Source organism: Acetobacterium sp., from assembly GCF_041752335.1.
Taxonomy (GTDB): Bacteria; Bacillota; Clostridia; order Eubacteriales; family Eubacteriaceae; genus Acetobacterium.
In genome coordinates this window covers 1-57,671 of record NZ_JBGSHG010000048.1, presented here as the reverse complement: position 1 = coordinate 57,671, position 57,671 = coordinate 1, and the positions used below count along the sequence as shown (strand labels likewise).

The 57,671-nt window shown below is 47.0% G+C and carries 52 protein-coding genes, 1 pseudogene and 1 riboswitch (1 of these 54 running past the window's edge); of the genes and pseudogenes, 17 read left to right on the top strand and 36 right to left on the bottom strand.

The features are described from left to right. Nucleotides 1–392, bottom strand: the 5' portion of a protein-coding gene (locus ACEW8F_RS06495) for an NUDIX hydrolase (protein WP_373482658.1). It extends 103 nt beyond the left edge of the window; only the first 392 of its 495 coding nucleotides appear in the window; it begins with the start codon at nt 390–392; its stop codon lies beyond the left edge, outside the window. Between the two features lie 214 nt (nt 393–606). Here ACEW8F_RS06495 and ACEW8F_RS06490 point away from each other — a divergent pair, with 214 nt between their 5' ends. The 3 genes from ACEW8F_RS06490 to ACEW8F_RS06480 all read left to right on the top strand — a co-directional run bounded on the left by ACEW8F_RS06490 (nt 607) and on the right by ACEW8F_RS06480 (nt 2,554). After that, nucleotides 607–1,500, top strand: a complete 894-nt coding sequence (locus ACEW8F_RS06490; RefSeq protein ID WP_373482714.1) for a PLP-dependent cysteine synthase family protein — start codon at nt 607–609, stop codon at nt 1,498–1,500. Nucleotides 1,501–1,691: 191 nt separating this feature from the next. After that, nucleotides 1,692–2,138, top strand: a complete 447-nt coding sequence (locus ACEW8F_RS06485; protein ID WP_373482657.1) for a LytTR family DNA-binding domain-containing protein — start codon at nt 1,692–1,694, stop codon at nt 2,136–2,138. Next, on the top strand, nt 2,135–2,554 hold the full coding sequence (locus tag ACEW8F_RS06480; protein WP_373482656.1) for a hypothetical protein: 420 nt from the start codon (nt 2,135–2,137) through the stop codon (nt 2,552–2,554). The genes ACEW8F_RS06485 and ACEW8F_RS06480 overlap by 4 nt, the downstream gene beginning before the upstream one ends. A 143-nt stretch (nt 2,555–2,697) precedes the next feature. Here the strand turns inward: ACEW8F_RS06480 and ACEW8F_RS06475 are convergent, their stop codons facing one another. The 4 genes from ACEW8F_RS06475 to ACEW8F_RS06460 form a co-directional block, all read right to left on the bottom strand. Then, on the bottom strand, nt 2,698–4,713 hold the full coding sequence (locus ACEW8F_RS06475) for a M13-type metalloendopeptidase (RefSeq protein WP_373482655.1): 2,016 nt from the start codon (nt 4,711–4,713) through the stop codon (nt 2,698–2,700). An 84-nt stretch (nt 4,714–4,797) separates the two neighbouring features. Then, complete coding sequence (locus ACEW8F_RS06470; protein WP_373482654.1) at nt 4,798–5,190, bottom strand: hypothetical protein; 393 nt, start codon at nt 5,188–5,190, stop codon at nt 4,798–4,800. Nucleotides 5,191–5,249: 59 nt separating this feature from the next. Further along, nucleotides 5,250–6,929, bottom strand: a complete 1,680-nt coding sequence (locus ACEW8F_RS06465; protein ID WP_373482653.1) for a S8 family serine peptidase — start codon at nt 6,927–6,929, stop codon at nt 5,250–5,252. A 79-nt stretch (nt 6,930–7,008) separates the two neighbouring features. Next, entirely contained in the window at nt 7,009–7,911 is a 903-nt protein-coding gene (locus tag ACEW8F_RS06460; protein ID WP_373482652.1) for a PHP domain-containing protein, read from the bottom strand. Between the two features lie 399 nt (nt 7,912–8,310). Here ACEW8F_RS06460 and ACEW8F_RS06455 point away from each other — a divergent pair, with 399 nt between their 5' ends. After that, nucleotides 8,311–10,071 (top strand): carbon starvation protein A, encoded by a 1,761-nt coding sequence (locus tag ACEW8F_RS06455; RefSeq protein WP_373482651.1) that lies wholly within the window; start codon nt 8,311–8,313, stop codon nt 10,069–10,071. Nucleotides 10,072–10,179: 108 nt separating this feature from the next. Here the strand turns inward: ACEW8F_RS06455 and ACEW8F_RS06450 are convergent, their stop codons facing one another. From ACEW8F_RS06450 to ACEW8F_RS06430, 5 genes are all read right to left on the bottom strand, one after another. Further along, entirely contained in the window at nt 10,180–12,243 is a 2,064-nt protein-coding gene (locus ACEW8F_RS06450; RefSeq protein WP_373482650.1) for an HD domain-containing phosphohydrolase, read from the bottom strand. Nucleotides 12,244–12,596: 353 nt separating this feature from the next. Beyond that, the gene (locus ACEW8F_RS06445) at nt 12,597–13,196 is read right to left on the bottom strand and encodes a transglutaminase domain-containing protein (RefSeq protein WP_373482649.1); all 600 of its coding nucleotides are present in this window, start codon (nt 13,194–13,196) and stop codon (nt 12,597–12,599) included. Nucleotides 13,197–13,261: 65 nt separating this feature from the next. Next, nucleotides 13,262–13,561: a hypothetical protein gene (locus tag ACEW8F_RS06440; RefSeq protein WP_373482648.1), complete on the bottom strand. Its 300-nt coding sequence runs from the start codon at nt 13,559–13,561 to the stop codon at nt 13,262–13,264. Nucleotides 13,562–13,903: 342 nt separating this feature from the next. Further along, complete coding sequence (locus ACEW8F_RS06435) at nt 13,904–14,053, bottom strand: hypothetical protein (protein ID WP_373482647.1); 150 nt, start codon at nt 14,051–14,053, stop codon at nt 13,904–13,906. 192 nt (nt 14,054–14,245) lie between these two features. After that, nucleotides 14,246–14,731: a flavodoxin family protein gene (locus ACEW8F_RS06430; protein ID WP_373482646.1), complete on the bottom strand. Its 486-nt coding sequence runs from the start codon at nt 14,729–14,731 to the stop codon at nt 14,246–14,248. A gap of 335 nt (nt 14,732–15,066) precedes the next feature. Between ACEW8F_RS06430 and ACEW8F_RS06425 the strand changes: the two genes are divergently transcribed. The 7 genes from ACEW8F_RS06425 to ACEW8F_RS06395 all read left to right on the top strand — a co-directional run bounded on the left by ACEW8F_RS06425 (nt 15,067) and on the right by ACEW8F_RS06395 (nt 22,444). Then, nucleotides 15,067–15,645, top strand: a complete 579-nt coding sequence (locus tag ACEW8F_RS06425) for a TetR/AcrR family transcriptional regulator (protein ID WP_373482645.1) — start codon at nt 15,067–15,069, stop codon at nt 15,643–15,645. Further along, nucleotides 15,642–16,394, top strand: coding sequence for a lysostaphin resistance A-like protein (locus tag ACEW8F_RS06420; RefSeq protein ID WP_373482644.1), 753 nt, complete (start codon nt 15,642–15,644; stop codon nt 16,392–16,394). Before ACEW8F_RS06425 ends, ACEW8F_RS06420 begins: the two co-directional genes overlap by 4 nt. A 106-nt stretch (nt 16,395–16,500) precedes the next feature. Further along, the gene (locus ACEW8F_RS06415) at nt 16,501–17,397 is read left to right on the top strand and encodes a helix-turn-helix domain-containing protein (protein ID WP_373482643.1); all 897 of its coding nucleotides are present in this window, start codon (nt 16,501–16,503) and stop codon (nt 17,395–17,397) included. A 107-nt stretch (nt 17,398–17,504) separates the two neighbouring features. Next, nucleotides 17,505–17,939, top strand: a complete 435-nt coding sequence (locus ACEW8F_RS06410; RefSeq protein WP_373482642.1) for a pyridoxamine 5'-phosphate oxidase family protein — start codon at nt 17,505–17,507, stop codon at nt 17,937–17,939. Between the two features lie 269 nt (nt 17,940–18,208). Beyond that, nucleotides 18,209–19,267 carry a DUF3089 domain-containing protein gene (locus ACEW8F_RS06405; RefSeq protein ID WP_373482641.1) on the top strand — a complete coding sequence of 353 codons (1,059 nt, stop codon included), beginning with the start codon at nt 18,209–18,211 and terminating at the stop codon, nt 19,265–19,267. Nucleotides 19,268–19,446: 179 nt separating this feature from the next. After that, entirely contained in the window at nt 19,447–20,136 is a 690-nt protein-coding gene (locus ACEW8F_RS06400) for a PolC-type DNA polymerase III (RefSeq protein WP_373482640.1), read from the top strand. Between the two features lie 274 nt (nt 20,137–20,410). Further along, entirely contained in the window at nt 20,411–22,444 is a 2,034-nt protein-coding gene (locus ACEW8F_RS06395; protein ID WP_373482639.1) for a diguanylate cyclase, read from the top strand. A gap of 155 nt (nt 22,445–22,599) precedes the next feature. Here ACEW8F_RS06395 and ACEW8F_RS06390 read toward each other — a convergent pair whose 3' ends face one another. Beyond that, complete coding sequence (locus tag ACEW8F_RS06390; protein WP_373482638.1) at nt 22,600–23,106, bottom strand: hypothetical protein; 507 nt, start codon at nt 23,104–23,106, stop codon at nt 22,600–22,602. A 284-nt stretch (nt 23,107–23,390) separates the two neighbouring features. Further along, nucleotides 23,391–23,474: riboswitch (cyclic di-GMP riboswitch) on the top strand. Between the two features lie 78 nt (nt 23,475–23,552). Here ACEW8F_RS06390 and ACEW8F_RS06385 point away from each other — a divergent pair. Further along, complete coding sequence (locus ACEW8F_RS06385; RefSeq protein ID WP_373482637.1) at nt 23,553–24,590, top strand: stalk domain-containing protein; 1,038 nt, start codon at nt 23,553–23,555, stop codon at nt 24,588–24,590. A 292-nt stretch (nt 24,591–24,882) separates the two neighbouring features. Beyond that, a complete protein-coding gene (locus ACEW8F_RS06380; protein WP_373482636.1) occupies nt 24,883–25,251 on the top strand; it encodes a hypothetical protein in 369 nt (122 codons plus the stop codon). A gap of 169 nt (nt 25,252–25,420) precedes the next feature. On the opposite strand, the gene ACEW8F_RS06375 is transcribed toward ACEW8F_RS06380, so the two are convergent. From ACEW8F_RS06375 to ACEW8F_RS06320, 12 genes are all read right to left on the bottom strand, one after another. Further along, entirely contained in the window at nt 25,421–26,281 is an 861-nt protein-coding gene (locus tag ACEW8F_RS06375; RefSeq protein WP_373482635.1) for a ketose-bisphosphate aldolase, read from the bottom strand. Further along, nucleotides 26,271–26,687, bottom strand: a complete 417-nt coding sequence (locus ACEW8F_RS06370; protein WP_373482634.1) for a DUF1667 domain-containing protein — start codon at nt 26,685–26,687, stop codon at nt 26,271–26,273. Before ACEW8F_RS06370 ends, ACEW8F_RS06375 begins: the two co-directional genes overlap by 11 nt. After that, a complete protein-coding gene (locus tag ACEW8F_RS06365) occupies nt 26,684–28,009 on the bottom strand; it encodes an NAD(P)/FAD-dependent oxidoreductase (RefSeq protein WP_373482633.1) in 1,326 nt (441 codons plus the stop codon). Before ACEW8F_RS06365 ends, ACEW8F_RS06370 begins: the two co-directional genes overlap by 4 nt. Next, entirely contained in the window at nt 28,006–29,463 is a 1,458-nt protein-coding gene (locus tag ACEW8F_RS06360; protein ID WP_373482632.1) for an NAD(P)/FAD-dependent oxidoreductase, read from the bottom strand. Before ACEW8F_RS06360 ends, ACEW8F_RS06365 begins: the two co-directional genes overlap by 4 nt. A gap of 94 nt (nt 29,464–29,557) precedes the next feature. Beyond that, entirely contained in the window at nt 29,558–30,316 is a 759-nt protein-coding gene (locus tag ACEW8F_RS06355; protein ID WP_373482631.1) for an SDR family NAD(P)-dependent oxidoreductase, read from the bottom strand. Nucleotides 30,317–30,475: 159 nt separating this feature from the next. Continuing rightward, on the bottom strand, nt 30,476–31,975 hold the full coding sequence (locus tag ACEW8F_RS06350) for an FGGY-family carbohydrate kinase (RefSeq protein WP_373482630.1): 1,500 nt from the start codon (nt 31,973–31,975) through the stop codon (nt 30,476–30,478). 289 nt (nt 31,976–32,264) lie between these two features. Beyond that, entirely contained in the window at nt 32,265–32,819 is a 555-nt protein-coding gene (locus ACEW8F_RS06345; RefSeq protein WP_373482629.1) for a glycerol-3-phosphate responsive antiterminator, read from the bottom strand. A 101-nt stretch (nt 32,820–32,920) separates the two neighbouring features. Further along, complete coding sequence (locus ACEW8F_RS06340; protein WP_373482628.1) at nt 32,921–33,196, bottom strand: hypothetical protein; 276 nt, start codon at nt 33,194–33,196, stop codon at nt 32,921–32,923. A 7-nt stretch (nt 33,197–33,203) separates the two neighbouring features. Further along, nucleotides 33,204–33,770, bottom strand: a complete 567-nt coding sequence (locus ACEW8F_RS06335; RefSeq protein ID WP_373482627.1) for an alpha/beta fold hydrolase — start codon at nt 33,768–33,770, stop codon at nt 33,204–33,206. Nucleotides 33,771–33,904: 134 nt separating this feature from the next. Continuing rightward, nucleotides 33,905–34,375, bottom strand: coding sequence for an HAD family hydrolase (locus ACEW8F_RS06330; RefSeq protein WP_373482626.1), 471 nt, complete (start codon nt 34,373–34,375; stop codon nt 33,905–33,907). 63 nt (nt 34,376–34,438) lie between these two features. Then, nucleotides 34,439–35,035 (bottom strand): Yip1 family protein, encoded by a 597-nt coding sequence (locus ACEW8F_RS06325; RefSeq protein WP_373482625.1) that lies wholly within the window; start codon nt 35,033–35,035, stop codon nt 34,439–34,441. Nucleotides 35,036–35,074: 39 nt separating this feature from the next. Next, nucleotides 35,075–37,060, bottom strand: coding sequence for a GAF domain-containing protein (locus tag ACEW8F_RS06320; protein ID WP_373482624.1), 1,986 nt, complete (start codon nt 37,058–37,060; stop codon nt 35,075–35,077). A gap of 404 nt (nt 37,061–37,464) precedes the next feature. On the opposite strand from ACEW8F_RS06320, the gene hcp reads away from it, so the two are divergent. The 4 genes from hcp (at nt 37,465) to asrC (ending at nt 41,954) form a co-directional block, all read left to right on the top strand. Continuing rightward, nucleotides 37,465–39,027 (top strand): hydroxylamine reductase, encoded by a 1,563-nt coding sequence (gene hcp, locus ACEW8F_RS06315; protein WP_373482623.1) that lies wholly within the window; start codon nt 37,465–37,467, stop codon nt 39,025–39,027. A gap of 121 nt (nt 39,028–39,148) precedes the next feature. After that, nucleotides 39,149–40,162, top strand: coding sequence for an anaerobic sulfite reductase subunit AsrA (asrA, locus tag ACEW8F_RS06310; RefSeq protein ID WP_373482622.1), 1,014 nt, complete (start codon nt 39,149–39,151; stop codon nt 40,160–40,162). After that, complete coding sequence (gene asrB, locus ACEW8F_RS06305) at nt 40,163–40,975, top strand: anaerobic sulfite reductase subunit AsrB (protein WP_373482621.1); 813 nt, start codon at nt 40,163–40,165, stop codon at nt 40,973–40,975. 10 nt (nt 40,976–40,985) lie between these two features. Beyond that, nucleotides 40,986–41,954 (top strand): sulfite reductase subunit C, encoded by a 969-nt coding sequence (gene asrC, locus ACEW8F_RS06300; RefSeq protein ID WP_373482620.1) that lies wholly within the window; start codon nt 40,986–40,988, stop codon nt 41,952–41,954. 71 nt (nt 41,955–42,025) lie between these two features. Here asrC and ACEW8F_RS06295 read toward each other — a convergent pair whose 3' ends face one another. The 13 genes and pseudogenes from ACEW8F_RS06295 to ACEW8F_RS06235 form a co-directional block, all read right to left on the bottom strand. Beyond that, the gene (locus ACEW8F_RS06295) at nt 42,026–43,213 is read right to left on the bottom strand and encodes an anaerobic nitric oxide reductase flavorubredoxin (protein WP_373482713.1); all 1,188 of its coding nucleotides are present in this window, start codon (nt 43,211–43,213) and stop codon (nt 42,026–42,028) included. Between the two features lie 102 nt (nt 43,214–43,315). After that, the gene (locus tag ACEW8F_RS06290) at nt 43,316–44,848 is read right to left on the bottom strand and encodes an ABC-F family ATP-binding cassette domain-containing protein (protein ID WP_373482619.1); all 1,533 of its coding nucleotides are present in this window, start codon (nt 44,846–44,848) and stop codon (nt 43,316–43,318) included. Nucleotides 44,849–45,221: 373 nt separating this feature from the next. Continuing rightward, nucleotides 45,222–47,117, bottom strand: coding sequence for a molecular chaperone HtpG (gene htpG, locus ACEW8F_RS06285; RefSeq protein WP_373482618.1), 1,896 nt, complete (start codon nt 47,115–47,117; stop codon nt 45,222–45,224). A 220-nt stretch (nt 47,118–47,337) separates the two neighbouring features. Beyond that, a complete protein-coding gene (locus ACEW8F_RS06280; protein ID WP_373482617.1) occupies nt 47,338–48,573 on the bottom strand; it encodes an LL-diaminopimelate aminotransferase in 1,236 nt (411 codons plus the stop codon). 195 nt (nt 48,574–48,768) lie between these two features. Continuing rightward, entirely contained in the window at nt 48,769–50,022 is a 1,254-nt protein-coding gene (locus ACEW8F_RS06275) for a diaminopimelate decarboxylase (RefSeq protein WP_373482616.1), read from the bottom strand. Then, nucleotides 50,019–50,720, bottom strand: a complete 702-nt coding sequence (locus ACEW8F_RS06270; RefSeq protein ID WP_373482615.1) for a TrmB family transcriptional regulator — start codon at nt 50,718–50,720, stop codon at nt 50,019–50,021. The genes ACEW8F_RS06275 and ACEW8F_RS06270 overlap by 4 nt, the downstream gene beginning before the upstream one ends. 207 nt (nt 50,721–50,927) lie before the next feature. Further along, on the bottom strand, nt 50,928–51,347 hold the full coding sequence (locus tag ACEW8F_RS06265; RefSeq protein WP_373482614.1) for an MORN repeat-containing protein: 420 nt from the start codon (nt 51,345–51,347) through the stop codon (nt 50,928–50,930). 160 nt (nt 51,348–51,507) lie between these two features. Next, entirely contained in the window at nt 51,508–51,852 is a 345-nt protein-coding gene (locus ACEW8F_RS06260; protein WP_373482613.1) for a branched-chain amino acid transporter permease, read from the bottom strand. Next, nucleotides 51,842–52,591 carry an AzlC family ABC transporter permease gene (locus tag ACEW8F_RS06255; RefSeq protein WP_373482612.1) on the bottom strand — a complete coding sequence of 250 codons (750 nt, stop codon included), beginning with the start codon at nt 52,589–52,591 and terminating at the stop codon, nt 51,842–51,844. Before ACEW8F_RS06255 ends, ACEW8F_RS06260 begins: the two co-directional genes overlap by 11 nt. 104 nt (nt 52,592–52,695) lie before the next feature. After that, nucleotides 52,696–54,081 carry a PLP-dependent aminotransferase family protein gene (locus ACEW8F_RS06250; RefSeq protein WP_373482611.1) on the bottom strand — a complete coding sequence of 462 codons (1,386 nt, stop codon included), beginning with the start codon at nt 54,079–54,081 and terminating at the stop codon, nt 52,696–52,698. A gap of 101 nt (nt 54,082–54,182) precedes the next feature. Continuing rightward, nucleotides 54,183–55,820, bottom strand: coding sequence for an MBL fold metallo-hydrolase RNA specificity domain-containing protein (locus tag ACEW8F_RS06245; protein ID WP_373482610.1), 1,638 nt, complete (start codon nt 55,818–55,820; stop codon nt 54,183–54,185). A gap of 242 nt (nt 55,821–56,062) precedes the next feature. Then, nucleotides 56,063–57,382, bottom strand: a complete 1,320-nt coding sequence (locus tag ACEW8F_RS06240; RefSeq protein WP_373482609.1) for an ATP-binding protein — start codon at nt 57,380–57,382, stop codon at nt 56,063–56,065. A gap of 72 nt (nt 57,383–57,454) precedes the next feature. Continuing rightward, nucleotides 57,455–57,671 (bottom strand): annotated as a pseudogene (locus ACEW8F_RS06235) (methyl-accepting chemotaxis protein); the annotation flags it as partial.

The following is a 57,671-nucleotide window of genomic DNA, read 5'->3' as shown; positions in this document are numbered from 1 at the left end:
AAGGGAATCCAGCAAAAATCCAGCTCAATTTGCTGATTTTCCAGTTCATCGATCACCTTAAACACACCGTTTAACGGAATTTGCGTCGCATCCCGTAAGGAAATCTGATAATACAGACTGATTTGCTGGCAGGGCAGCTGGCCCCAGGGAAAAAAGTTCTCGCCCACAAAAAGCAATTTTTCGACGTTGATATCGGCATTGATTTCTTCCTTAAATTCCCGCATCAAGGCCTCCTGGGAAGTCTCACCGCTGCGCACATGGCCACCGGGAAGCGAGTAAATATCATAATTGGCTGGTTTTTGCAGGAGTATTTTCTGATCCCGCACCAGCACCCCGGCGATGCGATAGGAAAAAATAAATTTCTCACTACGATACAAAATATCACGATCCATTGTTTACCTCTTCTCTTTTATTGTTTAATAAAACGCCTCATGTAACGGCGTGCTGCGGTCGCCGCTAATTCTGATGGCCCCATCTGGTCTGCTGATTGGATGCGTGCTGGCTTCACCATTTTTTATAAATGGTTGTTTTTCTTCTTATTTTTATACTATAATAAAGCGATGCACTGATACTATCACAGAAAGGACAACGCAATTGCAGAAACTTATTTATAATAATATTTTAGAAACCATCGGCCAAACGCCGATGGTTCGGATTAATCATTTAAATCCCAACCCCAATGTGGAAATCCTGGCCAAGTTTGAAGGGTTTAACCCCACCGGCAGTATTAAAGACCGGATTGCCCTGAAAATGATCGAACAGGCCGAGGCTGAAGGTGTTTTAACGAAAGACAAGATCATTATCGAACCAACCAGCGGCAATACCGGGATTGGGCTGGCGATGATCGCCGCCGTCAAGGGCTATCAGCTGGAAATCGTCATGAGCGAAGCCGTCTCGATCGAACGCCGGAAGATGATTCAGGCCTTTGGTGCCACCGTTACCCTGACCTCCCCCACCGAAGGCACCGATGGGGCCATTCGCAAGGTCCGGCAACTGATTTCCGAATATCCGGAGCGTTATTTTAATCCCGATCAATTCAGCAATCACTATAATAAGCTGGCCCACTATGCCACCACCGCCGAGGAAATCTGGGCCCAAACCCAGGGCCAGGTGACCCACTTTGTTTCCTCTTTGGGAACCTCCGGCACCATTATGGGGGTGGGCATGGGCCTCCGGGATCATAATCCCGAGGTTAAAATCGTCGAAGCCCAGCCGGTCCTCGGTCATTACATCCAGGGCCTCAAAAACATGGAGGAAGCCATTGTGCCGGCCCTCTACCAACCCGATGCCATTGATTTACATATCATGGTGGAATCAGAGATCGCCTTTGATTTTGCCCGTCAAATTGTCAAGCAGGAAGGAATTTTTGTTGGCATGAGTAGTGGCGCGGCGATGTATGCCGCCACCGAGGTGGCTAAACAAATTGATACCGGGGTGATTGTGGTAATCTTCCCCGACCGGGGCGAGAAATATCTCAGTACCGATTTATTCAAGCTGTAAGTTTTTAAATGACAGGTGATATGGGGCGTTTCTCATATCACCTGTCATTTTTTGCCAGGCCCCTTGGCTCCGCAAAATACCGCCAAGACCCGGCGTTTTTGCAAGAAACTGTCGCAATTTTGCATCACAACGAAAAAAACTGGTTATTAATAAAAAATTGCTTTAGTATAGAACCAGAAGGAGGGAAACGCATGAAACTGATTTTTAAAACCGATCCCAAAATCGCTGCTGAAACGGCGCTGATTTTTACCCATCCCCAGGAGCAGGGGCTAAAACAACAGCTTGAGACGGCCATGGCCCTGCAGCAAAAAAGCATCACCGCCATTAATTCCATCAATAACCGTAATGTCCAGGTGCCGCTTCGGGCCGTCCTGATTGTTGAATCAGAAGAGCGGATGTGCAATTTGCGACTTGATACCGGGGCGCTGTATTTATACCCCAAACGGCTAAAATATGCCGAGGCCGATTTCATCAACGATGGCTTTATCCGGATCAACAACCAAACGCTCATCAATATCAAAGCCGTCAACCACTTTGCACCCACCACCAATGCCAGAATTGAACTAACCTTAACTGACGGTTCCACGTATTTTATCAGCCGGCATTACATTAAAAATTTTAGGAGGGCTCTCTCATGATCAAAAATTTAAAACAATCGTTCTTTCAAGTATTCGCCGTGACCACGGTCTGGATCACCCTGCTGCTGAGTATTTTCTTCAACGGTCAAACCATCGCCTTGACCTATCTGTGGAACTTAATCGGCATTGCGACGATTATTGCGCTGTTATTTGGGGTCATTTACAGCGGTTTATGGAACTACCTGACCTTCAAACCAATCACCAATATTCTGATCACTTCTTTTTTAAATATTGCCGGCGGCTTAACCGCCGTGTGGCTGTTCTCAGCGGAGATGTTTACTTTTATTGCCCCGTGGATACCCGGCATGCTGATCCTTTCACTGATCCTGCACACCATTGCCTTCTATCTCTACGCGACCATCGATGCTAAGAAAAAAGCTGGCGAACTCAATGCGTTGATAAAAAACAAGCAATAATAGTGAGACGTTTTAAATGTCAATTCCAAGTGTGTTGCCTGGAATATGGCAAACGAAACGTCTCTAAAAAATGACCTGCTACTGAGGTTGAACTGACGCGTTAAGTTGCGCTGATAAATCACATCTGCTTGGCCTGATGCTGCTTATGGTGTTGCTTTTGGCTGCCAGATCGCCACCCGGTCATCCGGGGCGACATACATCGGATCGCCTGCTTTAATCCCATAGCTGTCATAAAAGGCAGCAATTGAACTGAGCACGGCATTGACCCGCACCGGCGAGGGGGCATGAACATCGGTCAATAAATAATTCTTTTCCAGATCCGGGGTTGCCAGTTTGGCCCAGATCGTGGCCCAGTTGCGATAAACATCGGCCAGGTCTTCGCCCTGTTTTTCGGCCACCGCCGTCACCGTCTGCAGGGCTCCCAGATCGGCAATGTTTTCTGACAGGGTCAGGGTGCCATTAACCGCTTCGCCGGTGGAAATGGTATAGTTGCCATAATAGTCAATGATTTTCTGGGACAACTGATCATATTTTTGATATTCGGCGTCCGTCCACCAGACCTGGTAATTGCCCTTTTCATCATATAACGAGCCGTTTTTATCAAAGGCATGACTGATTTCATGGGCGATGACAGCGCCGATGCCGCCGAGGTTTTGGCCATTACTTTGGGCTTCATCAAAAAATGGCGCCTGTAAGATCGCCGCCGGAAAGACGATTTCATTATTGGCCGGATTGTAGTAGGCGTTAACTTCCTGGGGAGTCATATACCATTGCTCCCGGTTGACGCCTTTTTTATATTCATCATCGTCATATTGTCGGGTCGCCGTCTTCAGAGCCACCACATTGGCCAGATAGGTACCGCCGTCCTGGGGCGACTGCACCATCAGCCGGTCGCCGATGGTGGGCCACTGATCAGGGTAACCGATTTTTATAGCCATGGTGTCCAGCTTCAGAATCGCTTTCGCTTTAGTCTCCGGACTCATCCAATCCTGGTCATTGATGATGGTCTGGTATTCTGCAATGATCGTCGCCACCATCGTTTTAACATCCTGCTTGGCTGCTTCATTAAAATATTTTTCCGCATAGATCTTGCCAAACTCCCATTCCAGCAGGCTTTCCACCTCATCAAAGGCCAGCCGCTCGGCAGTTTTTTGCTCCGTCGAGCCTTCCAGTTTCATGGCCATCTCCAGTTTAAGATCCCTGTACGCCACCGGGGCATAGTCGGCCAGATCATTTAAGACCACAAATTTGGTATAGGCTTTCAGCACCGGCAGGTTTTCTTCAGTCAACAGCGCATTGAGCTGTTTGATGGCGTCCACTTCAAAAACCACATAGTGATCCCCGCTGCCAAGGCCCTGGGCGGCCAGATATTTGGCCATGTTAAGATTGCCATAGAGGGCCAGCAATTGCTCATAGCTATAGACATTATAGTAGTGCTCCGGGTCATAAAATTCATCCGGGGCCAGGGCCTGGGCGGCTACGGTGCTGGTAAAGTCATAAACCGCGGCGGCATTTTTTTCGGCCGCCGCTTGGTCCTCCCCGCTGAGCACCAGCATCTTTGCGATGTACCCTTTATAGGCGTCGCAATATTCCTGCATCGAAGGGTCTTCCATGTATTCTTTGCCGATTAAGGCATCCATCGACTCAAAGCCCACCATCAGCGTGTCCGAATTCATATCATCCTGATAATAACCGTAACGGATCAGGCTGGACTCCCCAATGGCTGACAAGGCCATCAATGCCTCCAGATACTGATCGAGATTTTGGGCGGCGTCAATCTGCTCCAGATAGGGCGTGATCGCCGTCAGACCCTGGGCGTTGCGGGCGTCGAGGTCGATGGCGCAGGCATATAGATCATTAATTTTTTGTTCACTGCTGCCCTGGGGATAGCTTTTGCCGCTGTCGGCCAACTCACTGACAATCCCCTGGAGCTGCCCGGATGTTTTTTCATTTAATTCGTAAAAGTAGTCCCATGCTCCGGCGGTGGCCGGGATCGTCTTTTCCGCCAGCAGCTCCGCATTAATGGCGCCATAGAAGTCCTCGGACACACTCGGTTTACCAGTTTTTCCCGCCGGTGAATTGGCACAGCCGGTTAAACTGACCAGCATCAGGAGCACCATCAGCAGGGCCAGTTTTGGGATCGCTTTGTTGTTTTTCATTTCATCTCCTTTGTTTTTTGAAATCAGTTGATGCTTATCCTGGCATTGTTTACCATGACACCACCGCACAGCGGCTCTGACCACCTAATCGATGGTCTGAACCTCAACGGGAATCCACATTTTAGGGTTGTAATTCAGCGTATATTTATATTTCGAAACATTGTTCTCCCCTAAATCTTCCAGCACGTAAGTGACGTTGTCGCTTAACCCGATATAGTGTTTTTTGTAACTGCCGTCTTCATCTTCAACGATGACCTCCAACTGATTGTCTTCGGTATCGGCGGTAATTGACATTTTGCCGGTCATTTGAAACAAAACGTCGCCCTCAATACAATTGATCACCGTTAACTGCCGAATCACATTAAAGTTATCCGCCTGTTGCGACAAATTGTAAGAAACTTTTTCGGCTTCGCTTTCACAACCGGTTAACAGCAGCAAACACCCCATTAAAGCCAGAACCAATGTTATTCTTTTCATAATTTTTTCCTTTCATTTTTCCCTGAATTTCAAACGACCCGGACTGACAAATCGAGTGATCACTCCAAACCGGGAGCACTTCCTTTTAACCCCACCTGAATCCGGATTCCCTCCAGCCGGTAACCAAAGCCTTCGGTTCCCGCCGGTTCGCCATTCTCGGCCCAGTCCAGCCAACCGCTATTCTGGACATGGACCTGATAGTAAATATCAAAAAGATCAGCATCAGCCCCGGTTAACTCAATTTTAATCGCTTCCAGGCGCAGCGATTCCCCCGTCGTGCCGCTTAAGGCGCCATTTTCCACAAAATCCTGCCAGCCCTGATTCTCGACATGGGTTTGATACCGGACGCCAATATCGTAGTTGCCGGGATCGACAGTAAGTTCGATGGCTTCCAGCCGCAGGGCTTCACCCTCGCTGCCACTGACTTCGCCATTTTTTACGATTGCCTGCCAGCCGTTATTCTGAACATGGGTCCGATAGGCGGTCGTCACCACGGGCTCTTTCGCTGTGACCTGGGCCAGGGCCTGATCCAGTTGAATCAGGCCATATCCGTAGTGATCGTCACGGCCGTCTTCACCAAGATCGATGGCCGTGACTTTTAAAATTGCCTCGGCCTCAGCCGCCGTAAGGGTCGGATCCGCGGCCACCAGTACCGCAGCGGCGCCGGTCACAACCGGACATGAAAGGGATGTCCCGGACTCGGTGATATAATCATCCTCGGCCCACAGGGTCGTGGTCTCAACCCCTGGTGCACACAGATCAACCATTTCGTTATACTGGGAAAAATCGCCAATCACATTATTGCGATCCGTGGCCCCCACCGAGATGACCCCGTCATAGGCCGAAGGAATCGTAATTTTCCCGCCATTTTCGGGATCGGCGCCATCATTTCCGGAAGCCGCCACTAAGATCTTGCCCCTACTGGCCGCATAAGCGATAGCCGCCTCCAGCACTGGTGACACCTCATATCCCGCAAAGCTCATATTGATCGCCCGCACCTCGGGGCGATTGGCGGCATTATAAAGGGCGGCACAGGCATAACCGAGGTTGGCCTCATTATCATCGGCCGTTTCACCCCCAATCCGGTAGGGGGCGATTTTAATATCGGCGTTGCCGGCCACGCCGGCGATGCCAATCTCATTATTGGCAATCGCGGCAATACATCCACTGATGGCAGTGCCATGGCCCACCACATCAATGGTCTCGGTTTGGCCGGTGACATAATCATAACCATCGACGGACTGGCCAATGATATCGGGGTGGTTGCTGTTCAAACCGGTATCAAGAACCGCCACGACAACCGTCTCCTGATTGTTAACCTGATCCCAGGTCTGATCGGCGCCGATGGCTTCAAATTGCCAGGCTGCCGATAATTTTGAATCATCTGGCAAAGCTGAAAATTTGAGGTAAGCATTTTTTTGAGCAGCCAGCACCCGGGGATTCTTTAACAGCTCGGCCACCAGGGGATCGACCTGATTCGCATCCCTGACCTTGATAATATCAACCTGATCACTTAATTTTTCGCCGGCTGCGATCTGACTGGTCGTCAGCCCCAGATCTTTAATCGCGCCGTCAGCTTGATAAATCACCACGATTTCGTCATCAATGGCCGCATCATGATCCAAATCCGCGACTTGATCATAACTCCGGATACCCTGATTGGCGGCCACCGCCCCGACCGGTAAAGCGCAAAAAATGATAACCATGATGAGCCAAATAATACGCTTCTTAAATTTCATCTGATACCTTCTTTCTAATGCTGATGAAAAAACTGCAAATTGTTATGGAATTTCATTTAGCCGTACATTTGCAACCTGATCAGCTTAATTCTTTGCGAATTTTATCTCTTTCTCGTTTTAATCTTTCAATGATCTTATAATCTGTCGTGCCTAATTGCCCCAAGGCGATGGATGGTTTAAATTTTCCATGAAAGTCGCTGCCGGAGGTAACAATGAGATGATGTTTTTCACAATATTCCAAGTATTTTTGGGTCTCTTCTGCTGTATGTGTTGTATAGTAAGCTTCTACCCCTGAAATCCCCTGTTGGACTAAATCATCAATAAATTCGGTATTGTCAAAATCCACTTCCATTTGACTGTATCCTGGATGTGCCAATATTGGAACGCCACCGCTAAGACGTACTGCTTCAATAAACTCATTTGTTTCGGGAATATAATTCGGTGAAAAAAACGGTTTCCCCAGGAATAAAAAGCGATTGACAAATTCAATCACGGGGTTTTTATATCCGATTTTATATTCAACAACGAGAGGATTTTCACTATTTCTTTCATCTTTAAAAACAGCATATGCGATAGCAGCGGGTAAAGGAGGCGTTTCCTGGCAAAATTCATAGACATTTTCTTCGGTTGCGTAAATTCCATGCTCTCTCAATAATTCAATTTGAGCTTTAACCCATCGCTTCCTGTCGCGATGAACCTTATCAATGATTTTAGACACGGCTGAATCATCTAATTCGATATAATACGCCAGCATGTGAACCAGTTTATCTTTGTTTCTACAGAAAACCTCTGTACCCGGTATCACTTCAACACCAAGCTGTGCTCCCCAGGACATTGCATTTTTCACTTCTGCGATTGAATCATGGTCGGTAATTGCCAATGTCGCTACGTTTTCCTTGACTGCAAGCCGAATTATTTCTTCCCCTGTCAATTCGCCATCGCCACTTGCCCGTGTATGAACATGTAAATCTATCTTACTCATGTGATTCTCCTTTTGTATTTATTTTTGAGCTTTATACTCAAGCTCCGATTCTTATTTGATAAGCTCCGATAAGTTAAGTGTTCCTGGCGCCAACCTTCCCGCCCAACTCACTTTTTGCCGACACGCTGATAAGCCTAGCCGTTCGGCCTCATTCTTGAGATAAATCAGGCCGCAATAGGTAATAATCAAAGCAAATAATTATCTCACCCGTTAAGATGAGTTTAGTCTCCCTGGTTACCAGGGCCTCTCGAGTTAGGCTGAGCCCGGCCCTGTTGCTGCTAAATTATTATAGCATCTTTAATATGTTTATTGAATAAACATTGACAAAAAATGAATATAAAGTTATTTTTAGTAAGTAATAATATTTATCGGGATTGACAAAAAAGAAGGAGGTTTTGAATGAATATACTATTGATTGTTGGTGGCGGTACGCTGTTTCTGATCCTTGCGTACTTTACCTACGGAAAATTCATCTCGCAGAAGATCTTTGCACTTGACGATAAAAACGTGGTGCCGGCGGTGGAAATGGAAGACGGTGTCGACTATGTGCCAACGGATGCAAAATATTTAGCGGGGCAGCATTTCTCAGCCATCGCCGCTGCCGGTCCGATCACCGGCCCGATTATCGCCGGCATTGCTTTTGGGTGGATACCGACCCTGATTTGGATCCTGATTGGCACCGTATTTATCGGCGGCGTTCATGATATGGGCTCGCTGGTCACCTCGATTCGCCATAAAGCCAACGGGATTGCCGACACCATGAAGGAATACGTGTCGATGCGGGTGTGGATTCTGTTTAATGTTTTTATTTTCTTTACCCTGATTATGATTATTGTCGCCTTTACCGATATTACCACCGCATCATTTGTTAATAGCGTGGAATTGGCTGACGGCAAATCAATCGGGGGCGGGGCCACCGCCACCTCTTCCATTTTATACCTGATTCTGCCGGTGATCATGGGGTTTTTACTGAAATTCACCAAAATGAAACTCAGTGTGGCCACCCTTATTTTTCTTCCCTTAGTGGGGATTTCGATTTGGATTGGGCAATACATCCCCTTCGATCTGCAGGCGGTGTTAGGCCTGAACACCCCCCAGGATGCCCAGAAAATTTGGAATCTGGTGATTATCGCCTACTGTTTTATCGCCGGGATCGTGCCGGTCTGGGCCTTATTGCAGCCGCGGGGTCACCTGGGCGGGTATTTCTTATATATCACCCTGATCTTTTCCTTTATCGGCGTTATCTTTGGCGGCTTTCAAGTCCAGTATCCCGGTTTCACCAGTGTCCTCGGGTCCGCTGAATTCTGGCGGCCGATGTTCCCGATGCTGTTTATCACCGTCGCCTGCGGGGCCTGTTCGGGTTTTCACAGTCTCGTCAGCAGCGGCACCACCTCAAAACAATTAGCCAAAGAAAGTGATGCCAAACCGATTGGCTACGGGATCATGTTAGCCGAAGCAGTGGTCGCGCTGATTGCCCTGTCAACGGTGATGATCCTGCCCCAGGGCGATGCCCTGCTCGGCAAGTCACCCAATTTTATCTACGCCAATGGCCTAGGTTCATTCATGGCCCTCGTCGGCATCAGCAAGGCCTTTGGTATTTCCTTTGGGCTGATGGCCTTTACCACCTTCGTTTACGATACCCTGGATGTCTGCACCCGTCTGGGCCGCTATATTTTTCAGGAAATCACCCATATCAGAGGCTGGTCGGGACGGATCATTTCCACCCTGCTGATCGGCGGGATTCCGCTGACGCTGATGTCCATCAGCTTAACCGATCCAACCGGGAAACCGGTGGCCATCTGGAGTCTCTTCTGGAAAACCTTCGGGGCTTCCAACCAGCTGCTGGCTTCACTGGCACTGGTCGGTATCACCGTCTGGCTCCAGCGCACCTCTAAATACGGCAAAGCCTGGCTGGCCACCTTCATCCCGGCGCTCTTTATGCTGGCGATGAGTATCTGGGCGCTGGTCAATATTTTTGCCTCCTACACCTTTGTTAATGGCGTCTTTGTGATGCCGGTCGGAACTAATGTGGTGGTCCCCGCCCTCGCCCTGGTTTATCTTAGCCTGGCTATCTGGGTGGTAATTGAGTGTACCCCGGCGCTGATCAACAATGCCAGATTCACGAATACCAGTCTGGTGCTGGAAACAGTTGAACAATAATTAATTCCCGGTAACCAAGATACGCCGGCAGGTCGTTTTGAGATGCTCATCAAAACGACCTGCCGGCGTTTGTTTGCACAAGTTAAGCGTTCCTGGCTCCGGGGTTCATTAGCGATAGTTGGGGAGAAGGTTGTTGCCGCCTTTACCAAAATTGCTATTCTGTGGCATCACCTTGTTCACAAAGGCTGCGACGATTTCAGGGTCAAAGTGGGTCCCGGAACAGCGCTTCAGCTCGTCAATGGCTTCATCTTTGCTACATGCTTTTTTATACGATCTTTCGCTGGTCATGGCGTCATAGGCGTCAGCGACGGCGATTATTCGCGCTTCAATCGGTATTTCTTCACCTTTAAGGCCATTGGGATAGCCACTTCCATCCCATTTTTCATGATGCCGCAGGACAAATTCAGAAACTTCTGAAAAATCAACTGTGGTACTTAATATCCGCCAGCCTGCTTCGGGGTGTTTTTTGATCGCGGCCCATTCGTCATGATCCAGACTTCCAGCCTTATTGAGGATTTCTTCTTTAATGCCAATTTTTCCGATATCATGGACCAGACCCGCGATTCTTATTTGATTGACATCATCCTTGATAAAATTCATTTTATCAGCAATCGCTTCGCAAATTGTGCTGACACGATTTGAATGCTTTGATTCCCGATCGCTTTTTTCAAACAATGTATTCATGATCAGATCGATCGTTTTACTCCTCATGCTAGTATGCTCATATAGTTTTTGGGTGTACATATAGTTTTCGGCGCTTATCACTGTTTCCAAAAGCGATTGCTGGTGAGTGACTTTCGTCGCAAACCCAAACGAAACCGAAAGTTCAATCGCATTGACCTTTGTTTTTGAGATCATATCCTTGATGTGCTCAATGATTTCAATCGCTGCAGCCGTATCGGCATTGGGTAAGATCACCACAAACTCGTCACCCCCGAGTCTGGCGATGATGTCCTCCGGTCGACAGGCTGTTTGGATAATCTCCGCGGTTTTTTTAAGATAATCGTCCCCGACTTGATGGCCAAAAGAATCGTTGATAATTTTTAAGCCGTTGATATCACCCATGATAATCGTTGTCGGAAGTTGCTCTTCTGTATCCCGACGAGTGATTTCCTCTTCAAAGAAGCGACGGTTATATAGACCGGTTAGCTGGTCATGATAACTCATATACATCAGTCTTTCCTGGTTTTTCTTTTGCTCGGTAATGTCTGAGACCAGCACCGCAAACTGACGCTTTTTAGGTGAATACGTGTAGGTCGCATAATAGCGTCCGGTTGTTTCCAAATAATTCTCATAATAGCTTGGTACGCCGGTCAGCGCAACGTCACCAAAAATGTCAATCCAGTATTTTTCAACTTTAGGCATCACTTCGGTGATTTTTTTGCCGATACACATTTCCCTGGTTACCCCTAATAACCGGGTATAGCTGTCGTTAATATCAAGAAAAACATAATCAACCGCTTTGCCGTCAGCATCGGTGATAATTTCATGAAGCGCAATTCCCTGACTCATGGCGGTATAGAGCAAGCGGTATTTTTCTTCACTTTCTTTTAGCAACGCTTCGGCCTGTTTGCGTTCAGAAATGTCCTGGGCTGCTCCCCAGAGCGAAATAATCTTGCCACTCGGATCTTTATTCGCCTCGCCCCGCACCCACATCCAGCCACTCGAGCCGTCTGCTTTGATCGTTTCCAGTTCCAGTTCATAGGAAATTCCGAATGTTCTGGTGGACTCCAGGGCGGTTGACAGTTTAGCCCAACTTTCCGGGGTAAATAACTTCATATGTTCGGTGTAGGGTGGGGGTGGAATGGACGGGTCAAAACCATACATCTTGTAAAGCTCGTCCGACCACACCACTTGATTCGTCTCGATATTTAGTCGCCACGTGCCGATGTGCGCAATCCGCTGGGATTCCAATAAATCCTTCAAATACAATTCCTGCTGTTCTTGATGCTGCTGGCGTTCCGTTATTTCCTGAACCATCTCCGTGATGTGAATTGTTTTCTTTTTCACGAGCGCTTGCAGATTCTTATTGGTCATATATAATGCAGCTTTGGTCTTAGTTAACGCTTTTCTTTGTTCTAAGGTATATCTTAACTTCTCAGCTGGGGTTTGGTTATCCGCAACAATGAGGATTTCAACAGGTATTTTAGCTGTATCGGTCTTGGTATTCATTTTTCAGCACCTCTTTTCGCGCCGAATCGACAATCCTTGGGGCAACAAAAATTAGGTAGATATCTTAGTTTCTCGATGATAATCCTGTCATTAACTATTTCTAGATACATCACATTCTCCTTTTAAGCAATAAAGACGATATCGATAATTATTACAACAGCTCTCAATATAACATACCCATACTTTATTAAATGTCTCATTTTTTTCACACAGCGATAAAAAAACAGCTCCCCATGTGTTCCCCAGCTTACTGATCGCCTGAAAAAAAAACCCTGGCAGATTATCTGACTGGGGCTCATTTTAATTAATGACATATTTTTAAGTTAAGTGTGGCTGACACCCGGACCCAGGCATTATCCTAACAGATCCGGTTTCTCATGGAGTGTATCCGGGATGTTATCAATGATATCCTGAAGACATCCGGCCTTTTCCAGCATCTGCATGGTGGGCTGATGGGGATTGGTGTAGATTCCCGGCCAATCGTACTCGTCATACTCCAGGCGGTTCGGAAAGGCCAGGATTGGTTCGGTCAGTGAAAACTGCGCCTCAACACCAGCTTTGTTCCCCCTGGCGTCCAGCCTGATCCAACGATTTTTTAAATAGACGGCATTATAGGCATGGACACAATACCCCAGGGAGTCGTCGTCAGCCAGGGTAAGATGCTGAAAACAAAAGCCGCTGGGGATCGCCTGGGATCGCAAAAGGGCGGCCAGTAAATTGGCTTTGGCATGACAAATACCGGTTTGGTGAATCAGCACATCCGAAGCCTTTGCCGTAATCACCCGGGCATTGCAGTCAAACGAATGGGGAATTTCATCCCTGACAAATGCATAGGCCACGCTTGTCTTTTCAACATCATTCATCGCCGCAGTAAATAACTGCTGTGCTTTATGCTGGATGGCCATATGATGAAAATCTATCATGTCAGTTGCTAATAAAAAATTTTGCGTCATTCTTAGTTTCCTTTCACGTTGTTCTGAGCCTGTCATAGCCATCGTCGGATTATTCCCTATCGATCTCACTCTTTGCCGACCCGCTGATAAGCCAGCCGTTCGGCGCCATTCTTGAGATAAATCAGGCCACAATAGGTGAAGCGATTTTTAGCGAGGACATGCTGCATGACGCGGTTGTCCCGATGGGTATCAATCCGAATATTGGGATTGATTTTTTCGCACCAGTTAAAAATCGTCCCGGTCAATCCGGCCACATTGCCGGCACTGGCCAGTCGATGCATGGCAACATATGGGGCATCATTTAACCACTGGCCATCAAAAATCCGGTCATAGTCGGAGTCCCCCTCCCGCAGCAGTACAAACACCGCCTCGATCCGGCCGTCAATTTCACAGACATAACTGATTTTTTTTTGATGTCGTCCACAATCAGGCTCTGTTGAGGATGACCATTAACCCACTGATGGGGGTTTCCCGTCGCCGCCATCAAGCTACGGGCATGGCTGTAAATTTCTGCGATCACCGGGATGTCTTCTGTTTGGGCATGACGAAACTGCACTTTTTGTTCCTCATCATCATTTTGCAATACCGGGTTGGGTTTTATATTGGGCATGTGATTGACCTCTCTTAGTCAGCGAAGAATATCGTCCATGGATTATTTTTTTGAACAGATTATCAAATTATCCTTTACTATGTGTTAAAATCTCACTTCATCTCTGGGAATGTTCGCCAAAACCATGGACAATCTGGACAATCCCCCGGGGTTTGCGAATCGGCTTGTAAATCCAGGCCTGACTCGGGAAAAAATACGCAAAATGCTTTTTATCGATCGTACCGCGTGCTAAGATTAAGGTTTTCAAAGGATTCGACCACGGAGAACTGTGTATCGGAAATCCCGATTTATATATTACCGAAGTGACCAAATTTTTAATTGAGTAGGAGCAAGTGGGGGCGTCAAATATAACAGCAAATCGAAAGTTTAAGTTAAGTGTGCTGACACTGGGGCTTTATTTTAGCCAGCTTTTTCAATAGCTGGCTGGGTCGCAGAACTGTCAGTCCGGCAGCACCAGCGCATCGATCTGATCAAAAATCACTTTTTCCGCTGCACAGTGGCCCATTTTCCCGCCAATGAATGCATGGGTTCCGATGACCTGTCCGTTTCGCTGTTTAACCGCCGCGGCAATATCCTGATGAACCTTGTCACTGTTTCGCAGATCGGCAAATTGCTGAAAGGTGATGATGGTAACCCGTTTTCCTGAAAAATCGGCGTGCTCAAGAAAGGTATTCATCGCCGGCACGGCATTGCTGGCCCAGATCGGCTGCATTAAGTAGACATCCGTTGCGTCAGTGATTTCATGCCAGGGATTGCCATGGAGTTTTGATCCTTTTTTAAAAAGCGCTTGTAAAAAATTTCCTTTTTGCTGCTCCTGCAGTTCAATTACCTTACAACCAAGACGCTCATTTAAGCGCTTTGCACCACTTCTGGTATTGCCATCTTTTGAGAAAAAGACAATAACTGCTTGATTCTCGCTTCCCATATTGTTCCTCCTGTAAAAATAATAACTTCTCGGCAGTCTGATAATCGCTGAGACTCGTCAATTTCTGCCACTATCGAAAAAAAGAGTATCGGCACAATCAATAATCGTATATCCAATTGAAGCATCTTTATCCTCCAGTTTAGTTGTCGCTGCGGATTTCATTTTATCATTTACAGGAACCTCTTTTCAACGACTTTGGTTAAAATAACTACGCCATTATTTTTATAAGATTTTTTCTATTGACAAAAGTATCTCCAGCTTGTAAAATATAATATATCACTTGATATGTATCGCGCGTTACATATCATGCAGTACTTTTGAAAGGAACGCATACAATGCCGCCTAAAATTAAAATCAAAGAAGACGCTATCCTCGATGTGGCGCTGGAAATTACCAGAAAATCCGGCATCGAAGGTTTAAATGCCAGAGAGATTGCCAGAATCCTGGGGTGCTCCATTCAGCCGGTTTTTCGGACATTTCAAAATATGGATAACTTAAAAAAGGCACTTTATCAAAAAGTCGGGGAATATTTTAATACCTATATGCTGGCGGGTATGAATCACCGCATTCCCTTCTTAGGGATGGGCCTTGCTTACATAAATTTTGCCACCGAAGAGAAAAACCTCTTTATGCTGCTGTTTATGTCCGAATCTATTACTGTTGACAGCCCCATGGACATGATTTCCGGTGACGATAATCTAGAAGTGATTGAGCTCATTGCCGGGATGACAGGGTTAAATCACGACCACTCAAAAAAACTCTATGTCGATATTTGGCTGTTAACCCATGGGATCGCCTCGCTGGTAGCAACTAATCATTGTCAATTCAGTCATGAAGAAATCGAAACGATCCTGATGGATGCGTTTAAAGGCTATTTAAATTTATTTACGAAGAAAGAAGAGGAACCATCATGAAACTATTTTTTTCAAGCCGTCACCCCTTACGCAGTGCCATACTTTTAGGGCTGCTGCCGATTTTGTTTGCCACTGCCGCTGGCATCATCAGTGTCGTTATCGGGTTCAATGAGACCCAAACCCTGATTGCCCAAACCCTATCCTTTGGGATCTCAATTCTGCTGGGACTGCTGCTGGTTGCCCGGTCAAGACTAGGATTTGAGGCCTTTGGGTTCCAGGGCTTGGACCGTAACAGCACCCCTGTTGTCCTGTATTTTCTACCACTTTTAATTGCTGAACTGCTGCCTTTTCTGAATGGCTTTGATCTGAGTCTTTCACTTTCACAAGTCGGACTTTTATTTATCTTTGCGGCTGTGGTCGGGATCAACGAGGAATTATTTTTCCGGGGCTTAATGTTTAAAATCCTCGCGACCAAAGGCGTGAAATATGCCGTCATTGCCTCTTCACTGTTGTTTGGCATCGGCCATGCCTTTACCGCCCTCAGCGGCAGCGACCCCCTTTATGTCGTGATCCTGATTATTTTTGCCGGACTGTTCGGTCTGATCTGTGCTGAAATTGTAGTGCTTACCAAAAGTATTATTCCGGTGATTGTCTGGCACGGCCTCCACGATTTCATCGCCAATATCACGTTAGACGCCGGGTCTACCCTTAATATGACACTGCTGATGGTCCAGACGGTCATCCTCTGTCTGTACGCCGTATTCTTATGGCGCAAACTACACTTTGAAAAAGTCGAGTCCCTCGCTTAAAACCAGATATTCCAGTTCAGGCATTTGGCTATTCTCAACACTGTCATAGCCCTTTAGCTACAGGCGTTTTAAATGCCTGCAATATAATAATTAATAGGTGAGCGCGATGAAAAAAAACATTTCTAAAAATGAACTCGCAAAGATTCAGGAACTCGTCGGTAAGGTTTCTGCGGAAGATTTGAAATATGTTGATGCCTTTGTTTCCGATTGCCTGGGGATTTTCATCCCTAGCGTGGGCTTCTGCCAGTACGCCATCCGGGCCGGGCATACCCACCCATCCTATTCATTCGTGGTTTTTTTCACGGAGGAACAAAATTTTCTAAAAACCGCCATCACCCTGCCGGATGGGCATTATCTGGGGGCGTGTTTATCACCGGATATTCCTCATCAGGAAGAAGAGACTGACACCTTCACCCGTTATGCGGCACTATTTATCGATCAGAATTTTTTTAAGCGGCTGCGCCTGGATTATATCACAACTCAACCGACTCAGCCCTATTTCTGGCTGCAATTTCCAGTCTCACCGGATACCATGACCGATATCAAACGGTTTATCGATCAGTGCGACCGTCCCGAAAGAGCTGCTCGACCCTTCCTCAATGCACTGGCAGAATTGATCACCCATGGGCTACTGCGCGGTTTATATCAAGACGACGACCCGAGTCAGCAGGTGGCAGCAAAACTAGACGTCGCGGCAATCATTGATTATATGGAAGACCATTTTAGTGAAAAGCTGACCGTCGCAGCCCTGGCCCGGAAGATGGGACTCTCCCCATCCCAGTTCACGCGGCGCTTTAAACAAGAAACCGGTTTTTCCCCGATGGACTATTTTCTGGGACTGCGCATCAAAAAAGCTCAGAAACTTCTTCGCAGCGGATCAAAAACCATGACTGAAATCGCCCAGGATTGCGGCTTTGGCAGCACCGCTCATTTTTCAGCTACTTTCAGAAAACACACCCATCTTAGCCCCACCGACTACCAGCAGCTCTATCAAAAAACATAACAGCCGGATCTTGCAAAGCGATGCATGTATTTTGAAAGCAATCATCTTAATTTATCGCTATAGTATTCATAAGAAATTAAGACAAAAATTAAGATGAGGTGATTAAAATGAACAAACAGGAAATGTTAGAATTGATGAGTCAGAACCCGGCCTTTTATCTGGCCACCGCGGATGGAGATCAACCCCGGGTCCGCGGCATGCTGCTCTATAAAGCCGATGAAAATGGGATTGTCTTTCATTCAGGAACCATGAAAGACGTCTACGCGCAGATCAGTAAAAACCCCAAGGTCGAATGCTGTTTCAATGATTTTAAGACCGGACGGCAGTTGCGGATTAGGGGAAAATTAGAAATTGTCAATGACAATGCCCTCAAAGACGAAATTGCCAGCCATCCCAGCCGGGCTTTTTTAAAACCCTGGAAGGAAAGCGGCGAGCTGTCAGATTTTTATCAGACCTTTGCGGTCTTCAGAATGACCGATGGCATTGGCGTAACCTGGACAATGGACACCAATTTCGCACCGAAGGTAGATGTTGCCTTATAATAAGGTTAATAAAAAAGTAATTTAAACAATCAAAGTCGGGTGTTGAACCCGACTTTTTTTAGGTGCTGTTTTATGTATTCAATCTTATTTTTGACTGGTCTGGCCTCGAAACGCTTTTTCATTGTTTAAACAAATGCCAAAGTTTTTCTCAACCAGAAGTATTTAATCCTTGTTTTTGCGATTATTCCTCTATACATTTTACGCATTTTCCACTATACTGAAAACGATAAATTATTATTATATTCAAATCAAAAACAAAGGAGAACAACATGAAAAGAAAAATAATCTTATCCATTTCCCTGGCCCTGATCATCGGCAGTCTGGCCATTGCCGGATGTACCACCGCCAAAAAAGATGGGGCCCAGACTGAAACCTCAGATGCCATCGTCCCCACGGATTACAGTCAGAGTGCCCACTGGCTCAATGTTCCCACCGAAATAACCAAAGAGGTCGATGTCTTCTACCTGTACCCCTCCGCCTGGGCCAAGGTGAATGCCGATGATCCGATTATCTGCGAAATCGATAATCCGGTGATGCTGCAGGAGTCCCAACTGGCCTTCGACCGCCAGGCCACCGCCTTTGAAACCTCGGCCAATATCTTTGCCCCCTACTACCGTCAGGATGACGCCGGCTCCACCCTGGCCATGGACGTGGACGAACAACAGGACATTGTCAAAGGCGTGCCGCTGACTGATGCCACCGCCGCCTTTGAATACTATCTCGAGCATTACAACAATGGTCGCCCCTTTATTCTGGCCAGTCATTCCCAGGGTTCCAACATAATGATCTATATTCTTCAGGATTATATGAAAGAACACCCGGATGTCTACAAACGGATGGTTGCCGCCTATGTCCTTGGCTATTCGATCACCGATGACTACCTGGCCGAAAACCCGGAACTCAAATTTGCCACCGGTTCCGGCGACACCGGGGTTATTATTTCCTACAACACTCAGGCCCCTACCATTGAAGGCACGGATGGGGTGGTACTGCCCACCGCCCGGGTGATCAACCCAATCAGCTGGACGACTGCAGAAACGGTGGCACCAGCTTCCGACAATCTTGGTTCACTGCAGTTAAATGCCGATGGATCAGTGGTTAAAAATGCCGATGGCACCCCTTTAAAGGTGATGAACTTTGCTGATGCCCAGGTCGATAATACCAAAAATGTCCTGATCTGCAGCACCGTCGATGTTGACAAATATGCACCGGGCGGCGGCACCTTTGGCCGGGGCGTTTTCCATACCTTTGATTTCCCCTTCTACTATTTCAATATCCGCGCCAACGCTGAAGAGCGGGTAGCGAACTACCTGAAAGAACATAAATAGACCCACATAAAAATAAATAAAACGCAATGCTGCGTCGACAGCATTGCGTTTTTTTTATTTTTTGTCATTTTTTTGATTTGTTATGAATAAACACCGTCGAATTGGTTATAAAGATAACGCAATACAAAAATTAGAGCGACTATTTACAAAAAGAGAGTAACTTGTTAGGAGAATAACCGATGAATAAATATGGAACCCTCAGAGAAAAAAAAGGCAACAGCCTGATTCAATTTCCGGATAATTACGTCATCATTGATATTGAAACCACCGGATTCAGTCCCCGGAACTGCGAAATCATTGAGATCGGCGCCGTCAAGGTCCGTGATAATAAAATTATTTCGGTTTTTCAGATGTTGATTAAACCGAAAAACCCTATCAGTTCTTATATCAGCAATCTGACTGGTATCACCAATAACATGCTCATCGACGCCAACCCCATTGCGACGGTACTGGACGCTTTTGTTTCCTTTGCCGGCAATAATATTTTGATTGGCCATAAGGTTAATTCCGACGTAAATTTTTTATATGATCACTGCAAAACCAATATCGACTATGATCTGACCAATGATTTTATCGATATCCGGGAGCTGTTTCGCGAACGGCAGCGTTCGGTTCTCAATTCGCAGCTGACATCCCTGTGTGAAAAATGCGCCATCCAGAACACCAATGCCCACCGGGCCCTTTCGGATTGTCTGATGGCTAACAATCTCTACCAGGCCTTAAAATTTCACAATGGCTCGATTGCCTGTGTGGAAGAACTGGATTCACTGATCCTGGCATCGGAGTTTAATCACAAATATTCCCCCTATAAAAAAAAATGTGAGCATCTGTCCCCAAGGACTGAACGTTATACCCGGGTTTTTTTATAATTAACCGTTCTCATTTTTTATTATCTCCATCAATGCCGCGGCACTACACCGCCGTGGCTTTTTTTAAATTGCCACCACTGTTTCGCCTTCTCCTGAACCCTTATCTCCCCGCCACATTTTTTTACTTTCTTTCATAATCCCTCAAAAAATGGGTATCTATGTTATAATTATTTTGTTATCATTCTAGTAGTATTTCGTGCTATTTGATGTGGTACCGGTCGACCCGCTCAACCGACTCTTTAAAATTTGCCAGCATCCGGAAAGGAAGGTAATCATGAAATTTCGCAATCTTTCCATCAAATTCACGGTGATGATTTTGCTCATCGGCATCGTCACGCCCATTTATTTTCTTTTTGCGGTGATCAATTACAACAGCATCCGTAACGGCATTTTGAACAATACCCAGCTGGCTGTCAAACAGACCCGGATCAATATCGTCGATACCATCATCAGTACCGAAAAAAGCTATGAGCTGGTGTCCACCTATTACGATGGACTGATGGCTGAGAGCCTGCAGCAGTTTAAGGCCGCCTACGAAGCCAGCGGTGGCGATGTCGCAGCCATCGATCTGGAGGCCATCAAGCAAACCTTCCAGGGCAATCTGGATCTTTATATTATCGATGAAAACGGGGTGATCATCCGCACCACCTTCCCCACGGCCCTGGGCATCGATTTTAAAACGGTGCCGGATTTTTTTAAGACCCTCACCGCCCTGCGACTGGGCTCTGTCCCGGAAATCTCCCATGTCACCACCGATCTCAATACCGGCGAACTGCGCAAATGGGGTTACATCCCCACCGCCGACCATCGTTACGTGCTCGAGGCGGGGATCTCGCCAGGGGCGCTTTCCCAGTACGTGACCCAGCTCAACTATACCGATATGGAAAAAAACGCCCGGGACAACAATCCCTTTATTGCCGAGATCAAAGTATATGACAAACAACATATGATTTTGGGCCGCGACGCAACCGAAACCGATGAAGCCCGAATCGCCATCATCGATGGGGTCATTAACAGCGGTGTGGACCATTCTATCATTGGTGATGACGAGCTGCTGGATCAGGAATACATCTATGTGAACACCTTTCCCGGAGGCATGAACGACTCCCAGAAGGTCATTGCCATCACCTATAATTACGACACCATCATCCGCCAGATCAACGGCACCCGGATCTCCACGATGCTGGTCTTTCTGGTTTATACGGTTTTTAGCCTGTTATTGATTTATTTTCTGGTGACCCGAACCCTCACCAAACCGCTGATCCGCCTGACCAGTCGGATTAAAGCCGTGTCCGGCAACAATCTGGATTTTGAGATGCCTGTCACCGGCACCAATGAAATGGGACAGCTGGCCCAGTCCTTCAACGATTTGTCGCAGAAGCTGAAGTCCACCCTGGTGACCAAAAAATATCTGGAAAATGTCATCGATTCAGTGGGCGATATTCTGATTATCATGGATCAGGATCTCAAGATCAGCCGGATCAACCAGTATACCCGACTTTTCCTGGGGAGACCCTGCGACGTTATCATTGGCGAATCGATTGCTACCCTCTTTGACAGCAGTTTCACCCTGCAGGAACTGCAAATCAAACTGACACTCACCCCCCATCTGGAAAACCTGGAAGGAACAATAGTCAAAGAAGGCGGCCAGAAAACCAGCGTCATCGCCTCGATCTCGGCCTTTCGGGGTGAGGATGAGACGATCAACGGCTATATTTTAAACGCCAAAGACATCAGCAAAACCAAAAAGATCCTTAAAAAACTGGAGGAATCCAATCTTAATCTGAAAAAGCAGGAATCGATTCTGCTGGAGCAATCCAATACTGCTGCGCTCACCGGCGCCAGCAACCGGGGCTGTATCTTCAGCATTCTGGAAGACATCCACGCCAACACCCCCTTGCTTTATGCCACTTTCACCGTCATTATGATTGACCTCGATCATTTCAAAGCCATTAACGACCGCTTTGGTCATCAGGCCGGGGACGCGGTGCTGGTCGAAACAGTGCGGATCATGCTGGCGAACCTGCGCAAGACCGATTTTCTGGGACGCTATGGCGGCGAAGAGTTTTTGATTGTGATGCCGGACACCACCCTCGATGAAGGCTATCGGATGGCCGACCGGATCCGCGTCAAAATTAAAGACACCCGCTTCTACAACAATACCATCGATCTGACCATCAGCGGCGGCATCGCCGAATGGGATCACAACAGCATCAGCGAGCTGATCGAAAGTGCCGACCGGTTGCTCTACCAGGCCAAAAAATCCGGCCGCAATACGATTCTGCGCCAGGAAAAAGTAAGCTTGTAGTAAGCGTAGTTTAAAACCGGTAATTGCGAAAGTGCCGTGAGCTTCGGGTTCAGTTTCACAAATACCCGGCAATTCAAAAAAGAGAAAGGCCAGGGGCCGATTCTCTTTTTGGGGTTCTTTTTATTCAGCTGAAAGCTATTTAAAATTCAGTTTGATTATTTTACTCTTCGCTGGAAGGCAACCAAATGACTTTCTGAGGCCGTTTTCAGAGATTCAAAGGTGGATCGGACGGCGTCGGGCAATTCCTGGGCCAGAAAACGGTTGTACATATCAATGTTTAGAATCTCGGCCTGAACACCAATGGCATAACTTTCTTGCAGGGAGGCCGGCAACACCAGATGACTGGCGGCGTCATTCACCGGAACGGCGAAGCCGTTATCTTCAAACAAGGGAACCAGGGCAGCGATGTGCTTGGTTTCAGCTTTGATGATATTGGTATACGGTCGAACCGGCCCATAAATTTCGATAATTTTGGCATATTCTGCTTCGGCTGCATATTCATCCTGAATCGCATAGGTCAGCATTTCTTCCAGGGTCAGGTTGTCATCAGTCAGCGACCCGGCCGAGCCGAAGTCATTGCCTTCCGCCATCACAGCACCCATGGAACCCACTAAGGTGAAAGCCAGCAGCAAGACGGTCAATAATTTTGATAAACGTTTCATTTTACACATCTCCTTATGATTTTTTAGGCGTCTGCGAAACGGTTAATCGCTTCGTTGCGTCTTTTGTTTTTCTGAGCTTATCATAATATCGATCTGTGTCAATCCGGTGTCAGATCTCCTTCGGTTATTGCCGGAGGGAATGTTTTCAGTTTCTTTTAAGTAAGCCCGATCCGAACAAACCAGCTCTTTGGGAAGTAAATAATTTAGTTGATCCGGAATATTCAAAAACTTGAATTTTCCCTTGCAATCAGCAGCGATCTGATTTACAATGTAAACAATAACATCTCCGATAATGGCAAACCTGATGAAAGTCAGGGACGCAAAGCCACGGGTCTAAGGCATTTTGCTAAGACAGCCGGGTTGCCGAAGAGGGCGCAGTTTATTTGACTGTATGCCTTTTTAGGCATACAGTTTTTTTAATGGAGATCAATTGAAAGGAGTCTTTTATGAAAAAAAGATTTGTTCTCGTTTTGGTCCTGGCGCTGGCGCTTTCCGCACCGGCAACTGCTTTGGCTGCGCCAAAGAATTCAGACAAAAGCAACGGCAATCCGCCCCCCAAAAAAGACACAATTGTGGCCCCTGCGCCAGTACCAGTGGTGGTCCCGGTCGAAACCGGCACCCCTGACCCGACTGTTACTGATCCAGTCACTGAACCCGTTGATGATGGCATCACCGAAGTCACCAAACCCGGTAAAAAACCGGCCCAACCCCAACAGGTCTTCAAGCAGGAACTGAACGAACAGAAAAAAGAACTGACCCAGCAGAAAAGCGTTTTAGCTGAAGAAAAAGACGCCCTGGAAGCCGAAATGGCAACCCTCCTGGCGGCTGGCGATGCGGCCGGCGCAGCGGCACTGCAAGCCCAGCTGGACAGTCTTAATGCCGAACTGGACAGCCTCCAGTCACAGATTAAAGAGATTATCAATGAACGTTATATGGTGGTGAAAACCATCTATACCGATGCTGAACTGGCCCAGTTTGAAAATGTTGCGGCCCTGATTGAGCAAATGCAAGAAGATGCTAAAGCGCTGGATGCCGGCAGTGTCACCATCAACAATCAGCTGATCAAATTTGACGCCCCAGCTTACATTAAAGGCGGCGACATTATGGTGCCGATTAAAGCCATCACCGAGCAGCTGGAAGCCGATGTGGTTTTTGATGAAGCAACCAAAACCCTGACCATCACTAGAAACACCGCTGTGATCCAAATCACCGCTGCTGGCGTCACCGCCACCATTGATGGCAGCCCGGTGGACATCACTGATCGAGTTCAGGTAACCTGCGGCCGCACCTTTATTCCCCTGGATCTGCTGGCTGAAATCCTGAATCTTGATGTCAGCTACGACAGCGACAACGGCATCGTCGATGTCGATGATCCGGCCACTGAAACCCCGATTGATGACGGTACCACTGATCCAATCACTGAAACCCCGGTTGTTGAGCTAACTCCAGATCCCGTCGTACCGGAGCTGGAACCCGTTATTTAAACACTTATTCAACAACGAACTCTCGTAAAGGCAAGCTTGCCGATAAATTTTTTCTCCTTCTTCTGGCCAGCCTGAGAACTCATCTCAGGTTGGCCTTTTATTTATTTCTTATCTATTTCAGAATCATGTTTGAATCTTTTTTTTCGGGGTAATAAGATAATAGGATATGATCGGCTTTACAAATGACCTGAATCACCTTCGAAAATAAAACTGATCCTGTTCATTTATCAAAACGATTAAAACAAACGCATCATTGATTTTAATCAAAATAAAATTTTCAGGAGGTAGAAACATGGATAATGAAAAAAAGGGCGTTTACGGCAATGCCGAGGAATTTGGTACGAAAGATGAAAATATCAAAAGTGGTGTAGACCCTATTTATGGGGAAGCTGAAGAAGCTGCAAATGCGAATCGCAAAGATGTTCGCACGTTCATGGCTGATTCAGACAGTCATAACCCAATCACTGACACGCAAATCCGACACACCCCAGTAACACCCGATCAAACCGAAGGCGTTTATACGCAAGCTGGCGAATTAGCGGAAATAGAAAAAGTGTTTGAAGAAAACGAAGATGGCATTTATAGCGAAGCGGAAGATCTGGCCAGAAATAATGCTGCAGATATGCATAATTTTATGGCCGATTCAGATGGCAAAAAATAACGACTGACTTTTTATGTTGGTAATCATCCCGTGTAGATGCAAAATCAAGAACACCTTCGCCACGACCATCGATCCATTTGATGTGAGACCACAGTTTTTTGCAACTGTGACACTCACACCAAATGGATTTTTTATTTGCATACCGATACCACATCTTTAGCTGATCGCTTTAACCCTGAAACACCGCAATGGCCTGTTCCACATCGGCCTGCATGGCGACCCGGCCAATCTCGGCGATCTCATCGAAGCGCAGATCCCGGCCGGGGTTTTGAGAAAAATAGGCTCTAACCGCACGGCCGCCGGCCAGAGACATATAGGTGAAATAATTGATTTTTGAAATCCCGGCAACGATGGCTTTCTGAAAGTCCGCGGCATTGACGCCGGATCCGCCATGCATGACCAGCGGTACATCCACCAGCTTATGAATCGCTGCGATCCGGTCAAAATCCAGACAGGGTTCGGCCTCGTAAATACCGTGAGCGGTGCCAAAAGCAATCGCCAGCGCATCCACCCCGGTGGCCGCGACAAAGGCTTTGGCCAGCTCCGGATCGGTGTAGCATGCTTCCGGAGTCAGGATCTCCTCTTCGGGATCGGGAGCTCCCCCGCCTTCTGGTCTTAGCACCCGGCCCAGCTCAGCTTCTACTGATACCCCCAGATAATGGGCCACCCGGACAATTTCCCGGGTATTGGCCAGATTTTCCTCATAAGGCAGCCGTGACCCGTCATACATCACCGAGGTGAAACCCATTTTCATGGCGTGAAGCAGATAGCCCAGGTCTTCCCCATGATCGAGATGGACGCAGACTCCCACTTTTGCCTGATCAGCCAACCGGATCATCAGCGGGCCGATGACTTCCAGGGGAATCAGGCTTTCATGGATCTGGGCATGCATAATGATTACCGGTTGGTTTCGGGCCTCGGCCGCGGCGATTACCGCCTGAACGCTTTCCAGATTGGGAGTGTTAAACGCCCCGATCCCGTAACCATTCTCCTGGGCATCCTGTAGTATTTTACTAAGATTAACACGCATGGTTTTCCTCCTTGATACTCCGGCAGGCCACCACATTCACCCCGGTGCCGCAGATGTTCGGGATGATTACATCCCCCATCAGGCAGGGCCCGGTGAGCTTTATGGTGCGAATGGCGGCCATTGCCAGAGCGATATCTTTTTTGGGGATGGGGGCGGCGGTTTTCACCGGCAACAGACAGGCTTTATTGCCACATTCCACCATAACTGTACTGGTTAAGGTTCTTTCTGGTGTGGTGATCTCCTTTTGCGCAAACTTTTTGCCTCTTTTGCAGCCTTCTCCCTCCACACTGATCAGCATCCCCTGCTCTAAGTGAACGGTAATAATGCATTCCTTGGGACAGGTGGTACAGCATACTTTTATTTCGGTTTTATCGGATTCGTTATTTTTCATTTCTTGCTGATTCATTTTTTCACCTCCCGGACTGATACGATGATGGCTTGCTCTGCGCCACTTTGACCCTTCAGACCGTTAAGTCCGTTTATTTCGGCGGGGCTCAGCACCACCTCTTCCATCACACTGGGTTTAAAGGCCCGGGGTTTGCCCTGATAAAGGATCGTTGCTCCGGATTGAATCACGACCTCGGCCTGTTCTAAGGGTTTTCGCACCCTGAATAAAATCCGGACTTCTTTTGATGAAGGGCTGGTCAGTTTTGCCGGTACAGTATAACCGACATTCACTCCGGGACCCAGGGGGATGATTGTTTTGATTTTGGAAGGTGCGGTTGCGGCCAGTCTATTTTCACTGACCCCTACCTTCTGCTGCCGGACGTAATCAGCGGCAGCGATTCCAGCCTGTTCGGCTTCCAGGGTAACATTGTCGACCAGATCGTGAACATGGAGAACATTTCCGCAGGCAAAGATCCCCGGCTGATCCGTTTCCAGCGCTTGATTGACCAGCGGGCCGTTGGTTCGCGGATTCAGGCTGACCCCCGATTTCTGGGACAGCTCATTTTCAGGAATCAGCCCAATTGACAGCAGCAGGGTATCACAGGCGATCACTTCCCGGGTTTCTTCAATCACGGCCAGATTTTCATCAACCTGAGCCACTTCGATGGCTTCCAGATGGGGGTAACCGATGATATTTGTGACCGTGGTTGATAAATGCAGCGGGATACCAAAATCGTCCAGACAATTTTTAATGTTCCGGTATAGCCCATTGGCATAGGGCATCAACTCATAAACCCCCAGTACCTGCATCCCTTCCAGGGTCAGCCGTCTGGCCATAATCAGACCAATATCGCCAGAACCGAGAATAACAATTCGTTCTCCCGGTTTACGGTTCTCAATATTGACATAGCGCTGGGCCAGCCCGGCGGTGAGCACTCCGGCCGGCCGGGAACCGGGGATTTTTATCGCGCCCCGGGTCCGTTCGCGACAGCCCATCGCCAACACAATGGCTCCGGCCGAAAGAACCAGCATCCCCTCTTCATTGCTCGCTTTAACCTGATGATCCGGGGATAAATCGATAACCATCGTGTTTAAATAGACATCGATGCCAGCCGCCGCCACTTGCTTGATAAACAGCTCGGCGTATTCCGGGCCGGTCAGTTCCTGCTTAAAATAGCTGAGACCAAAACCGCTGTGAATACACTGATTAAGGATCCCCCCCAGTTCATCGTTGCGTTCGATGATGGCAACCGAAGCGCCCTTTTCGTTGGCTTTCAGGGCTGCTGCCATGCCGGCCGGGCCGCCGCCGATGACCACCACATCATAGGCTAACTGTTTCATTTCACACCTCCCTTCACCGTTCCACAAAGCAGTTGCGAGCCCATATCTTCCAGGCAAATATCAGAAACCGGCAACCCCAGCTCGCGGCTCAGAATGGCAATGACCTTGTACTGGCAGAAGCCGCTCTGACAGCGTCCCATCCCGGCCCGGGTGCGGCGTTTTACCGCATCCAGGGTGTGAGCCGGAATCACCCCGTGAATGGCGGCAATGATTTCTCCTTCGGTAACCGTTTCACAGCGACAGACAATCCGCCCATAGGCGGGATTCTGATGAATCAGGGCATCCTGCTCGTCAATGGACAAATCAGCAAAGACAGTCTTTTTGTCCCGGCAAGGATTATAATCCGGTTTTGGTTTCATTTCAAGACCGGCATTATCCAGCAGATCCCGGACCTGTTCAGCAATCGCCGGGGCCGAGGCCACCCCCGGGGACTGAATCCCGGCGGCGTGGATAAAGCCTTTAACGGTCTGGGATTCGGCGATGAAAAAATCATTGTTGTTGTCCAGCACCACCGGCCGCAACCCGGCAAAGGTGCGGATGATCTTACCGGCGTCGAGTTCCGGCAAAATCTTATGCACCCCATCGATCAGGACCTGAATCCCCGGCGCATAATTGTTGACGGCTTCCTTATCATCCATCATCGTCGCGGTGGAACCGACGATGGTGTTGCCATGAACCGTGGGAATGCAGGCAATCCCCTTGGTGTCCGGCCCGGGACAGGGAAACATCACCGTTTGGGGCTTATTGGCCATATCCTTATCTAATACCAGCAGATCCCCATGGCGCGGTTTCATCTGGTATTCGGAAATCCCCGCCAGCCTGGCCACAACATCGGCATGGTTGCCGGCGGCGTTGACGATATAGGAGCAGCTAAATTGCTGATCGGGGGTAACAATCAGAAAGCTACCATCCGCTCTTTTTTCAATCGCGCTCACCAACTGACTGGTCAGAATCTCCACGCCGTTGGCTTTGGCATTTTCAGCAAAGGCGATGGCCACCTCAAAGGGATCAACCACGGTGGCCGTAGGGGCGTAGAGAGCATGCTTTGCCTCAGTGGCCAGGTGGGGCTCGCGGTTGTGCATCTGCTCGGCATTGATAATGGCCAGATCTTTAACCCCGTTTTTAATGCCGAATTCCAGCTTGTGTTTTAAGACTGCTTCATCAACATCGGTAAAGCCAATCACAAAGATCCCCGGATTGATAATCCCGAAGTTCAGATCCTTGGCCAGTCGCGGATAAAGATTGGCGCCCCGGACATTGATCTTCGCTTTCAGACTGCCCGGGGTGGGATCATAACCCGGGTGAACAACCCCGCCGTTTCCTTTGGTAGCCCCGATCCCGATGTCGGTGCCCCGCTCCAGCAGGGCCGCTGTCAGTTGATATTTCGAACATTCATGGGCAATGGCGGTACCGGTAATACCGCCCCCAATGATGATGATGTCGTAATGATTCATTTTATTTTCCTCTCGTGAATGGTGTAAATATTTTACGCCGCTGTTAATGCCGGTTCGTAAAGGCGAACCGTGTTCGCCCGTCTTCAGGTAAACCCTACCGCATCAGCATCCCGCCGGTGGCATCGATGGTGGTGCCAGTGAGGTAGGAAGCCGGTTCCGAGACCATAAAGACGACGATGTTGGCGATGTCTTCCGGCTGGGCGACCCGGCCAATGGGAATCCGGCTTTCGTAATAACCGGGGTTGGCTTCGATCTTATCCCGGATCATGTCGGTATCGACCACCCCCAGGGCAATACCGTTAACCGTAATCCCTTTGGACGACAGCTCCCTTGCCATCGAAACGGTCAAGGCCACCATCCCGGCTTTGCTGGCTGCGTAGTGGGCATGGCCGGTGGTGGAACCGTTAAAGGCCGCCTGAGAATTAATATTGATGATCCGCCCGGACCGCTGCCTGGCCAGATTGATTTTGGCAAAATACTGGGAGGTCAGAAAGGGCGCCGTCAGATTCACATCCATGGTATCTTCCCAGTCAGCCAAGGGGATATCCTGAATCCAGCCGGTCAGCCAGATCCCGGCGTTGTTGATGAGAATATCGAGATCCCCCAGCAGCGCTTCGGCCTCCTTCATCATCACTTGAACATCATCGGCATTATTCATATTCGCCCCCAAAGGATAGGCTTTCACCCCCAAAAATTTGGCTGCTTCCACCACTTCCAATAATTCTTTCGATGATTTTCGGGCTGTGACCACCACATTAACCCCTTCCGCCGCCAACCCCAGAGCAATCGCCCGTCCCACCCCCCGGGAACCCCCGGTGATGATGGCGTTTTTTCCTTTTAGTTTTAAATCCATTTTCTTAGTCTCCCGGTTTTACATATTTGTGAATTAAGGTTCGTAGGGGCGGATAGTACCCGCCCGCATGCGTTTGTTTTGAGATTAACGTTTCCGGGCGATTGATAATCGCCCCTTGTATGATGCATTACATTCCTTGGTACTGGCGAACTGCCTCCCTTAATACTCGTCCCAGATTCCATCCAGGGCATTGATAACCTTCAGATAGCGGTTGTACTTCTTTTCGTACATGGCCTGCTTATCAGGGTTGGGAACCGCGGTAAAGGCGATTTCCACCATCACGTCCGAGGCCGCCTTGAAGCTTTCATAGGCGCCGGTGGCAACTCCGGCACAGATGGCCGCACCCAGCGCCCCCAGTTCAGTACATTCGGTGACTTCTATGGGTACCTGCAGAATATCCGCAAACATCTGCACCCAAACCCGGGATTTGGCCACGCCACCAGCAATCCGGATACTCTTGGGCGCTTCCCGGTATTTCAACAGCTTTTCAATATGATATTTATGACTGAAGACAATTCCTTCATAAACGGCTCGCAGCATATTATCGCGGTTGTGATAACTGGACAGCCCGACAAAACAGGCCTTGGCGTTGATGTTGACATTGCTGGCGTATAAAAATGGCAGGAATACCACGCCGCAGTCTTCATCGGCCACACAGTTAACGCAATTGTTTGAATATTCATAAACGTCCTGATCTTTTAAATCAATATCCCGGAGGATTTCGGTTAAAAACCATTCCAGATTGCTGGCCGAGGTGGGGCTCCCTTCCAGGATCATCCAATAGCCGGGGATCGGATATATGGAGGTCATAAACAGATCCTTGTCCACCACTGGTTTCTTGCTGATATATTCGTTGATGCTCCAGGTACCAGCCACCACGCACATCTTGTCCTCATCGGTGATCCCCACGGCCATCGCCGAGGCATGAATATCCATGCAGCCCCCGGCCACCGGGGTTCCTTCAGCCAGACCGGTCAGTTCGGCCACTTCTTTGGTGATGGTGCCACAGACTTCGCCGGAATAACGCAGTGGCGGCAGTTTATCATAAATGCTTTCAAGCCCCATATCGGCCAGCAGCTCGCGATCGTATTTGACGTCCCGGACATTCATCAGGCTGGAGCCGGACATATCGGCAATTTCCCCATAGGCTTCCCCGGTTAAACGGAAACGGATATAATCCTTACACATAAAGATCCAGCGGGTTTCTTCCAATACTTCTGGTTGATGATCCATAAACCAGCGCAGCAGGGTAGTCGGCTGTCCGGCAAAAACACTCTGCATCGTTTTCGGCAGGATCTTGTCATGGGTACCGTCATTCTGCCATCTGATCACGTATTCCCGGCCCCGGACATCGGTGGAGATCATCCCGTTGGTGGTTTGCGTGCCATCGGCCCTGACCAGATAAAGACCATTGCCGTGACCAGTGGCAGAAAGCCCAATAATCTCGCTGCCAGCGATGCCGGCTTTGGCAATCACCCCTTTGATGGCTTTGACATTGGCCTGCCACATTTCTTCCACATTGCGCTCGGTGAAGCCTGGTTCCGGCTGATACATGGCTGTTTTAGAACTGGAAATGGCCACCTCATTACCTGAAAGATCATACAGTGCCGCCTTAATCATGGTGCCGCCATTGTCCAGACCCAATAAATATTTTCCCATTTTGTAACCTCCAATTTGTTTAAATTTAAAATGATGTATTGATCGACGTTTGCAGGCGGGTAGTACCCGCCTGCCTGATGTTACTGTTTCACACGCTCCGGGCGACGGATTCGCCGCTGCAAATTTTTTTACATTACGCTGTCTGTCTTCCTTACTCAATACCCCCTTTTCTCACGAAGAAAAGCCCTGCTTAATAAATGCGACAAAATTCATCACATTTATTAAGCAGGACTCACACAATTACCATCCGGCACATTCTATTTTGTTTTATTATAAATCAAAAATCACCCTACCACAACGACTTGTCGCTAACCGTCAGGCCTTTAAAACCGCAAGCTTTGACCTTTTCCATCATTTCCCGGTCACGGATAAAACCACCGGCCAATAAGGGAATTCTTGCCACTGCCGTCAGTTTTTGATAACAATCCAGGGCCATAACCGCCGGTAACAGCTCGGCGCCATCCACCCGGGAACACTCAATAATTTTAAGCGCCGTCTCAAACGATCGCGAATCATGAAGAAAAAATCGCTGCAAGGTTACCAGACCACATTGTTTGGCCATCCCCAGCTTGCCGCTGTCGGTTGACATTACCCCATCCACATGGTAATAGTTTTTTAACAATTTCATGCCCACATGGTCTTTACCGAAGCCGCCCAGCAGCTCCAGATTGATAAGCGCCTTTTTATCCCTGGCGTGAACCAGTTTGACCAGCTCCTGCAGATTGGCAATATGGGCCTCGGTGAGCAAAACCACCTGAGCCTCACTGTTAAGGGCAATTTCTAAATCACCCAGCCTGCGGATGGAAGGAATAACCTGAAATTCTGAAAAATCAATCCAACTCATTTTATCTCCTCATTGCCTAGATCATAGCACAAGGGGAATGAAACCGTCAACATTTTTTTCAACGGTGATTGGCCCTGATTCGGATCGTGAATTGGGTGGCACTACTTATCTCTTAAAAACTCATTGACAATCGTTTTGTAAATCACCGGCTGTTCGATATGATGGAGATGCGCTGCGCCGGGTATCACTGCCATCGAGCCCTGGGGAAAGGCCATCTGAAAATCTTTCACCATTTTAACTCCGGCTTCATCATTGTCTCCACAGGTCAACAGCACCGGCACCGGGATTTCATCGAGCCGGGGCATCAGGTCAAACTGCTTGAGCTTGCCGTTAACACTGAACTCGCTAGGTCCCCACATCGTTAAATAAACATCCATATTCAGTTTACCAAATGACGCTATCCGGCCAGGGATCAAGGCGACAAAGATATTTTCTATAATAGGCCTCAGCGGCAATCTCATAGTCCGTCCCAAATTCCTGATTTTTTTCGGCTTCGATGATGATCTTCTGCATCGTTTCGGGGAGATTTGAAATGTTTTCCATGGCACATTCCTCCCACAGCGGGGTGCTCAGATAGGGCGCCGAAAGAATCAGCGCTGTGACAAACTGGGGCTGCTTGTCCAGCATATAGGCAGCACTGAGTCCGCATCCCCAGGAAAGCCCCAGCAAGATCACTTCACGAAGCTGCAAGCCCTGAATCACTGCATCCAGCTCGGAGACAAAGTATTCCAGAGAATAATCATTTTTGCTGTCTGCCTTTTCTGAGTTCCCGCCGCCCAGCTGATCATAAAAATAGACCGGCCGGTCGTCACTGAAGTCAGCAATCACATCCGGGATACTTAAAAATCCCGGTCCGCCGTGAACCACCAGCAGCGGCGTTTTTTTTAACGCTTCGCCATAAACCGAATACCAGATTTTCTTACCCTGATAACTGATATAATCTTCTCTCATATTGTATTCTCCTTGTTTCTTAGTGGCTTTATCATTGAATAAGTGCCGTGAGCTTCACGGCTGTTTAAAGTCTCGGTTTACACTTACCCATTTTTTCTTCAAATTAACGATCCGATCGAACGACTCGCTTGATTTCAGGTTCTCAGCGTTGCCACCATCCGATCGGTGTTCAGTAGCAGATCCAGGGCATCCAGCGGGTTGTTAACAACAATATCCGCCGCCAGTAGCGATTTCACGCAGCAGCCTTCTTTTCCCATCACCACAATCGACAACCGGCTTTCTTCAAACATTTCCCGATCATTGTTGCCGTTTCCGATGGCAATGTTCGTCTCACCACCAATCTTTTCAACATAGGCCTTTTTCTTTTTAGAAATATTGTCCTTTGAAAAAATCTCAATGGTCACCGGCAGATCCTGGCATTGCGCCCGAACCAGGCCAAAGGTATCGGCAGTGAGAATATGCACCTCCACCAACTTCGCCAGAGCCACCAGCCGTTCTTTGAGCCCCGTCACCAGAAAACCATCCACCGCCAGGGTGCCGTTATAATCAAAGGTCACATGCGCCACCGTGATGGGCTCGTGACCGGGAATTTTCAGATTAATCATTTTTACCTCGCTACTTCTCTTCTTATTTTTTTAATGATTGCCTGCTAACACCAATACCTCATGCTATGATGCGATAAGATAAATAATAAACAGTGGGATCATTTTGATTAAAAACTGCAAATATAAAACCGACGCCTTTTTATAGGAAACATCATAAACCTTGGCAAAGCCCACAATCAGCAGGTAGATGCCCCAGAGATTGAAAATATTGAGAAAATTGTAGATCAGCAGGGATATAAAATGCCAGTTCTCAAACTGGAACAGTCCAATGGTCTGAGGAAAGTACAAAAATATCAATCCTTCCACCAGTGCCGGAAAACTGGCCAGTCCCAGAATATAAAAGGCCTGTTTGCGGGTGCCGGTACCGCCCATTTTTTTCATGATCAGATTAAACACAATTGTCTGGATGAGGATCAGAGCATAAACACTGAAGCTGCCCATTAGCATCGAAAATAAAATAGTTGTGGCCGATATGACCGGAGCTTCAGGATTGAACATGTCATAAATGGTGGTATGATTCACCAGACAGGCAACCACAATCCCATCAACAACCCCAATCAAAATCAGAATGATAATGGGTACGGTGACCGAAATCTCCCGCTCTCTGGAATTCTCAAAAAACCGTTTTGGATGGATGATTAAATCAACTGCATTTCTCATTTCTGCTCCCTTCACCTGGATTAAATTCGACTTTCTCACTTAATTTAAGACAATCACCGTGACTGCTTTCTTTTCACAGTCTTTTTTGAGCCGGTTACACAAAACCCGATAAGCAGCGGGACTCAGTCCCGGTGGCGGGGTGTTGACGATAATTAATTTGGGCCGCCGGATTCGGGCCACGCCGTATTCCAGCCGGATATATTCGGCATCAGTCAAGTCTTTAATCGGGGTATTAAGCTTACCCTCAAGACCCATCATTTTGGCCACCTGTTTCAGGTTCACCCGATTCTCCTGAACCCCGAGCAATAAAGCAATCAGCCGCCCTTTGACCCGGACCTTGGAAGTGCGCAGCTGCGACTTTCCGAAGATCATCGCATATTCCTGCTTACGCAGGCGCTTCAACTGTTCCTGCTTGTCCCTGGTAAAGGTGATCCGGTTAAAAATCAGCCGTTCATTGGGTTCCAATGACAGGCCCGAAATTTTTTTAAGAAAAGCATCCTTTTCAGCTGGGGATGCAAAAACCTTTTCCTTAAAGCCGTTCTTTTCCACCGCAAAAGTCCGCTTTCCGCCCTTACGGATCTGCAGCAGGGAAAAATCCCGGTAGTTGTCCAGCGACTGCCCGGATTTTTTAAAGACATCCAGCATCGCCAGGGTCATCTCGTTGACCAGGGCAAAATCTTCCAGTGAAAAGACGCCATCCAATTTGTTGATCAATTCCAGAGCGCCAAAAACTTCTGTTTCATCAATCCCCAGGGGCACAGCAATTTCCGAGGTGATAGTCAGGCCCAGGTTCCGGTTCTGACTTTCAACTTGGAGCCGGTATTTTCGGGAATCCTTGATATACAGCGGCAATCCCTCAAAGACCGAGCGGGCGGCAATTCCCTGACCCGGCCGCAGCTTCAGCTGATAAAGATCCTCCGCCCCGGGACTCTTGATAAGTAGCGGATAAATAAAGGGGCCCCGGTCGTCTTCATCCCGGAACCAGATAATCGCCGCCTGGGCCGCAGTTACCAGCAGGATCTCGTCCAGGGTGGTGCTGAACAGCCGCGGCAGCGAGGTTATTTCGGTTAGTTTTTCCTGAAAACCGGCCATACATTCGTCATGGGTCAGGCGCTTTTCGGCCGTATAGTCGTTGAAAAACCGGGATTTCAGCTGGCTGATGGTTTCACGGATGACCCGGGCGCCTTCCAGATTTCCAAATCCGTCAAAATTCACCTCGGCAAAACCATGAATATCAATAAACCGTTTTGTTGCATAGCGGTTAAGGGGGGCCGTTCGGCTGATATAAGAAACATAGCTGGCCTTGCGGGTGGGATCATTGGCATGGACAATGTACTCAAAACGACCCGTTTTCAAAGCTTCCTTCTGCATCTCACTCATGGTATACCAGCAATAGGGCTGGGCGTTGACACAATAGGCATGGGTGTTTTCTTCGAGCCGATTAATATAAACGTAGGTGGCCAGATTGCCGCCTTTAGAATGACCCAGGATATTACGTTCCCCCAGAATCCCGGCCATATGCCGGTCGTAAAAATCGATGGCCTTGTGATGATGGACGGTGACCACTCCCAGAGACGCAATCAGACAGCCGCCCCAGTCCAGAACAATGCTGCTGGGATACATTTGTTCACAGCCGCTGAAAATCACCGCTCCGTTATTTTCCCGATCTGCCAGGGCAATGGCCACAAGGCTGGTTTTGTTTTTGTCTGCGGTATTGCCATAGGGACCATAATTATCGTTAACATAGCCGGTAACAACCACATCACCTAAATTGTCGCTGGATGCATAAATCCGCTTGAAATGAGCCTGCCGGCGTTTTTTGTACTGATATCCATGCTCGGACCGACTGATAAAACCAGGATACGTCGCATAGCCGCACTGCTCCAGCAGATCGATGTATTCATCGAGTTTCATCGGGGTTTCCCGGGTAATTTGATTTTTGTATTGGGGCGGCAAATGAAAATAAACCAGTTCCAGCAGCAGGTATTTTTCGATGTCCAGCAGATTGCTCATTTTCAAACTCATGATGTTCCTCTTTTCCGTTGATTGGGCTAAGACATATAGTAAATCATATCATAATCAGTTTCAGAATAAAAGACGGAAATTCCTCAGCAACATAAAATTAAAAAAATTCATTTTTCCAATTTTATGTTGCATTTGCAACAGTCAAAGGGAATAACTTGTAGTATCATTATTTCATCGTCAGTATTAGAAAAAAGCGACCGCCTGAAATAATAATTAATCAAATTGATATTTCTAAGCAATGAAGACGATTATTTAAAAAGATTGATCGAGCAAAAATTGATTTTTAGCAATTTAATGGTTATTATTCATAATTTAAGGGTAGATCAAATAGTAGTGGTTCTTTATAAAGGTTATTTCCCGTCTTTACGGGTTAACAAATATACATTTACAAGAGAGGTAAAAAGATGAAAGATATGTTTTGTTTTCAATGTGAACAAACTGCCAAAGGAACCGGATGTGAGGTCAGCGGTGTCTGTGGAAAAACCCCACCTGTCGCTATTCTTCAGGACAAACTAGTCGGTGCCTGTATCGGACTGGCTAAAGCCGTTCAGAAAAAAGCAGCCACCGAAGCCACCGATGCCTGTATCGAGAAAGCCCTATTTACCACTGTCACCAACGTCAGCTTCGACGATGAAAGCTTAAAAATCATGGTCGACTGTGTCGATAAAATGAAAGCGGATCTTGATCCCTCTACCGAAGACTATGATATGGCAAAACTCTGGGATGACAACGAAGATATCCGTTCGTTAAAAACCCTGATCCTTTTGGGTTTAAAAGGCGTCGCTGCCTACGCCCACCATGCTGATGTTCTGGGCTATAAAGATCCCGAAGTCAATGCCTATTTCTATGAAGCATTAGCGGCTGTCGGCTCAGATCTGGGTATGGACGTCTTACTGCCGCTGGTTCTGAAAACTGGCGAAATCAATTTAAAAGTGATGGCCTTACTGGACAAAGCCAATACCGAAACCTACGGGACTCCGGTTCCCACCGAAGTGCCATTAACCATTGAAAAAGGACCATTTATCATCATTACCGGTCATGATTTACATGATTTAAAATTATTGCTGGAACAAACTGAAGGCAAGGGCATCAATATTTACACCCACGGTGAAATGCTGCCATGTCATGCTTATCCGGAACTAAAAAAATATGCTCATTTAAAAGGAAACTTTGGTACCGCCTGGCAGAATCAACAAAAAGAATTTGCTGGTGTCCCGGCACCAATTCTTTACACCACCAACTGCATCATGCCCGTAAAAGAATCCTATTCTGATCGCATCTTCACCACCGATGTGGTGCAATACCCGGCGATGATTCATATCGGCAAAGACAAAGATTTTACCCCGGTGATAAAAAAAGCGCTGGAACTGGGCGGCTATCCTGAAGATAAAGAAATGACCGGCATCAACGGCGGAAAAACCCTCTTAACCGGATTTGGTCATGGCACTGTGCTGGGCGTTGCTGACAAGGTGATCGCTGCGGTTAAAGCCGGCGATATCAAACACTTCTTCCTGGTCGGCGGCTGTGACGGTGCTAAACCAGGCCGTAACTACTATACCGATTTTGTTAAACAAACACCGGATGATACCATTGTCTTAACCCTGGCCTGCGGCAAATTCCGCTTTAACGACCTGGATCTGGGTACCATCGGCGGCTTGCCACGACTAATGGACATGGGCCAATGCAACGATGCCTACTCGGCCATTCAGGTTGCTGTTGCTCTGGCTGGCGCCTTTGACTGTGGCGTTAATGATTTGCCACTGAGCATGGTACTGTCCTGGTACGAACAAAAAGCGGTTTGTATCCTGCTGACCCTGTTACACCTGGGCATCAAAAACATCCTGTTAGGACCATCACTGCCAGCCTTTATTTCACCAAACGTATTAAACGTCCTGGTGGAAAACTACAACATCGGACCAATCACCACCCCCGAAGCTGACTTGGCAAAATGTCTGGGACAAGCTTAATTTTTAAAAATACTTTTTAACATCAGCTCACCAATAAAAAGTCTGTCAGAGAACCCCAAAAGGGTCTTTGACAGACTTCACTTTATCCAAATTTAATACAAACTTGAAGGAGGACTTGTTTATGGGTTACCAAACGACAGCGGAGAAAATGAACGCTATTTTCTCTGACTTATCAAAAGACTATATCATCTATGCCCCCAAACGATTTGTCGGCGATGGCACCTTTACTTCCATCGACACGATCCGTTATGGTGAAATCACTGCTCTAGCTGAAATCGAATTTGCCGAAAAATCTGACTACTCTTTTAAAGAGGTCTTACTCCCCATCTCTGAAACACTTTTTTATTTTACCGAAAATGAAATGAAAGAAGCTGACGCTGCTAAAAAAGGAGCGATTGTGTTCTTGCGCAGCTGTGATCTCCACGGCCTGAAACGGATGGATACGATTTATCTGGAAAACGGCGCCGTCGACACCTATTACAAACGACTGCGCGATAACACCAAATTTATTCTGATGGGTTGCGAAAACTCCTTTGAAAACTGTTTCTGTGTTTCCATGGGTACCCAGACCAGCGAAGACTATGACGCTTATATAAAGGTTGACGGCGAAACCGTGCTGGTCGACAGTCACTGGGATTTCCTTGATGGCGCCCTGGCCGGTGCAACCCAGGCTCCGGTGATTGCCGATTCGGTCACCGCCAATGACACTGTCGTGACGATCCCGGAAACGGTTCCTCAGACCCTGTTTGACTCGCCGTTCTGGGAAGAATACGGCAACCGCTGTATTGCCTGCGGACGCTGCAACTTTGTCTGTCCCACCTGTACCTGTTTCACAATGCAGGATATTTTCTACACCGACAACGGCAAAGCCGGCGAACGGCGACGGGTTTGGGCTTCCTGTCATGTGGACGGCTACACCGATATGGCTGGCGGACATGCTTTCAGAAACGACAAAGGCCAACGGATGCGTTTTAAGGTGATGCACAAGGTCAACGATTATAAGCGACGCTTCGGCACCCACATGTGTATCGGCTGCGGCCGCTGCGACGATGTCTGTCCCGAATATATTTCTTTTGCCAATTGCATCAATAAGCTGAACACCTTAGTAAATGACACTGCAAAGGAGGAAAACTAAATGACTGTGACTGAATTTAAATCAGATAATCCTTACATTCCTTTCCTTTCGGAAATCACTGATGTGATCAAACATACCGAAATCGAGTTTACCTTCCGAATGACCTATAACGGCGATGTCAAACCGGGACAGTTTTTTGAAGTTTCTTTGCCGAAGTTTGGCGAAGCCCCTATTTCGGTCAGCGGCATCGGTGACGGCACCGTCGATCTGACGATCCGTAAAGTCGGCAAGGTTACTGATGAGATCTTTGAAAATTATGTCGGCGATACCCTGTTCTTGCGGGGACCCTATGGCAACGGCTTTGATATCGCCAACTACAAGGGCAAAGAAATTCTGCTGGTAGCCGGCGGCACCGGGCTTTCCCCGGTCAAAGGAATTGTCGATTATTTTTCGGCCCATCCCGAAGACTGCAAAGGCTTTACCCTACTGGTCGGTTTTAAATCACCCAAAGATATGCTATTTAAGAAAGATTTTGAAATCTGGAAGAAAAACATCAATGTGATTATGACCGTCGATTATCCGGACGAACAGTATGACGGTAACTGCGGCCTGGTTACCCAGTATATTCCCGAACTGATGATCAAAGGTCTGACTGACGCGGTCGGGATTGTGGTCGGCCCGCCAATGATGATGAAATGCACCATCAGCGATCTGCTGGCCAAAGGCTTCCAGGAAGAAAACCTGTGGATCTCCCAGGAACGAAAAATGTGCTGCGGCATTGGTAAATGCGGACACTGCAAAATCGATGATACCTATATTTGTCTGGACGGCCCGGTTTTTAATTACACCAAGGGAAAATTTTTAAAGGATTAGGAGGAACGTCATGTTAGATCTGAATACCAAGAAGATAAAGAAGAATGCCTATCGCGTCACCAAGGTCCGTGGGGAAACTGCCTCCCGAATCCGGGTTCCCGGGGGCTTATTAACCGCCGAGCTGCTGCCGCTGATTCAAAACATTGCCGAAACCTATGGCAATGGCCGGATCCATTTAACCACCCGTCAGGGCTTTGAAATTCCCGGTATTAAATATACCGATATGGACGCTGTCAATGCCCTGCTCCAGCCGATTATTGACAAGCTGGAAATCAATCAGGAAATTCCCGGCAAAGGCTATACTTCTGCCGGAACCCGGAACATTTCGGCCTGCATCGGCAGCAATACCTGTCCTTTTGCCACCTATAACACCACCAATTTTGCGAAGAAAATGGAAAAGGAAATCTTTCCCAACGATCTTCATTTTAAGGTGGCCTTCACCGGCTGTGCCAACGACTGCATCAAAACCCGGATGCATGATTTTGGCATCATCGGGATGACCGAACCGCAATACGAAAAAGAACGCTGTATGGGTTGTCAGGCCTGTGTCAAAGCCTGCAAGAAAAAATCGGTCGATGCCCTTTCGGTGAAAAATTACCGGATTGTCCGCAATACCGAAAAATGCGTCGGTTGTGGCGAATGCGTGATCAACTGCCCGACCCGGGCCTGGACCCGTAGCCCGGAAACCTACTACCGGCTGGTGATTATGGGCCGCACCGGCAAGCGAAACCCCCGACTGGCCGAAGACTTCCTGGTTTGGGCGACCGAAGACGCGATTATTAAAATTATCAAGAACACCTATGGCTTTGTCAATAACTACATCGACCGGGAAGCACCCGGCGGCAAAGAACACATCGGCTATATCATTGATCGAACCGGCTTTGAAGAGTATAAAAAGTGGGCCCTGGAAGGTGTGGAACTAGATCCCCGCACCATCGTCAAAGGCCCCGTTTACTGGAGCGGCATTCACTACGATTGATTTTTTCAATGATCCAACTAAAAACGACCTAATCTTTCGATTAAGTCGTTTTTTTTTCGATAACTTAGGTTCTAGGCTTTGGCGATTTCTTTGCCGAAGTCGATGGCTGATATCTGTTGGACGTCATCGGGATTCCACTGATTCCTAAGACCCTCGTTGATGATTTCAAACCCGGCGCCTTCCAGCCATTCATTTAACACCTTGGTGGACTCGCCGCTCCAACCGTAGCAGCCAAAGGCGGCGGCTTTTTTGTTTTTAAACTTCAGCTCTTTCATCAGATGAACAAAGCCGGCGATGGAGTGGAGAATGCTGCCGCCAATGGTCGGTGAGCCAATCAGCACAGTCTTTGATTTAAAGACCTCGGTAATCAGATCATTTTCATCGCTTTTTGACAGGTTGAAGACTTTTACGACCACGTCCGGATCGGTCAGTCCGATCCCTTCGGCAATTTTTTCGGCCAGATTTTTGGTTCCGTTCCACATCGTATCATAGATAATGGTAATCTGATTTTCCTGATAATCCCCGGCCCACTGGGCATATTTCTCAACGATTTGCATCGGGTTATCATTCCAGATGACGCCATGGCTGGTGGCAATAATATCAATGGTCAGATTAAAGGCAATAATTTCGTCCAGTTTCTTTCGCAAGATGGCGCTAAAGGGAGTTAAAATATTGGCGTAGTATTTTATCGCTTCTTTATATAAATCGCATTGATCAACCAGATTATTGTACAGTTTTTCAGTGGCATAATGCTGGCCAAAAGCGTCATTGCTGAATAAAATATTGTCTCCGGTCAGATAGGTGGCCATACTGTCGGGCCAATGGAGCATCCGCATTTCCACAAAAATCAGTTCTTTGCCGTTACCCAGATCCAGCTTATCGCCAGTTTTCACGACATTAAAGTTCCAGTCCTGGTGATACTGGCCCTTCAACGACTTAACAGCGTTTTCAGTACAGTAAATGGGCACGTCGGGAATCAACTTCATCAGTTCCGGCAGGGCGCCGCTATGATCCACTTCGCCGTGATTGGCAACAATATAGTCGATCTCATTCAAATCGATTACCTGGGCTAAATTTTCCGCAAATTCTTTGGCATAGGGCATCCAGACCGTATCGACTAAGACCGTCTTTTCTTCCTCGATCAGGTAAGAATTATAGGTGGAGCCATGATTCGTTGAGAATTCATTGCCATGAAACTGCTGCAGCTCCCAATCAACTTTGCCAACCCAGCTCACGTTATTCTTAATTTGTTTTTTCATCATCTTTTCCTCTCAATCACATACTTGACATCAATGATAATTATATACCCCAAATTATCAATTTTAATCTGCTATGTTCTTGAATCCGAATCTCTGACCTTTTTAGCCCTCGATATTGATAGTATGCTCAGCCCAATCCTCATAAAACGAAGCTTCATGGGAAACCAGAATCAGACTGCCGGTCCATTTGATCAGCTCTTTTTTTAGCACCTCTTTGGCATCGGCATCAAGATGGTTGGTGGGTTCATCAAGGATCAGGAAATTGGCACTGGTCAGCATCAAGATACAGATTTTGACCTTGGCCTGTTCCCCACCGCTGAGGGTCGCTACTCCCTGAAGCATGCTCTTCGCTTTTAAACCGCACTGGGCCAGATAGCGCCGCAGTTGACTCTGGGACAGCTTGGGATAGACCTCGGCCACCACCTGAATGGGCGTCAGGTTGGGGTTATCCCAGTTAAGATCCTGCTCAAAATAGGCAATTTTGATATTGTCGGCAAACTTGAATTTCCCCGAAATCAGCGGAATCTGTTTGACCAGGGTTTTCAGCAGGGTTGATTTCCCAATCCCATTAAAGCCGGTGATCACCGTTTTCTGGCCCGACTCGATTTTAAAATTCATTTTGGCGAGCAGCGGATAATCGTAGCCAATCTCCAGATCCTTGACACTTAAGGAGCGCTGGGCGGAAATATGGGTGGCGGTCAAGCGGAAATTGGGTTTTGGCACCAGTTCCGGTGGCGGAATCCGGTCGATCCGATCCAATTGTTTCTGCCTGCTCTTGGCCATACTGGCAGTGGAAGCCCGGGCCTTGTTTTTAGAGATATAGTCTTCAAACTTCTTGATCTCTTTTTTCTGGGCTTCAAATTCCCGAATATAGCTTTCCCGGCGCAGCCCTTTTAAATTGATAAACTTGGTGATATTACCACTGTATTTTTTGATGGTGGAAAACTCGATGTCGCAGACACAGGTGGTGATCCTGTCCAGAAAATCAAAATCATGAGAAATCACCAGAAAGGTGCCCTCATATGCTTTTAAATAATCGGTGAGCCATTCCACATGTTCCTTGTCCAAAAAGTTGGTGGGCTCATCCAAGAGCAGCACATTGGGTTCTTCCAGCAACAGCTTGGCCAGAATAACCTTGGCCCGCTGTCCGCCGCTGAGCTGATCGAGTAGGCTGTCCATCCCCAGGGCGGTAATCCCCAGACCATCAGCAATTTTTAAGATCCGGCTTTCCAGTTCGTAAAAGCCGGAATTCTCCAGCAAACTCTGCAAGTCTGCGGCTCTATTCATGGCCTTTTCGCTGCATTCGTTGCCCATGTTTTCATAGATTATGGTCAGCTGCGCTTCTTTTTCATAGAGCTCATGAAACGATGTTTTTAGATAATCAAACACCGTCACATCCTGATCAATTTTAGCATGCTGGTCCAGATATCCGACCTTGATCCCTTTTTGCCAGCGGATCTCCCCACCATCGGGAATAAGTTCGCCGATTAAGGTATTTAAAAGGGTGGTCTTCCCGGTTCCGTTGCGCCCGACAATCCCCATATGCTCGCCTTTGAATAATTCAAAGGATGCCTCCTGATATAAAATTTTATCACCAAACGAATGTGATAGGTTTATGACGTCCAATAGTCCCATTTACATTTCTCCTTGTTGCGAATTTTTAGCAAAAATAAAACAGAGAGCCATTTTATACTGACTCCCTGTCATTATAAAAGGCCATAACGAACATTGCGTTATGGCCTGAAAACTTTCCTGCTGGTTACCGGTTTAAGCGCATCAAAATAAAGTATAGCAATGCTACACTTAAATAACGCTTAGACCGATGAGAATAAAAGTTTTGGTTTAGGCTCTAAACAATGTCTCATCGTATCTCTCATTGTCAGAGCTGCTTCAATGGTTAAAATCATCTTGTTACACCTTCTGCTACTAGTTTATCAAAACAGCCTGAACTTGTCAATTGACATTAAAAAACCAGCAACTCCTTTAAGGATGATGCTGGTTTATGTGATTACATCAGTTTGCTGATGTTTTTGGTAAAGGCGACTACGTCGTCAAGCGGCAATCCGGCAATTAGTCGGGCCTGATTGTAAAGCAGTTCGGTGTAGAGGGCAAACTGGTCATCATCTGCTTCATAGAAGCTTTTCAGTTTTTCATAAACCGGGTGGTTTTTATTGATTTCCAATACTTTCTTCGCCTTGACGTCACCGCCCTGGGGCATGGTGTTCAAGGTCATTTCCATTTCGATGGACAGATCCCCTTCGGTGGAAAGATAAGCCACGTCATCTTTTAAGTGGGCAGTGGTTTTCACCTTCACGACCTCTTCCCCGATCAGGTCTTTCATTTTTGCCAGCAGTTTTTCATCCGTTTCAGACGTTTCTGCTGCCTCATCGGTTTCATTTTCTTCCGGCGCTTCCAGTCCCAGATTCTGGCTGGAAACCGAACGGAATTCTTTTTCCTCGTATTGTCTTATGGTCTGGGTCACAAATTCATCAATGGTTTCGGTTAAATAAAGGATCTCATAATCTTTGTTTTTAATGATCGAAACCTGGGGCAGTTTTTCCAGTTGACTGACCGAGGAACCGGTGGCGTAATAAATGTATTTCTGATCTTCTGGCATCCGTTCTACGTATTCTTTAAGGGTAACCATCTTGCCTTCTTTGGATGAATAAAAGAGCAGGAAATCCTGAAGTTTATCTTTATCCTGGCCCCATTTATCGTAGGTTCCGACCTTAATCTGATTGCCAAAGGCGGTAAAGAATTTTTCATAGGTTTCACGATCATTGGCCAGCATTTTTTTGAGTTCTTCAGAAATTCGGGTATCGATTTTTCGGCTGATCAGTCGCAATTGACGATCCTGCTGAAGCATTTCCCGGGAAATATTTAATGAGATATCCTCGGAGTCCACTACCCCTTTAACAAAACTAAAGTAGTCCGGCAACAGCTCGCTGCATTTTTCCATAATCAGAACGCCGTTGGAATAAAGCTCCAGCCCTTTTTCATAATCTCTGGTGTAGTAATCAAAGGGTGCCTGACCAGGAATATAAAGGATCGCTTTGTAGCTCATCGCACCTTCAATACTCAGGTGGACATGAGCCAGCGGGGCATCAAAGCCAAGTCGCTTGTCGTGGTAGAAATTGTTGTAATCCTCATCGGTGAGCTCGTTTTTATTTTTTCGCCAGATCGGGATCATCGAATTCAGCACATCATCTGCCATATAGGTTTCATACTCGGGATTTTCACTGTCTTTGGTGTCTTCCTTGACCCGGCTCTTTTCCTCCACCATCTTAATGGGGTAACGGATAAAGTTGGAGTAATGCTCAACCAGGTGGCGGATCCGATAGGGTTCCAGGTAGTCGTCGTAGTTATTATCCTCAGAATTCTCTTTGAGATGCAGGGTGATTTTTGAACCATGGGTGGTGCGGGTTCCGGGTTCAATGGTATAACCATCAGCTCCTTCAGAAACCCATACAGAGGATGTCTCTTCGTCAAAGGATTTGGTTTCCACCTCAACCTTGTCAGATACCATAAAGGCTGAATAGAAGCCGACCCCAAACTGGCCGATGAGATCAAAATCTTCTTCCATTTCCTGATCTTTTTTAAAGTCGCTGGAGCCGCTTTTGGCAATGGTGCCCAGGTTGTCTTCCAGTTCCGCTGCGGTCATCCCGATCCCGGTATCTTCAATCGTCAGGGTGCGGTTATCCTTGTTGGGATGAATACGGATGTAGTAATCGTCCTTATTAAAGGTTTTATCTTTGTCTGTTAATGTTTTGTAGTAAACCTTGTCGATGGCGTCGGACGCATTCGAAATCAATTCTCTTAAAAATATTTCCTTGTTGGTGTAAATTGAATGGATCATCAAATCCATCAGACGCTTGGATTCTGATTTAAACTGCTTTTTTTCCATAACATACCTCTTTTTCATCTTGTAATATTGTTAGCACTCTTTCTTTAAGAGTGCTAACAATATTGTAAGTAACTTTATTAAAAGTGTCAACCCTTTTAATGATTTTTTAAGGCTGACGAATCACGACCTGTTTTTCGCATGGCCAGATGAAAAGGTTCAAAACATACGTACCCAAAAATAAAATGCCTGGACAATCAGCGTTGCCGGGCATTTCTTTATTTTACAGTTTAAATTCGGTGGTAATGCGTCGGATCGCTTCTTCGGTGTTTTCTTTGCTGCCGAAGGCGGTGAGTCTAAAATAGCCTTCGCCGCTGGGACCGAAGCCCACACCGGGGGTTCCGACAATGTTGACCTCAGTGAGGAGTTTGTCAAAGAAGCTCCAGGAATCCATGCCAGCTGGCGTTTTCAGCCAGATATAGGGAGCATTAACGCCGCCAAAAACTTCAATACCGGTACTGGCAACTCCTTCACGAATCATTTTGGCGTTATTCATATAATATTCGACCAGGGCTTTGATCTGCGCTTGGCCGGCTTCGGTATAAACGGCTTCCGCGCCTTTTTGGATAATATAAGGAACACCATTAAATTTGGTACAGTGTCGGCGGTTCCACAGCTTATTGATTTCGACCGGTTCACCGGCTTCAGTATAACCCATCACTTGTTTGGGCACGACCACATAGGAGCAGCGGGTTCCAGTGAAGCCGGCATTTTTGGAGAAACTGCGGAATTCGATGGCTACCTCTTTGGCACCCTCGATTTCGTAGATGCTATGGGCCACATCTTCTTCCTGAATATAGGCTTCGTAGGCAGCATCATATAAAATAATGGCCTGGTTGGCTCTGGCATAGTCCACCCATTTTTTCAGTTCGGTTTTATTGATGGTGGTCCCGGTCGGGTTGTTGGGGAAACACAGATAAATCAGATCCACCTCTTCGGTTGGCAATTGGGGAACGAAGCCGTTCTCAGCGGTACAGGGGATATAGACCATCTCGCTCCATTTGCCGTCGGCGCCCAATGTTCCGCTGCGGCCAGCCATGACGTTACTGTCAACATAGACCGGATAAACGGGATCAGTGATGGCAATTTTAGTATTCTGACTGAATATTTCCTGGAAATTGGCAGTATCGCTTTTGGAGCCGTCGCTGACAAAAATTTCATCAGTAGCCAGATCGACCCCGCGGGTTTTAAAATCAAATTCGACGATTTTTTCCAGCAGGAAATCATAGCCTTGTTCCGGGCCATAGCCCTTAAATGTTTTTTCGTCAGCCATTTCGTCAACGGCGGTATGGAGGCCGGTGATGACTGCTTCGGGCAGCGGTTTAGTCACGTCGCCGATTCCCAAGCGGATGATGTTTGCTTCCGGATTAGCTGTTTTATAGGCTTCCACCCGTCTCGCTATTTCTGAAAAAAGGTAGGAACCAGGTAATTTAAGATAATTTTCATTAATTAATGCCATTTTATTTTTTTCCTTTCGCTATTGTCTCTTGATTATTTAATAAAGGTCTCTTGCAAGAACCGTACCGACAAATGTTAATCTGTTGTATGCTGCAGGATCGTACAGATCAATGACCTGTTCGCCCTGATGCATTCAACATGACGTAACATTTTTCGGTACTCAGGTTTTTTTTAATATTAGTGCCACTATTTAAAACTATTTAGTCCACTTGGAGAAATCCAGGGTGGCGAAGTAGTCAGCTGGGGTTTCGGCGCGACGGATCAGCTCGGTACTGCCATCTTCTTTTAACAGCACTTCGGCGGAACGCAGCTTGCCGTTGTAGTTGTAGCCCATGGCAAAGCCGTGGGCACCGGTGTCGTGGAGGACTACCAGATCACCGATATCGATTTTAGGAAGTGATCTGTCGATGGCAAACTTATCATTGTTTTCACACAAGCCCCCGGTGACATCATAGACATGATCCAGCGGAGCATCTTCTTTACCCATCACGGTGATATGGTGATAAGCACCATACATGGCGGGTCGCATCAGGTTGGCGGCACAGGCGTCAAGGCCGATGTATTCTTTATGGGTATGTTTCTCATGCAGAGCAGTGGTGACCAGATGGCCAAATGGTCCCAGGACAAAACGGCCCAGTTCGGTGTAGATGGCAATATCGCCCATTCCTGCCGGGACCAGAATTTCTTCGAAGGCTTTTTGTACCCCGCGACCGACTTCATAAATATCAGTAGGTTGCTGATCGGGCCGGTAGGGAATCCCAACGCCCCCGGACAGGTTGATAAAGGCAATATGAGCGCCGGTTTCCTGATTCAGCTCCACCGCGGTCTGGAAAAGAATCCGCGCCAGGGCCGGATAATATTCATTGGCAATGGTATTGCTGGCTAAAAAGGCATGAATCCCAAAATGCTTAACGCCTTTGCTTTTTAAAATCTTAAATCCGTCGGTCATTTGTTCCCGGGTGAACCCGTATTTGGCCACCTGGGGAGTATCCATAATGGCATTGTCGATGACAAAGTCGCCGCCGGGATTAAAACGGCAGCTGATGGTTTCCGGCAGTCCCGCGACCTCTTCGAGAAAGTCAATATGGGTGATATCATCCAGAGTAATCAGAGCGTCCAGCTTTCTGGCCAGGACAAAGTCTTCTGTGGGCGTCACATTGGAGGTGAACATAATATCCTCACCAGTAAAACCAACGGTATCCGACATCATCAGTTCGGTATAAGATGAACAGTCCACGCCACAGCCTTCTTCTTTTAGAATCTGCAGAATCATCGGGTTGGGGGTCGCCTTAACGGCAAAGTACTCTTTATAACCTTTGTTCCAGGAAAAAGCTTCCTGCAGGTTTCGTACATTTTCGCGGATCCCCTTTTCATCATAAAGATGGAAGGGGGTTGGGAATTCTTTGACTATTTCTTCTAACTTTTCTTTGTTTACAAAGGTCTTTTTCATATTTGCTTTCCTTTCGTCATTTCAATCAGCTTTATTTCATTTTTCATGGAGTCTTTAAATAAATCCACTAGATTCCGCTTCCGGGAATAAAGACAGGTGGAATGCTCACCGTTACTCACTTCGCCAGTGAGGACATTGGTTGAATCGGCAATCAGCCGAATTTGCTGGAGCGGTTGATCCGTGATATGGACAGTAGCCCCTGCCAGCGCAAAGGATCCATTGGTGATGATCACCATCTTAATATCACGATTAATGGCTGCTTCAATATCCGACAGTACGGTTTCGAGAATCTGACTGGGTACTGAAATATAGATCCGCTCCCGGGCTTCCAGAATCATGTTGCGCAGTTTATTGAGAATGTTGCTTTCCCCTTTAATGGTAATATAACCTTCCACCGCATCCCGTTTACTGGGAATGGTGGCAATCAGATCCTGTTTAGCTTGCTGTAGTTTGCGGATCTTATTTCCGCAGAATTCGGCAATCGCCACCGGGGTATAGCGGATGGTTGCTTCCTCAATGACATAAGCCCCCCCTTTTTCCACCAGAGACGCCAGGGATGTGTAGGCATTGGATCTTGAAATGCCCGTTGTCTTTGCCACCTCGTAGCCATTTAAGTCCCCTTCGGCAAGCAGGGTTAAATAAATTGAAGCCTCATGCCTTGTCAGTCCAAATTGTGTCAGTCGTTCAACAATATCCATAACCATCAGTCCTTATTTAATAATTATTAAATTGTTAACCCGATCTGCCAGAGTAGCGACTTTTTTTAATCCGCCGCTGCTTCAGATCAGGTACTTAATAGTTTAGTGTTCCTACTTAGTAAGTCTACACTAGTTTTTATCTTCTGTCAAGAATGATTATAAAAAAACAGCATGAAAATTTCATACTGTTTTTTAATCCATTATTATTTACGGCCCAACATATTGATCGTTGGCGAAGGTTCCCACATAGGTGCTGCCATCAGCCATGGTCAGGGTTCCTTTGCCATGCATCATGCCTTCTTTAAATTCGCCCACATAGGTATTTCCATTCTCTGTCTTGGTGCCATCGCCATCCAATTTACCATATTTCCATTCGCCTTCGAATTTTGTTCCCTCATAGCCGGTGGCCGTCCCCTGGCCATGAAGCTTGCCATCCTTCCATTCGCCCTCATAGATCACATCTTGGGAATAAGTAAATTTTCCATAACCATTGGGCATATCATTTTTCCATTCGCCCGTATAAACCCCACCGCCATAGGTATGCGTGCGGATACAGCCGCTGACTGTTAATAACAGACTTGTCACCATTAATATCGCAAATAATTTTGATATTGTCTTTTTTCTCACCCGATCCTCCTGTTTTGTGCCTGCATCCTTTTCATACGCCTTAGCTTATCAAGAATTATGGTGTTATTATATCGCATTAAGCTCAGATAATAAATATTAAAACCACAAAGCGCTGGAATTATTTATAAAACCATTCTTAATCTGGCAGCCTATCTGACGTTCAATATCCAATTATAAACAGGGTTCGGGTTAACACCATATAAAGTCCGGTACCGGCGATGATGCTGAGAAAAACGTTCTTTCTGATCCGATGAACAAGGATCACCATAGCGACACTAAAAAACTCGGGTAAGCCGAAGGGATAGGCGGTCAGGCTTGTGTTTCGCAGACAAAAGACAACCAGAATAATCATAATGGCGGCGGGTAAAACCGTTCCCAGATAACTTACCGTATCCGGCAGTTCTTTTTTTCCGCCAAAAAACAAGAATGGCAGGGATCGGGTAAATATAGTAACCAGCGCCACCACAATCAGAGCTTCCAGGGTATTGATCCAACTAATACTCATAGCTGATTTCCTCTGGGTGCTCTGTTAAACCAGCTTCCAATTCTAGATCGCGGTTCTTTTTTTGATGGTCTGACCGGGGTTTCATAACGATCAGCACCAGGACGCTGACAGCCAGGGCTGGTAAAATGAACTGACTGGGGCCCAGGATAAAATAAAAGGCTAACGCACTGATCAGCCCAGTGATTGCCGGTAAATGAGAATTCATCGATTCCCATTGATTCATACAGACGGTAATAAAAAAAGCCGTCGCCGAAAATTCGATGCCTCCCAGATCATAGGGTATGAGCTCCCCAAACAGGGCTCCGGCCAGACAGCTGAGAATCCAGACCAGATGAAGAATCAGGGTGATGTAAAAATCGGTCTTCCTGGCATCCACATCATCTGGATAGTCAATGCTGCAAAGAATAGAATAAACCTCATCGGTTAGGGTGACGATCATATAGGGATATTTCCGTTCCATCTTCCGGAACTGTTCAATAAAGGCAATACCATAAAAAATATGCCGGGCGTTAACAAAAAAGGTCATCAACGCAATGGTCCCCAATGAGGCTCCGGCGGTAAGCAGTGAGACCATGACAATCTGCATCGACCCGGCATAAATAAAAACGCCGGACAGAAATGACCAACCGGCCGAGAAGCCAGCCTCATCCATCAGTACTCCAAACGCGATGCCCATAAACAAATATGGAAAAAAAACTGGTATCGCCTGTTTGAAGGCAAAAATAAAACTTGTCATCATGAGTACACTCCCTTCACCCGCGGTTTGATATAAGACTTATTCTAACACGCAAAAATACGCCATACAATAACTTAAATGTATGGCGTACAAATTAACACTGAATATTACAAATGATCGAGGAGTTTTTTCAAGATTATCAGGCCCTGTTCCAGTTCGGCCAGGGTTTCCGGGGCACAGACCGACATCCGAACGGCCCGACTGGGCAAACTATTTCCGACCGTAAACCGTTCGGCGCCGTAAACCCGAACCCCATTTTCCATGGCCAGCGCTTCGAAGGTTGATCCGCTAATCGTTCCCGGCAGCTCCAGCCAACGAAATATTCCAGTTTCATCGCCGTAACAGGTATAGTCCCTTAAATACCGGTTTACCAGCTTATTACGCTGCCTGGCATTCTGCAGGTGACTTTTGATAAATTGATCCAGCTGTCCGGAAACGATGACCCGGGCCGCCAGCACTGCCATCAACGGAGAAACGGAAATATTCAAATTATACAGGGCTTTTGACACCGGCTTTCGATAGGCCGGGGGAACTGACACATAAGCCATTCGTAGGCCGGGCGCCAGGGTTTTTGACATGCTGGCAATATAGATAGTATGTTCCGGCGCTAAAGAGGCCACCGCCGGCTGGGTATTTTGACCAAGCAAATGATAGGCGCCGTCTTCGATGATAAAAATATCCTGGTCTTTGGCAATCTGAGCCAAAGTCCTGCGACGATCTGCGGTCATGGTATGGGTAGTGGGATTGTGGTTATCGGGAATGAGATAGACCCCCTTGATATTTTCGTTTCGGCAGGCATCAAACAGCGCTTCAGCATCCATTTCGCCGTCACGATGACGGATCGGCGTCAGCTGAATGCCCAGCATTGAAGCGGTGGTTTTAAGCCCGGAATAGGTATGGGGGTCAGCCCCAATTTTATCGCCGTGACGGCACAGCCCGGCCAGAATTGCCGTGATGGCATTTTGACCGCCGTTAGAAAACAAAATGCTCTCTGAGCCCGGACTAAAGCCACCTTTTTCCATCAGTTTTACCGCCGTATCTTTCAGCCAAATATTGGCATTGGGGCGACTGTAATTAAACAGTTTATCGGCATCTGCTTCGTTGAGCATTTCTTTTAAGCAGCCGATCAATGGCCCAAAGGAAGCGGTGTCGGGAAAAACCGCACCCAGTTCGATCAGATTCCGGGGTTTATCATCCGGTAACAGATAGGCATTTGCCAGCGCATCAAAGGACACAAAGGTACCGCTGCCGACGGTGGCACTAAGCAGCCCTTTTAGCTCGCAGACCTTGCAGGCTTTGGACACGGTGCTCACATTAATATCCAGAAAATCTGCCAGTTCCCGCTGCGGTGGCAGTTTCGTCCCCGGCAGCAGGTTGCCCTTTTTGATATCCTGCTCCAGCTGACGGGCCAGGGCGAGATACAGAGGTTTAACCTCATGATTCAGCGTTGGTTTCCAGGACATCGGATAATCTTCAAATGAATTGACCGGCATGAGCTTCGCCTCTTTCTAAACTGATGTTTATTCCATTCTATCGAAAACACCTGCCGACGTCAAGCTGGCAGGTGTTTTTATGGACTATCGATGAGAATTCTTCAATTATTAGTGATGGTCTTAAGTTTTTCGCAGGTGCTTTCGAGATCCCTGGTTAGAGCGGCAAGGTCTTTTAGTTTTTTATCCGGAAATAATTCCTTTATCCCGATCCCGGGAATGGCCAGCAAATTGTCCAGCTCATCATGGATGTCGCCGAGATTGTATTTTAATTTATTGATCTGATTTTTAGTATCAACCCGGTTTTTGATGCCCTCCACAATCACAGCTTCATCGTCCAGATTGTATTCTGAAACATCTTCCACCACGGTGCAATCAAACCCCAGGATGTTTTTCACGGTGGTGGCAAAGCTTTTCTTGGCTTCGTCTTCCCCGTGAACCAAAAATATTTTCTTTGGTTGTTCTTTAAACCCGGACAGCCACTTTAACAAATCGTTTTTATCAGCATGCGCAGAAAATCCCTCGAGAAAATAGATCTCAGCATTCACCCGGATCCGTTCCCGGAGGATCCGGACATATTTTTCGCCGCTGGTTATCGCCCGTCCAGTGGTGCCCTCTGCCTGATAGCCGGCAAAAACGATGCTGGATCTCGGTTTCCAGAGGTAGTGCTTGAGATGATGCTGAACCCGGCCGGCGTCAGCCATGCCGCTCGAAGAAATAATGACCTTGGGTTCTGGATTAACGTTTAAGGCCTTAGACTCATCAATGCTTTTAATGAAATTCAAATTTCTGAAATAAAAAAGCTCATCGCCCTTTTTGATCCGTTCCTTTATATAGTCATTAAAATAATGGGCATTTTTGCGGAAAATCTCGGTCGCGTCAGTAGCCAGCGGACTATCAACATAAACCTTGACTTTATCAAGCTGATTCTGATACAGTTCATGGTTATCATAAAACACTTCCAGCACATGGATCAGATCCTGGGTTCGACCCAAGGCAAAAGCTGGTGCCACCACGGTACCACCCCGGGCAACGGTTTTAAAAATGATGTCCATAAAACGCTTTCCGCTTTCCTGTTGGGTTTCATGAGCACGATCCCCATAGGTCGTTTCCATAATCAGATAATCAGCCGCTGCAATCAGGGTCGGATCATTAAGCATCCGCTGATTGCTTGCGCCGATGTCGCCTGAGTAAACAAGCTTCGTGGTTTTTCCGCCATCCTCAGCCCAAATCTCAATGATTGCTGCCCCCAATATATGACCTGCTTCATTGAGCCGGATCTTGATCTGATGATTGATTTCAAAAGTTTGTCCGTAAGCCACCGGAAAAAAATACTGGGCACAACGGGTGGCATCTTCCTGGGTGTAAAGCGGATTAAGTTGGCGCCCGCCTGAACGGGTGGTGCGTTTATTGATCCATTTCGCATCCATTTCGTGAATATTGCCGCTGTCCTGAAGCATAATATCGGCGATCTCAGCGGTTGCTCCGGTACAATAAATCTTCCCTTTGAACCCCTGTTTGACCAGTAGGGGGATCCGTCCGCAATGATCAATATGGGCATGACTTAAAATCATAAAATCGATTTCTGCCGGATTGAAATCAAACGCCTGATAATTCAATTCTTCCAGGGCTTCACTGCCCTGAAACAAACCGCAGTCCAGGAGGAATTTACAGTGATCTGAAGTCACCAGGTGGCAGGAACCGGTAACGGACAGTGCCGCTCCTAAAAATTTAATTTTCATTTTCTTTCTCCTGTTCTTTTCATTTCCAATTAAAACAATTCTAATTTTTCAAACTCAACAGTATTGCGTATGCCAGTCATCGATTTTCATCGTTTGATCTTTTTTCTTGAAACTCTTTCTTTATTCATATCCATCTTACTGAATTTTACGCAGATTAAGCCGAAAAAATGCACCTGGGACCAAAATTAGTCCCAGGTGCTATCGTTTTCTGACCTACTCGTGGTTAATTGACATTTTTTCATTTAATGGTCCGCTGAACCGACTGAAAGCAAATGATTGATAAATTGCTGGGCCGTTCGGCCAGAAATCCCGCCATGCTGCAGTTCCCATTTATTGGCTTCCTGGGAAAGCACTTCTTCCGATATATTTAAACCATCACGTTTGGCTAATTCCGCCACAATTCCAAAATACTGTTTCTGACTGGGTCGTTCGTAAAAAATACTGACCCCGAAGCGATTTACCAGAGACAGCTTTTCCTGCATCGTATCTGACCGGTGGATGTCCCCATTAGCCTCCATATCATTTCGGTCATTCCAGGTTTCCCGAATCAGATGACGTCGATTTGAGGTGGCGTAAATCAAAATGTTATCCGGTTTCGTTTCCACACCACCTTCGATAACCGCTTTAAGAAATTTATATTCGATCTCAAATTCCTCAAAAGAAAGATCATCCATATAGATAATAAACCGATAGTTCCGGTTTTTAATCTGGGCAATGACATTTGATAAATCCCGAAATTGATGTTTGTAGATTTCGATCATTCGGAGCCCTTGATGATAGAATTCGTTGACGATGGCTTTAATACTGGTAGACTTACCAGTACCGCTGTCTCCGAATAACAGTACATTATTTGCTTTTCGACCCTCGACAAAGGCTTTAGTATTTTCAACTAGCTTTTGTTTCTGATTTTCGTATCCCACCAGATCCGCCAGCACAACCTTATCCATGTTATTAATAGGATTAAAGATAACCCCGGTATTATCGGCTTTGGAAATAATCCGGAAAGCTTTGTTGAGTCCGAACATACCCACCCCATATGCGCCGTAGAACTGGGTGATTTCATCAAAAAATAACTGTTCATTTGCGGCAGCTGCCAATTTTAAGCTCAGCGATTTCACTTTTCCACTGACATTCTGATTGTACATGAATTCTGGTTTTTTGATAGCCTGATAATCTGAAATCCGGGTGAAACAGTCTATCCCCAGTGCTGATTCGAGCTCAGTAAAATCAAAATCAAAAAGATCTTTGAAAACCCGACAGTCATTTTGGGCAAAAAAGTTAACACTCCCTTCTTTTTTCCCCACCTTCTCACAGGTTAAACTAAATGGATTTTCATTGGTTATCAGCAAAAAGGTCAGGTAATGATGCCAAAGGTTTCGATCAAATCCGAAATCAGTGGCGATTTCCAGCAGCGATTTTATCAGCCGATAGCTTTCGGCAATCAGTTCTTCCTTGGACTCTAGCCCACTGTAAAAACGTTCATAGAGCTGTCCCATCTGCTTTAGCAGGCTCTCCTGGCTTGATTCTGTATAAAGTATCAGTTTAGCAATTAATCGATTCATGCTGATCTTCTTTCTAAAAAAGCCACCTTATCACAAGGTGGTCTTTTTAATCATTTATTTTGTCTGCTTGACTTATCGCAGCTGGAACTGGTCGATCATCTGTTTTAATAAGATCGACTGACCGGAAAGCTCTTCACTGGCTGCGGCACTCTCTTCGGCAGTTGCCGAGTTTTGCTGGACTACCTGGGCGACTTGTTCAATGCCCATATTAATCTGAGCGATGCCGGTGGCCTGTTCATTGGATGCGGTGGCGATATTGCCGACTAAATCATTAACCTTGGCAATCCCG

What these genes read in the sequence shown, in the direction of transcription:
- ACEW8F_RS06485 (WP_373482657.1), top strand. Translation starts at nt 1,692, where the DNA reads ATGAAACTGATTTTTAAAACCGATCCCAAAATCGCTGCTGAAACGGCG.
- ACEW8F_RS06480 (WP_373482656.1), top strand. Translation starts at nt 2,135, where the DNA reads ATGATCAAAAATTTAAAACAATCGTTCTTTCAAGTATTCGCCGTGACC.
- ACEW8F_RS06475 (WP_373482655.1), bottom strand. Translation starts at nt 4,713, where the DNA reads ATGAAAAACAACAAAGCGATCCCAAAACTGGCCCTGCTGATGGTGCTC.
- ACEW8F_RS06470 (WP_373482654.1), bottom strand. Translation starts at nt 5,190, where the DNA reads ATGAAAAGAATAACATTGGTTCTGGCTTTAATGGGGTGTTTGCTGCTG.
- ACEW8F_RS06465 (WP_373482653.1), bottom strand. Translation starts at nt 6,929, where the DNA reads ATGAAATTTAAGAAGCGTATTATTTGGCTCATCATGGTTATCATTTTT.
- ACEW8F_RS06460 (WP_373482652.1), bottom strand. Translation starts at nt 7,911, where the DNA reads ATGAGTAAGATAGATTTACATGTTCATACACGGGCAAGTGGCGATGGC.
- ACEW8F_RS06455 (WP_373482651.1), top strand. Translation starts at nt 8,311, where the DNA reads ATGAATATACTATTGATTGTTGGTGGCGGTACGCTGTTTCTGATCCTT.
- ACEW8F_RS06450 (WP_373482650.1), bottom strand. Translation starts at nt 12,243, where the DNA reads ATGAATACCAAGACCGATACAGCTAAAATACCTGTTGAAATCCTCATT.
- ACEW8F_RS06445 (WP_373482649.1), bottom strand. Translation starts at nt 13,196, where the DNA reads ATGACGCAAAATTTTTTATTAGCAACTGACATGATAGATTTTCATCAT.
- ACEW8F_RS06430 (WP_373482646.1), bottom strand. Translation starts at nt 14,731, where the DNA reads ATGGGAAGCGAGAATCAAGCAGTTATTGTCTTTTTCTCAAAAGATGGC.
- ACEW8F_RS06425 (WP_373482645.1), top strand. Translation starts at nt 15,067, where the DNA reads ATGCCGCCTAAAATTAAAATCAAAGAAGACGCTATCCTCGATGTGGCG.
- ACEW8F_RS06420 (WP_373482644.1), top strand. Translation starts at nt 15,642, where the DNA reads ATGAAACTATTTTTTTCAAGCCGTCACCCCTTACGCAGTGCCATACTT.
- ACEW8F_RS06415 (WP_373482643.1), top strand. Translation starts at nt 16,501, where the DNA reads ATGAAAAAAAACATTTCTAAAAATGAACTCGCAAAGATTCAGGAACTC.
- ACEW8F_RS06410 (WP_373482642.1), top strand. Translation starts at nt 17,505, where the DNA reads ATGAACAAACAGGAAATGTTAGAATTGATGAGTCAGAACCCGGCCTTT.
- ACEW8F_RS06405 (WP_373482641.1), top strand. Translation starts at nt 18,209, where the DNA reads ATGAAAAGAAAAATAATCTTATCCATTTCCCTGGCCCTGATCATCGGC.
- ACEW8F_RS06400 (WP_373482640.1), top strand. Translation starts at nt 19,447, where the DNA reads ATGAATAAATATGGAACCCTCAGAGAAAAAAAAGGCAACAGCCTGATT.
- ACEW8F_RS06395 (WP_373482639.1), top strand. Translation starts at nt 20,411, where the DNA reads ATGAAATTTCGCAATCTTTCCATCAAATTCACGGTGATGATTTTGCTC.
- ACEW8F_RS06390 (WP_373482638.1), bottom strand. Translation starts at nt 23,106, where the DNA reads ATGAAACGTTTATCAAAATTATTGACCGTCTTGCTGCTGGCTTTCACC.
- ACEW8F_RS06385 (WP_373482637.1), top strand. Translation starts at nt 23,553, where the DNA reads ATGAAAAAAAGATTTGTTCTCGTTTTGGTCCTGGCGCTGGCGCTTTCC.
- ACEW8F_RS06380 (WP_373482636.1), top strand. Translation starts at nt 24,883, where the DNA reads ATGGATAATGAAAAAAAGGGCGTTTACGGCAATGCCGAGGAATTTGGT.
- ACEW8F_RS06375 (WP_373482635.1), bottom strand. Translation starts at nt 26,281, where the DNA reads ATGCGTGTTAATCTTAGTAAAATACTACAGGATGCCCAGGAGAATGGT.
- ACEW8F_RS06370 (WP_373482634.1), bottom strand. Translation starts at nt 26,687, where the DNA reads ATGAATCAGCAAGAAATGAAAAATAACGAATCCGATAAAACCGAAATA.
- ACEW8F_RS06365 (WP_373482633.1), bottom strand. Translation starts at nt 28,009, where the DNA reads ATGAAACAGTTAGCCTATGATGTGGTGGTCATCGGCGGCGGCCCGGCC.
- ACEW8F_RS06360 (WP_373482632.1), bottom strand. Translation starts at nt 29,463, where the DNA reads ATGAATCATTACGACATCATCATCATTGGGGGCGGTATTACCGGTACC.
- ACEW8F_RS06355 (WP_373482631.1), bottom strand. Translation starts at nt 30,316, where the DNA reads ATGGATTTAAAACTAAAAGGAAAAAACGCCATCATCACCGGGGGTTCC.
- ACEW8F_RS06350 (WP_373482630.1), bottom strand. Translation starts at nt 31,975, where the DNA reads ATGGGAAAATATTTATTGGGTCTGGACAATGGCGGCACCATGATTAAG.
- ACEW8F_RS06345 (WP_373482629.1), bottom strand. Translation starts at nt 32,819, where the DNA reads ATGAGTTGGATTGATTTTTCAGAATTTCAGGTTATTCCTTCCATCCGC.
- ACEW8F_RS06340 (WP_373482628.1), bottom strand. Translation starts at nt 33,196, where the DNA reads ATGGATGTTTATTTAACGATGTGGGGACCTAGCGAGTTCAGTGTTAAC.
- ACEW8F_RS06335 (WP_373482627.1), bottom strand. Translation starts at nt 33,770, where the DNA reads ATGAGAGAAGATTATATCAGTTATCAGGGTAAGAAAATCTGGTATTCG.
- ACEW8F_RS06330 (WP_373482626.1), bottom strand. Translation starts at nt 34,375, where the DNA reads ATGATTAATCTGAAAATTCCCGGTCACGAGCCCATCACGGTGGCGCAT.
- ACEW8F_RS06325 (WP_373482625.1), bottom strand. Translation starts at nt 35,035, where the DNA reads ATGAGAAATGCAGTTGATTTAATCATCCATCCAAAACGGTTTTTTGAG.
- ACEW8F_RS06320 (WP_373482624.1), bottom strand. Translation starts at nt 37,060, where the DNA reads ATGAGTTTGAAAATGAGCAATCTGCTGGACATCGAAAAATACCTGCTG.
- hcp (WP_373482623.1), top strand. Translation starts at nt 37,465, where the DNA reads ATGAAAGATATGTTTTGTTTTCAATGTGAACAAACTGCCAAAGGAACC.
- asrA (WP_373482622.1), top strand. Translation starts at nt 39,149, where the DNA reads ATGGGTTACCAAACGACAGCGGAGAAAATGAACGCTATTTTCTCTGAC.
- asrB (WP_373482621.1), top strand. Translation starts at nt 40,163, where the DNA reads ATGACTGTGACTGAATTTAAATCAGATAATCCTTACATTCCTTTCCTT.
- asrC (WP_373482620.1), top strand. Translation starts at nt 40,986, where the DNA reads ATGTTAGATCTGAATACCAAGAAGATAAAGAAGAATGCCTATCGCGTC.
- ACEW8F_RS06295 (WP_373482713.1), bottom strand. Translation starts at nt 43,213, where the DNA reads ATGAAAAAACAAATTAAGAATAACGTGAGCTGGGTTGGCAAAGTTGAT.
- ACEW8F_RS06290 (WP_373482619.1), bottom strand. Translation starts at nt 44,848, where the DNA reads ATGGGACTATTGGACGTCATAAACCTATCACATTCGTTTGGTGATAAA.
- htpG (WP_373482618.1), bottom strand. Translation starts at nt 47,117, where the DNA reads ATGGAAAAAAAGCAGTTTAAATCAGAATCCAAGCGTCTGATGGATTTG.
- ACEW8F_RS06280 (WP_373482617.1), bottom strand. Translation starts at nt 48,573, where the DNA reads ATGGCATTAATTAATGAAAATTATCTTAAATTACCTGGTTCCTACCTT.
- ACEW8F_RS06275 (WP_373482616.1), bottom strand. Translation starts at nt 50,022, where the DNA reads ATGAAAAAGACCTTTGTAAACAAAGAAAAGTTAGAAGAAATAGTCAAA.
- ACEW8F_RS06270 (WP_373482615.1), bottom strand. Translation starts at nt 50,720, where the DNA reads ATGGATATTGTTGAACGACTGACACAATTTGGACTGACAAGGCATGAG.
- ACEW8F_RS06260 (WP_373482613.1), bottom strand. Translation starts at nt 51,852, where the DNA reads ATGAGTATTAGTTGGATCAATACCCTGGAAGCTCTGATTGTGGTGGCG.
- ACEW8F_RS06255 (WP_373482612.1), bottom strand. Translation starts at nt 52,591, where the DNA reads ATGATGACAAGTTTTATTTTTGCCTTCAAACAGGCGATACCAGTTTTT.
- ACEW8F_RS06250 (WP_373482611.1), bottom strand. Translation starts at nt 54,081, where the DNA reads ATGCCGGTCAATTCATTTGAAGATTATCCGATGTCCTGGAAACCAACG.
- ACEW8F_RS06245 (WP_373482610.1), bottom strand. Translation starts at nt 55,820, where the DNA reads ATGAAAATTAAATTTTTAGGAGCGGCACTGTCCGTTACCGGTTCCTGC.
- ACEW8F_RS06240 (WP_373482609.1), bottom strand. Translation starts at nt 57,382, where the DNA reads ATGAATCGATTAATTGCTAAACTGATACTTTATACAGAATCAAGCCAG.